This is a genomic window from Tropicibacter sp. S64 (genome assembly GCF_049803835.1).
Classification (GTDB): Bacteria; Pseudomonadota; Alphaproteobacteria; order Rhodobacterales; family Rhodobacteraceae; genus Pacificoceanicola.
On sequence record NZ_JBNAGK010000015.1, the window covers coordinates 1 to 56,310 of the forward strand.

Annotated in this window: 55 protein-coding genes and 1 tRNA gene (1 of these 56 only partly in view); 16 read left to right on the forward strand and 40 right to left on the reverse strand. The window is 63.9% G+C overall.

What is annotated here, in order from left to right; genetic code table 11:
* The 4 genes from tuf (ACP159_RS20765) to rpsL all read right to left on the reverse strand — a co-directional run.
* Positions 1-1,172 (reverse strand): elongation factor Tu (gene tuf / locus ACP159_RS20765; protein ID WP_425101637.1); only part of this gene is annotated, 1,172 nt, incomplete at its 3' end.
* An 86-nt stretch (positions 1,173-1,258) separates the two neighbouring features.
* Positions 1,259-3,382, reverse strand: a complete 2,124-nt coding sequence (gene fusA / locus ACP159_RS20770; RefSeq protein ID WP_425101638.1) for an elongation factor G — start codon at positions 3,380-3,382, stop codon at positions 1,259-1,261.
* Between the two features lie 21 nt (positions 3,383-3,403).
* Entirely contained in the window at positions 3,404-3,874 is a 471-nt protein-coding gene (gene rpsG, locus ACP159_RS20775; RefSeq protein WP_425101640.1) for a 30S ribosomal protein S7, read from the reverse strand.
* Positions 3,875-3,982: 108 nt separating this feature from the next.
* Entirely contained in the window at positions 3,983-4,354 is a 372-nt protein-coding gene (gene rpsL, locus ACP159_RS20780) for a 30S ribosomal protein S12 (protein ID WP_008883423.1), read from the reverse strand.
* A gap of 372 nt (positions 4,355-4,726) precedes the next feature.
* Here rpsL and ACP159_RS20785 point away from each other — a divergent pair, with 372 nt between their 5' ends.
* A complete protein-coding gene (locus tag ACP159_RS20785) occupies positions 4,727-5,527 on the forward strand; it encodes a glycosyltransferase (RefSeq protein WP_425101641.1) in 801 nt (266 codons plus the stop codon).
* Here ACP159_RS20785 and ACP159_RS20790 read toward each other — a convergent pair.
* From ACP159_RS20790 to secE, 14 genes are all read right to left on the reverse strand, one after another.
* Positions 5,503-6,399 carry a DMT family transporter gene (locus ACP159_RS20790; RefSeq protein WP_425101642.1) on the reverse strand — a complete coding sequence of 299 codons (897 nt, stop codon included), beginning with the start codon at positions 6,397-6,399 and terminating at the stop codon, positions 5,503-5,505. The two genes, ACP159_RS20785 and ACP159_RS20790, sit on opposite strands and share 25 nt — an antisense overlap.
* A 150-nt stretch (positions 6,400-6,549) precedes the next feature.
* Entirely contained in the window at positions 6,550-10,800 is a 4,251-nt protein-coding gene (gene rpoC / locus ACP159_RS20795) for a DNA-directed RNA polymerase subunit beta' (protein ID WP_425101643.1), read from the reverse strand.
* 92 nt (positions 10,801-10,892) lie between these two features.
* Positions 10,893-15,029 carry a DNA-directed RNA polymerase subunit beta gene (gene rpoB / locus ACP159_RS20800; RefSeq protein WP_425101644.1) on the reverse strand — a complete coding sequence of 1,379 codons (4,137 nt, stop codon included), beginning with the start codon at positions 15,027-15,029 and terminating at the stop codon, positions 10,893-10,895.
* Between the two features lie 621 nt (positions 15,030-15,650).
* On the reverse strand, positions 15,651-16,031 hold the full coding sequence (gene rplL, locus ACP159_RS20805; RefSeq protein WP_425101645.1) for a 50S ribosomal protein L7/L12: 381 nt from the start codon (positions 16,029-16,031) through the stop codon (positions 15,651-15,653).
* 75 nt (positions 16,032-16,106) lie between these two features.
* The gene (rplJ, locus tag ACP159_RS20810) at positions 16,107-16,619 is read right to left on the reverse strand and encodes a 50S ribosomal protein L10 (RefSeq protein WP_425101646.1); all 513 of its coding nucleotides are present in this window, start codon (positions 16,617-16,619) and stop codon (positions 16,107-16,109) included.
* 265 nt (positions 16,620-16,884) lie between these two features.
* A complete protein-coding gene (locus ACP159_RS20815) occupies positions 16,885-17,733 on the reverse strand; it encodes a DUF4105 domain-containing protein (RefSeq protein ID WP_425101647.1) in 849 nt (282 codons plus the stop codon).
* Positions 17,734-17,786: 53 nt separating this feature from the next.
* On the reverse strand, positions 17,787-18,758 hold the full coding sequence (locus tag ACP159_RS20820; RefSeq protein ID WP_425101648.1) for a VPLPA-CTERM sorting domain-containing protein: 972 nt from the start codon (positions 18,756-18,758) through the stop codon (positions 17,787-17,789).
* 83 nt (positions 18,759-18,841) lie between these two features.
* The gene (locus tag ACP159_RS20825) at positions 18,842-19,996 is read right to left on the reverse strand and encodes a helix-turn-helix transcriptional regulator (RefSeq protein ID WP_425101649.1); all 1,155 of its coding nucleotides are present in this window, start codon (positions 19,994-19,996) and stop codon (positions 18,842-18,844) included.
* A gap of 190 nt (positions 19,997-20,186) precedes the next feature.
* A complete protein-coding gene (locus ACP159_RS20830; RefSeq protein ID WP_425101650.1) occupies positions 20,187-20,843 on the reverse strand; it encodes a hypothetical protein in 657 nt (218 codons plus the stop codon).
* 141 nt (positions 20,844-20,984) lie between these two features.
* Positions 20,985-21,683 (reverse strand): 50S ribosomal protein L1, encoded by a 699-nt coding sequence (rplA, locus tag ACP159_RS20835; protein ID WP_425101651.1) that lies wholly within the window; start codon positions 21,681-21,683, stop codon positions 20,985-20,987.
* 2 nt (positions 21,684-21,685) lie between these two features.
* Positions 21,686-22,135: a 50S ribosomal protein L11 gene (gene rplK, locus ACP159_RS20840; RefSeq protein WP_425101653.1), complete on the reverse strand. Its 450-nt coding sequence runs from the start codon at positions 22,133-22,135 to the stop codon at positions 21,686-21,688.
* A gap of 167 nt (positions 22,136-22,302) precedes the next feature.
* The gene (locus tag ACP159_RS20845; protein ID WP_425101654.1) at positions 22,303-22,857 is read right to left on the reverse strand and encodes a hypothetical protein; all 555 of its coding nucleotides are present in this window, start codon (positions 22,855-22,857) and stop codon (positions 22,303-22,305) included.
* Between the two features lie 4 nt (positions 22,858-22,861).
* Positions 22,862-23,395 carry a transcription termination/antitermination protein NusG gene (nusG, locus tag ACP159_RS20850; protein ID WP_425101655.1) on the reverse strand — a complete coding sequence of 178 codons (534 nt, stop codon included), beginning with the start codon at positions 23,393-23,395 and terminating at the stop codon, positions 22,862-22,864.
* A 173-nt stretch (positions 23,396-23,568) separates the two neighbouring features.
* Positions 23,569-23,769 (reverse strand): preprotein translocase subunit SecE, encoded by a 201-nt coding sequence (gene secE, locus ACP159_RS20855; RefSeq protein ID WP_425101656.1) that lies wholly within the window; start codon positions 23,767-23,769, stop codon positions 23,569-23,571.
* A gap of 248 nt (positions 23,770-24,017) precedes the next feature.
* Here secE and ACP159_RS20860 point away from each other — a divergent pair, with 248 nt between their 5' ends.
* Positions 24,018-24,590, forward strand: coding sequence for a hypothetical protein (locus tag ACP159_RS20860; protein ID WP_425101657.1), 573 nt, complete (start codon positions 24,018-24,020; stop codon positions 24,588-24,590).
* Between the two features lie 118 nt (positions 24,591-24,708).
* Here ACP159_RS20860 and ACP159_RS20865 read toward each other — a convergent pair.
* Together ACP159_RS20865 and ACP159_RS20870 are read right to left on the reverse strand one after the other, a co-directional pair.
* Positions 24,709-24,784 (reverse strand) — tRNA-Trp (locus ACP159_RS20865).
* 53 nt (positions 24,785-24,837) lie between these two features.
* Positions 24,838-25,833 carry a zinc transporter ZntB gene (locus ACP159_RS20870; protein WP_425101658.1) on the reverse strand — a complete coding sequence of 332 codons (996 nt, stop codon included), beginning with the start codon at positions 25,831-25,833 and terminating at the stop codon, positions 24,838-24,840.
* Positions 25,834-26,233: 400 nt separating this feature from the next.
* Between ACP159_RS20870 and ACP159_RS20875 the strand changes: the two genes are divergently transcribed.
* Together ACP159_RS20875 and ACP159_RS20880 are read left to right on the forward strand one after the other, a co-directional pair.
* Entirely contained in the window at positions 26,234-26,485 is a 252-nt protein-coding gene (locus ACP159_RS20875; protein ID WP_425101659.1) for a hypothetical protein, read from the forward strand.
* 491 nt (positions 26,486-26,976) lie between these two features.
* Complete coding sequence (locus tag ACP159_RS20880) at positions 26,977-27,207, forward strand: hypothetical protein (RefSeq protein WP_425101660.1); 231 nt, start codon at positions 26,977-26,979, stop codon at positions 27,205-27,207.
* 198 nt (positions 27,208-27,405) lie between these two features.
* Here the strand turns inward: ACP159_RS20880 and tuf (ACP159_RS20885) are convergent, their stop codons facing one another.
* Together tuf (ACP159_RS20885) and ACP159_RS20890 are read right to left on the reverse strand one after the other, a co-directional pair.
* Positions 27,406-28,581 (reverse strand): elongation factor Tu, encoded by a 1,176-nt coding sequence (gene tuf / locus ACP159_RS20885; protein ID WP_425101637.1) that lies wholly within the window; start codon positions 28,579-28,581, stop codon positions 27,406-27,408.
* A 313-nt stretch (positions 28,582-28,894) separates the two neighbouring features.
* Positions 28,895-29,449, reverse strand: a complete 555-nt coding sequence (locus ACP159_RS20890; RefSeq protein WP_425101661.1) for a hypothetical protein — start codon at positions 29,447-29,449, stop codon at positions 28,895-28,897.
* A 99-nt stretch (positions 29,450-29,548) separates the two neighbouring features.
* On the opposite strand from ACP159_RS20890, the gene ACP159_RS20895 reads away from it, so the two are divergent.
* Positions 29,549-30,910 carry a cytochrome P450 gene (locus ACP159_RS20895; RefSeq protein ID WP_425101662.1) on the forward strand — a complete coding sequence of 454 codons (1,362 nt, stop codon included), beginning with the start codon at positions 29,549-29,551 and terminating at the stop codon, positions 30,908-30,910.
* A gap of 57 nt (positions 30,911-30,967) precedes the next feature.
* Here ACP159_RS20895 and ACP159_RS20900 read toward each other — a convergent pair whose 3' ends face one another.
* From ACP159_RS20900 to ACP159_RS20930, 7 genes are all read right to left on the reverse strand, one after another.
* Entirely contained in the window at positions 30,968-32,083 is a 1,116-nt protein-coding gene (locus ACP159_RS20900; protein ID WP_425101663.1) for an SPFH domain-containing protein, read from the reverse strand.
* A 106-nt stretch (positions 32,084-32,189) separates the two neighbouring features.
* A complete protein-coding gene (locus ACP159_RS20905) occupies positions 32,190-33,167 on the reverse strand; it encodes a DUF2927 domain-containing protein (RefSeq protein ID WP_425101664.1) in 978 nt (325 codons plus the stop codon).
* A gap of 2 nt (positions 33,168-33,169) precedes the next feature.
* The gene (locus tag ACP159_RS20910; protein WP_425101665.1) at positions 33,170-34,369 is read right to left on the reverse strand and encodes a toxic anion resistance protein; all 1,200 of its coding nucleotides are present in this window, start codon (positions 34,367-34,369) and stop codon (positions 33,170-33,172) included.
* Between the two features lie 38 nt (positions 34,370-34,407).
* A complete protein-coding gene (locus tag ACP159_RS20915) occupies positions 34,408-35,295 on the reverse strand; it encodes a 5-bromo-4-chloroindolyl phosphate hydrolysis family protein (protein ID WP_425101666.1) in 888 nt (295 codons plus the stop codon).
* Positions 35,296-35,470: 175 nt separating this feature from the next.
* On the reverse strand, positions 35,471-36,301 hold the full coding sequence (locus ACP159_RS20920; protein ID WP_425101667.1) for a hypothetical protein: 831 nt from the start codon (positions 36,299-36,301) through the stop codon (positions 35,471-35,473).
* A gap of 8 nt (positions 36,302-36,309) precedes the next feature.
* Complete coding sequence (locus tag ACP159_RS20925) at positions 36,310-36,504, reverse strand: hypothetical protein (RefSeq protein WP_425101668.1); 195 nt, start codon at positions 36,502-36,504, stop codon at positions 36,310-36,312.
* A 105-nt stretch (positions 36,505-36,609) separates the two neighbouring features.
* Positions 36,610-37,500, reverse strand: a complete 891-nt coding sequence (locus ACP159_RS20930) for a pseudouridine synthase (protein ID WP_425101669.1) — start codon at positions 37,498-37,500, stop codon at positions 36,610-36,612.
* Positions 37,501-37,583: 83 nt separating this feature from the next.
* Between ACP159_RS20930 and ACP159_RS20935 the strand changes: the two genes are divergently transcribed.
* Together ACP159_RS20935 and ACP159_RS20940 are read left to right on the forward strand one after the other, a co-directional pair.
* Entirely contained in the window at positions 37,584-38,033 is a 450-nt protein-coding gene (locus tag ACP159_RS20935; protein WP_425101670.1) for a nucleoside deaminase, read from the forward strand.
* Entirely contained in the window at positions 38,030-38,575 is a 546-nt protein-coding gene (locus ACP159_RS20940; RefSeq protein WP_425101671.1) for a pseudouridine synthase, read from the forward strand. The genes ACP159_RS20935 and ACP159_RS20940 overlap by 4 nt, the downstream gene beginning before the upstream one ends.
* A gap of 28 nt (positions 38,576-38,603) precedes the next feature.
* Here ACP159_RS20940 and ACP159_RS20945 read toward each other — a convergent pair whose 3' ends face one another.
* From ACP159_RS20945 to ACP159_RS20960, 4 genes are all read right to left on the reverse strand, one after another.
* On the reverse strand, positions 38,604-39,185 hold the full coding sequence (locus ACP159_RS20945; protein ID WP_425101672.1) for a cob(I)yrinic acid a,c-diamide adenosyltransferase: 582 nt from the start codon (positions 39,183-39,185) through the stop codon (positions 38,604-38,606).
* Between the two features lie 2 nt (positions 39,186-39,187).
* On the reverse strand, positions 39,188-39,388 hold the full coding sequence (locus tag ACP159_RS20950) for a twin transmembrane helix small protein (RefSeq protein WP_425101673.1): 201 nt from the start codon (positions 39,386-39,388) through the stop codon (positions 39,188-39,190).
* 82 nt (positions 39,389-39,470) lie between these two features.
* Positions 39,471-40,304: an SDR family NAD(P)-dependent oxidoreductase gene (locus ACP159_RS20955; RefSeq protein ID WP_425101674.1), complete on the reverse strand. Its 834-nt coding sequence runs from the start codon at positions 40,302-40,304 to the stop codon at positions 39,471-39,473.
* 131 nt (positions 40,305-40,435) lie between these two features.
* The gene (locus tag ACP159_RS20960) at positions 40,436-41,044 is read right to left on the reverse strand and encodes an SH3 domain-containing protein (protein ID WP_425101675.1); all 609 of its coding nucleotides are present in this window, start codon (positions 41,042-41,044) and stop codon (positions 40,436-40,438) included.
* Between the two features lie 174 nt (positions 41,045-41,218).
* Here ACP159_RS20960 and ACP159_RS20965 point away from each other — a divergent pair, with 174 nt between their 5' ends.
* From ACP159_RS20965 to ACP159_RS20995, 7 genes are all read left to right on the forward strand, one after another.
* A complete protein-coding gene (locus ACP159_RS20965; RefSeq protein WP_425101676.1) occupies positions 41,219-43,642 on the forward strand; it encodes a DNA topoisomerase IV subunit A in 2,424 nt (807 codons plus the stop codon).
* Between the two features lie 205 nt (positions 43,643-43,847).
* Positions 43,848-45,065, forward strand: a complete 1,218-nt coding sequence (locus ACP159_RS20970; protein WP_425101677.1) for a YjgN family protein — start codon at positions 43,848-43,850, stop codon at positions 45,063-45,065.
* Entirely contained in the window at positions 45,062-46,165 is a 1,104-nt protein-coding gene (locus ACP159_RS20975; RefSeq protein ID WP_425101678.1) for a M48 family metallopeptidase, read from the forward strand. The genes ACP159_RS20970 and ACP159_RS20975 overlap by 4 nt, the downstream gene beginning before the upstream one ends.
* 112 nt (positions 46,166-46,277) lie before the next feature.
* Positions 46,278-47,477: a YjgN family protein gene (locus ACP159_RS20980; RefSeq protein ID WP_425101679.1), complete on the forward strand. Its 1,200-nt coding sequence runs from the start codon at positions 46,278-46,280 to the stop codon at positions 47,475-47,477.
* A complete protein-coding gene (locus ACP159_RS20985; protein WP_425101680.1) occupies positions 47,477-48,628 on the forward strand; it encodes a M48 family metallopeptidase in 1,152 nt (383 codons plus the stop codon). Before ACP159_RS20980 ends, ACP159_RS20985 begins: the two co-directional genes overlap by 1 nt.
* 171 nt (positions 48,629-48,799) lie before the next feature.
* Complete coding sequence (locus ACP159_RS20990) at positions 48,800-49,558, forward strand: electron transfer flavoprotein subunit beta/FixA family protein (protein WP_425101681.1); 759 nt, start codon at positions 48,800-48,802, stop codon at positions 49,556-49,558.
* Positions 49,558-50,481, forward strand: a complete 924-nt coding sequence (locus ACP159_RS20995; RefSeq protein ID WP_425101682.1) for an electron transfer flavoprotein subunit alpha/FixB family protein — start codon at positions 49,558-49,560, stop codon at positions 50,479-50,481. The genes ACP159_RS20990 and ACP159_RS20995 overlap by 1 nt, the downstream gene beginning before the upstream one ends.
* 84 nt (positions 50,482-50,565) lie before the next feature.
* Here the strand turns inward: ACP159_RS20995 and ACP159_RS21000 are convergent, their stop codons facing one another.
* On the reverse strand, positions 50,566-51,405 hold the full coding sequence (locus ACP159_RS21000) for a DUF6473 family protein (RefSeq protein ID WP_425101683.1): 840 nt from the start codon (positions 51,403-51,405) through the stop codon (positions 50,566-50,568).
* Between the two features lie 157 nt (positions 51,406-51,562).
* Between ACP159_RS21000 and ACP159_RS21005 the strand changes: the two genes are divergently transcribed.
* Together ACP159_RS21005 and ACP159_RS21010 are read left to right on the forward strand one after the other, a co-directional pair.
* On the forward strand, positions 51,563-52,438 hold the full coding sequence (locus ACP159_RS21005; protein ID WP_425101684.1) for a 3-hydroxybutyryl-CoA dehydrogenase: 876 nt from the start codon (positions 51,563-51,565) through the stop codon (positions 52,436-52,438).
* Positions 52,435-52,914, forward strand: coding sequence for an N-acetyltransferase family protein (locus tag ACP159_RS21010; RefSeq protein WP_425101685.1), 480 nt, complete (start codon positions 52,435-52,437; stop codon positions 52,912-52,914). The genes ACP159_RS21005 and ACP159_RS21010 overlap by 4 nt, the downstream gene beginning before the upstream one ends.
* Before the next feature lie 15 nt (positions 52,915-52,929).
* Here ACP159_RS21010 and ACP159_RS21015 read toward each other — a convergent pair whose 3' ends face one another.
* The 6 genes from ACP159_RS21015 to ACP159_RS21040 all read right to left on the reverse strand — a co-directional run.
* Positions 52,930-53,805, reverse strand: a complete 876-nt coding sequence (locus tag ACP159_RS21015) for a lysophospholipid acyltransferase family protein (protein ID WP_425101776.1) — start codon at positions 53,803-53,805, stop codon at positions 52,930-52,932.
* 74 nt (positions 53,806-53,879) lie between these two features.
* Complete coding sequence (locus tag ACP159_RS21020; protein ID WP_425101686.1) at positions 53,880-54,158, reverse strand: HPr family phosphocarrier protein; 279 nt, start codon at positions 54,156-54,158, stop codon at positions 53,880-53,882.
* A 34-nt stretch (positions 54,159-54,192) separates the two neighbouring features.
* Positions 54,193-54,591: a PTS sugar transporter subunit IIA gene (locus ACP159_RS21025; RefSeq protein ID WP_425101687.1), complete on the reverse strand. Its 399-nt coding sequence runs from the start codon at positions 54,589-54,591 to the stop codon at positions 54,193-54,195.
* Positions 54,588-55,508 (reverse strand): RNase adapter RapZ, encoded by a 921-nt coding sequence (gene rapZ, locus ACP159_RS21030; protein ID WP_425101688.1) that lies wholly within the window; start codon positions 55,506-55,508, stop codon positions 54,588-54,590. The genes ACP159_RS21025 and rapZ overlap by 4 nt, the downstream gene beginning before the upstream one ends.
* 6 nt (positions 55,509-55,514) lie before the next feature.
* Entirely contained in the window at positions 55,515-55,949 is a 435-nt protein-coding gene (locus tag ACP159_RS21035; protein WP_425101689.1) for an HPr kinase/phosphorylase, read from the reverse strand.
* Position 55,950: 1 nt separating this feature from the next.
* Positions 55,951-56,310: the final stretch of an ATP-binding protein gene (locus ACP159_RS21040; protein WP_425101690.1), read on the reverse strand. It continues 1,368 nt past the right edge of the window; only the last 360 of its 1,728 coding nucleotides appear in the window; its start codon lies beyond the right edge, outside the window — the gene reads right to left on this strand; it ends in the stop codon at positions 55,951-55,953.

Below are 56,310 nucleotides of genomic sequence, written 5' to 3' on the forward strand. Positions count from 1 at the left end.
GCGAGGATCTTGGCCACGACGCCCGAACCGACGGTGCGGCCGCCTTCGCGGATGGCGAAGCGCAGGCCGTCTTCCATCGCGATCGGCGCGATCAGCTCGACCGTGAACTTCAGGTTGTCGCCCGGCATCACCATCTCGGTGCCTTCCGGCAGCTCGACCGTCCCCGTCACGTCCGTCGTGCGGAAGTAGAACTGCGGGCGGTAGTTCGCGAAGAACGGCGTGTGACGGCCGCCCTCTTCCTTGGTCAGGATGTAGACCTCGGCCTCGAACTTGGTGTGCGGGGTCACGGAACCCGGCTTGCAGAGCACCTGGCCCCGCTCCACCGCGTCACGGTCGATGCCGCGCAGCAGGGCGCCGATGTTGTCGCCGGCCTCACCGCGGTCCAGCAGCTTGCGGAACATTTCGACGCCGGTGCAGGTGGTCTTCTGCGTGGCCTTGATGCCGATGATTTCCAGTTCGTCGCCGACGTTCACAACGCCACGCTCGACACGGCCGGTCACCACGGTGCCGCGGCCGGAGATCGAGAACACGTCTTCGATCGGCATCAGGAACGGCTGGTCCACGGCACGGGCCGGCTGCGGGATGTACTCGTCCACGGCGGCCATCAGCTCGCGGATCTTCTCTTCGCCGATTTCCGGGTTGGTGCCGTTCATGGCAGCCAGAGCGGACCCTGCGATGATCGGAATGTCGTCGCCCGGGAAGTCGTAGGTCGACAGCAGTTCGCGGATTTCCATCTCGACGAGCTCCAGGAGCTCCTCGTCGTCCACCTGGTCCACCTTGTTCATGAACACCACCATGGCGGGGATGCCCACCTGGCGGCCGAGCAGGATGTGCTCGCGCGTCTGCGGCATCGGGCCGTCAGCCGCGTTCACCACGAGGATCGCGCCGTCCATCTGCGCCGCGCCGGTGATCATGTTCTTCACGTAGTCGGCGTGGCCGGGGCAGTCGACGTGCGCGTAGTGACGGTTCTCGGTCTCGTATTCCACGTGCGCGGTCGAGATCGTGATGCCGCGCGCCTTCTCTTCCGGCGCGCCGTCGATCTGGTCGTAGGCGCGGAATTCGCCGAAATACTTCGTGATCGCAGCCGTCAGCGTCGTCTTGCCGTGGTCAACGTGACCGATCGTGCCAATGTTGCAGTGCGGCTTGCCGCGTTCAAACTTTGCCTTACCCATCTTGGTGGCTCCTTGTTTCTTGTGGGCGGTGGGCCGAAGCCCACCCTACGAATTTGGGTAGGGCGGGGTGATCCCCGCCGTCCCGTTTATGCGTACTTGGCCTGGATCTCGTCAGAGATGTTCTGCGGAACCGGGTCGTAGTGGTCGAACTGCATCGTGAACTGCGCGCGGCCCGAGGACATGGAGCGCAGGGTGTTGATGTAGCCGAACATGTTGGCCAGCGGTACGAAGGCCTTGATCGCCACGGCGTTGCCGCGCGGTTCCTGGCCGGACACCTGACCACGACGGGAGGTGAGGTCCCCGATGATGCCACCGGTGTACTCTTCCGGAGTCACCACCTCGACGTTCATCATCGGCTCGAGCAGCTTCGCGCCAGCCTTGCGCATGCCTTCGCGCATGCACATGCGGGACGCGATTTCGAAGGCCAGAACCGAGGAGTCGACGTCGTGGAACTTGCCGTCGATCAGCGCGACCTTGAAGTCGATGACCGGGAAGCCTGCCAGCGGACCGGAGTCCATGACCGACTTGATGCCCTTCTCGACGCCCGGGATGTATTCCTTCGGAACCGCACCACCCACGATGCGGGATTCGAAGGAGTAACCCTCGCCCGGCTCCGTCGGGGTGATCTCGAGCTTGACTTCGGCGTACTGACCCGAACCACCCGACTGCTTCTTGTGGGTGTAGGTGTGCTCGACCGCGTGACCGATGGTCTCGCGATAGGCCACCTGCGGGGCACCGATGTTGGCCTCGACCTTGAACTCGCGCTTCAGGCGGTCGACGAGGATGTCGAGGTGCAGTTCGCCCATGCCCTTCATGATGGTCTGACCGGACTCGAGGTCGGTTTCCACGCGGAAAGACGGGTCTTCTGCAGCCAGACGGGCGAGGCCCGCCGACATCTTCTCCTGGTCGCCCTTGGTCTTGGGCTCGACGGCGATCTCGATCACCGGCTCCGGGAAGGTCATGGTTTCGAGAACCACCGGCTCCTTCACGTCGCACAAGGTGTCACCGGTGGTGGTGTCCTTCAGACCCGCCAGCGCGATGATGTCGCCTGCGAAGGCTTCCTCGATCTCTTCCCGGTTGTTGGAGTGCATCATCATCATGCGACCGATGCGCTCTTTCTTGCCCTTGGTCGAGTTCAGGATGCTGTCGCCCTTGTTCATCTTGCCCGAGTAGATCCGGGTGAAGGTCAGGGAGCCCACGAACGGGTCGTTCATGATCTTGAACGCGAGGCCGGCGAACGGCATGTCGTCATCCGCGCGGCGCGGGATGTTGCGCTCTTCGGTCTCGTCGCCCGGCTTGAAGCCCATGTAGTCGACCACGTCGAGCGGGCTCGGCAGGTAGTCGATCACGGCGTTGAGCAGCGGCTGGACGCCCTTGTTCTTGAACGCGGACCCGCCGAGAACCGGAACGAAGTGCAGCGCCAGCGTGCCCTTGCGGAGCAGGCTGCGGAGGGTGTCCACGTCGGGCTCTTCGCCTTCGAGGTACTTCTCCATCCAGGCGTCGTCTTCTTCGACGGCAGCCTCGATCATCTTGCCGCGCCACTCGTCGGCCTGCGCCTTGAGCTCGTCACGGATCGGCTGCTTGACCCAGCTTGCGCCGAGGTCTTCACCTTTCCAGACCCACTCTTCCATGGTCACGAGGTCGATCAGGCCTTCGAGTTCGTTCTCTGCGCCGATCGGCAGGGCCACGGGCACGGCGCGGGCGCCGGTGCGGTCCTCGATCATGCGGACGCAGTTGTAGAAATCGGCGCCGATCTTGTCCATCTTGTTGACGAAGACAATGCGCGGCACCTTGTAGCGGTCAGCCTGACGCCACACGGTTTCGGTCTGGGGTTCGACACCGGCGTTGGCATCGAGAACGCAGACGGCGCCATCGAGAACGGCGAGCGAACGTTCCACCTCGATGGTGAAGTCCACGTGGCCGGGGGTGTCGATGATGTTCATGCGATACTTGGTATCGGACGTACCATCGGCGGTCGGCTCTTCCTGACGCTGCCAGAAGGTCGTGGTCGCAGCGGACGTGATCGTGATGCCACGCTCCTGCTCTTGCTCCATCCAGTCCATGGTGGCTGCACCATCGTGCACCTCACCGATGTTGTGGGACTTGCCGGTGTAGTAGAGGATGCGCTCGGAGCAGGTTGTCTTGCCTGCGTCGATGTGCGCCATGATACCGAAGTTACGGTACCGCTTGAGGGGATAATCGCGTGCCATTGGCTCAGAACCTTCCGGAGTTTACCAGCGATAGTGGCTGAACGCCTTGTTCGCGTCGGCCATCTTGTGGGTGTCTTCGCGCTTCTTAACAGCAGCGCCACGGGATTGCACGGCATCGAGCAGCTCGCCTGCGAGGCGCTCTTCCATGGTGTTTTCATTGCGCGCACGGGACGCGTTGATCAGCCAGCGGATCGCGAGGGCTTCGCGGCGCTCGGGACGCACTTCGACGGGCACCTGGTAGGTGGCACCACCGACGCGGCGGGAGCGGACTTCGACCGACGGCTTGATGTTGTCGAGCGCTTCGTGGAACAGTTCCACCGGCGCGCGCTTGACCTTGGACTCAACGCGGTCGAGCGCGTTGTAGACGATACGCTCGGCGGTGGATTTCTTGCCATCGAGCATGAGGTTGTTCATGAACTTGGTCAGCACACGATCGCCATACTTGGCGTCGGGCAGGACTTCGCGTTTTTCAGCGGCGTGACGACGAGACATTTGTTTCTCTCTATTCTCTTATGAGCGGGGACCCCGAACGGGTCGGGGCGTCCGGCTTCAAGAGATTTCCATCCGGGGACGGAAATAACCTGAACGCCGGCGTTCAGGTTACTTGGGACGCTTCGCGCCGTACTTGGAGCGACGCTGCTTCCGGTCCTTGACACCCTGGGTATCGAGAACACCGCGCAGGATGTGGTAACGGACGCCCGGAAGGTCTTTCACACGGCCGCCACGGATCAGGACAACGGAGTGCTCCTGAAGGTTGTGGCTCTCGCCGGGGATGTAGGAGATGACCTCGAAGCCGTTGGTCAGGCGCACCTTGGCAACCTTACGCATAGCGGAGTTCGGCTTCTTCGGGGTGGTGGTGTATACGCGGGTGCAGACGCCGCGCTTCTGGGGGCACTGCTCGAGGTGCTGGGACTTCGAGCGTTTGACTTTGGGCTGACGCGGCTTGCGGATCAGCTGCTGGATCGTGGGCATTAGGACTTTCCCTGTGCTTCTCACATGTGTCACCGGGGTATCCCGGCAAGGTTCAAAAAAGGCGCCCTGCGCGTCCGCAGGTCACCGGGTTCAAGGCGTCCGCAGCATAGGCTTGCAACGAACAAAGGCCGCTTCGCTCCCATTCCGAGGTGAACGATGCGGCGGGTTCTCAGAGGATCGGGGCAGTTAGGTCGCCCGGATCTTGACCACAAGACTTATGAATGCGGCACAGGGGTCGCCCCCAGCCGGATGAGTGCGCCGTATACGGAGAGTCGCCCCCCCTGTCAACCGCATGTTCCCGTTGCGCGGGATGGTGGGCGGTGGCAGGCTCGGACCGGGCGTCGCGCGCCGGGTATGTGCAGGATTTCCTCAATGCAGACAATAGGCTTCTGCCGTTTCTCCTACCCGGCCGAAGGCGGTTTCCAGGTCGAGCACCAGACCCTGGAGGCGCGCATGGCCTACCTTTGGTCCGACGCGCGGATGGAGGAGCGGTTCCGGCATTTCGAGGCGATCTGCCTGCCGGGCCTCAAGGCACAGACCGACCCGGATTATACCTTCGTCATTCTCATTGGCGAGGAGATGCCGGAGCGCTGGATTCAACGACTGCTGGACCTGACCGCCGATTTTCCGCAGGCCCGCATCGAGGCCCGTCCGCCCGGCCCGCACCGGCAGGTCTGCCAGGACGTGATGAACAGCGTGCGGGACATGAGCCGGCCTTGCCTGCAGTTTCGCCACGACGATGACGACGCGGTGGCTGTGGACTTCGTCGCTTCCCTGAAGCGGGTCGCGCAGGATTGCGCCGCGCTTGTGGCGCAGCATCGTCTCGTCGGTTTCGACTGGAACCGGGGGTATGTGGCCCGTCCCGATGCCCGGGGGATCTGCGCAGAGCCGAACGTCACGCCCTATTGGGGTGTGGCGCAGGGCATGGCGGTGGCGGCGGGGGTGCGGCAGACGATCCTGAATTTCGGTCACAACAAGATCAACCAGTTCATGCCGACCGTAACCTTCACTGCGCCGGAGATGTTCGTGCGCGGCCACAACGATCACAACGACTCGCGGCAGAAGGCGCATGTGAAGCCGGTTACGCTACCGCGGCTGGACAAGGCTGGCGAGGCGCTGTTCCGGGACCGCTTCGCCATTGACGCCGATCAGGTGCGCAGCATTTTCGCCTGACGTTTCCGCAACCGGGTTTCCCGCCACAGCGTGTAGAAGCCGGTGCCGACGATCACCGCCGCGCCGAAAAGTGCCACGGGTTTCGGCAGTTCTCCGAAGATCACGTAGCCGAGGATCAGCGCCAGCACGAGGCTGGTGTAGCGGAACGGGGCGACGAAACCGACCTCGCCCACCCGCATGGCCATGATGCTGAAGCTATAGCCGCCGACGATACATACGCTGGCCAGCGCAAGCAGGCCCGCGTTCTGTCCGGTGATCGGCACCCAGTCCTGCCAGAGCGACCAGAGCATGGCGAAGCCCAGCACCCCTACCCCGGTTGCGAAGGTCATGGCGAGCGAGGGTACGTTGGCGCTGACCCGCCGGGTTGCAAGGTCGCGCACGGTCACGCTGGCGACGGAGGCCAGCGCCATCAGCGAGTAGACGTTGAACCCCTCTGTCCCGGGTCGCACGATCAGCAGCATCCCGGCAAAGCCGACACCGATCGCCGTCCAGCGCCGCCAGCCGACCGGCTCGCGGAAGGCGACGGCGCTGCCGAGGGTGATGGTCAGCGGCAACATCTGCATCAGCGCCGAGACGTTGGCGATGGGCATGTTGAAGAGAGCGATGAAGAAGAACACCGCCGCCGCGATTTCCGCGATCACGCGCAGCGCGATCAAGGCCCTGTCCCGCAAAGGGAAATCAAACCGCATTGCCCCGGCGCGCCGCGCAAGAAAGGCGATGAAGACCACAGCGACAAGCCCGCGCAGGGTCAGGATCTGCGACAAAGGCATGGAATGGCCGATTGCCTTGATGCTGACGTCCCCGAGGGTGAATGCCGTCATGGATGCGGCCATCAGGAGGGCACCACGGGTGTTGTCGGAATTGCTTGTCATGCGCATGCATTAGCAAGGGGCGCCAGGCTGCACCACGCCAATTGCGACACGACATGACGAAAACGCAGAGCGCCCCCACCTTTCGGCGGGGGCGCTCCATGATCTATGACGGCGAATGAATCCAACCCAGGATTTAATTCACCTGCGCTTTCACTCGCGGCTTTCCGGAGTGTCGACGATCAGCGTGTCGAACTCGTCGCCCCCGATCACGTCGTCCATCACCGGCTCCGGTGCGGCGAGGGCAGCCGCGGCCTCCGCCTCTTCGCGGCGCGCCTCGATCACCACGTTGTCGCGCTGCTGCGCAATGTGGCGCATGTCCTGCGTCGCACCACCGGTGCCCGCCGGGATCAGGCGACCCACGATGACGTTCTCCTTCAGACCGACCAGCTTGTCCTTCTTGCCCTGCACCGAAGCCTCGGTAAGGACGCGGGTGGTCTCCTGGAAGGAGGCCGCCGAGATGAACGACCGGGTCTGCAAGCTCGCCTTGGTGATCCCGAGCAGGATCGGCTCGCCCTTCGCGGGACGGCCGCCCTTGCGCTCGGCCTTCTCGTTGGCCTGGTCGAACTCGATCTTGTCGACATGCTCGCCCTTGAGGAGCGTGGTGTCGCCGCTTTCGAGGATTTCCCACTTCTGCAGCATCTGCCGGACGATGACCTCGACGTGCTTGTCGTTGATCTTCACGCCCTGCAGTCGGTACACGTCCTGGACTTCGTCGATCATGTAGTTCGCCAGAGCCTCGATCCCCATGATCGACAGGATGTCGTGCGGAGCCGGGTTGCCGTCCATGATGTAGTCGCCCTTCTGGATGAAGTCGCCCTCACCCACCGGGATGTGCTTGCCCTTCGGGATCATGTACTCGCGCGGCTCGAGCGACTCGTCGGTCGGCTCGATGGTGATGCGGCGCTTGTTCTTGTAGTCCTTCCCGAAGCGGACGTAGCCGTCGATCTCGGCGATGATGGCGTGGTCCTTCGGACGACGCGCCTCGAAGAGTTCGGCCACACGCGGCAGACCACCGGTAATGTCCTTCGTCTTCGCGCCTTCGCGCGGGATACGCGCGACGACGTCACCGGCCTTGACCTCCTGCCCGTCTTCACAGGACAGGATGGCATCCACGGACATGGTGTAGGTGATCGGGTTGCCCTGATCGTTCCGCACCGGCTCGCCATCGGCATCCATGAGGATGATTTCCGGCTTGAGCTCGTTGCCCTTCGGTGCCGCACGCCAGTCGATCACGATCTTCTGGGTCATGCCGGTCGCATCGTCCGTCTCCTCGCGCACGGCAAGGCCGTTCACCAGGTCGACGTGTTTCGCGATACCGTCCTTCTCGGCGATGATCGGGAGGGTATAGGGGTCCCACTCGAACAGCTTGTCGCCGCGCTTGACCGTGTCGCCTTCCTTGACGAACAGCTTGGAGCCATAGCCCATCTTGTGCGAGGCCAGTTCCTCGTCCTGATCGGACATGATCAACACGGTCATGTTCCGGTTCATGACGATCTGCTCGCCCGCCGCGTTCGTGATGGTGCCCGGGTTGGCGAACACGATCTTGCCGTTCTGCGACGCCTCGAGGAACGACCGCGAGGAGCCCTGCGCAACGCCGCCCATGTGGAAGGTCCGCATGGTCAGCTGTGTGCCCGGCTCGCCGATCGACTGTGCCGCAATGATGCCGACGGCTTCGCCGGTGTTCACCTTCGTACCGCGTGCGAGGTCACGACCGTAGCAGGTCGCGCAGACGCCCTCTTCCGCCTCACAGGTCAGCGGCGAGCGGATGCGCATCGACTGCACGCTGGCTTCCTCGATGGCATCGGCCATGCGCTCGTCGATCAGTTGACCGGCGCGAACCAGCAGCGTGTCGGTCCCCGGCACGAAGACGTCATCCGCGGCCACACGGCCCAGCACGCGCTCGCCGATGGAAGACACGACCTCGCCGTCGTTCACCGCCGCTTCGGCGGTGATCGCACGGTCGGTGCCGCAGTCATCCAGACGCACGATGCAGTCCTGCGCCACGTCGACGAGACGACGGGTCAGGTAACCGGAGTTCGCGGTCTTCAGAGCGGTGTCGGACAGACCTTTCCGGGCGCCGTGGGTCGAGTTGAAGTACTCGAGAACCGTCAGGCCTTCCTTGAAGTTCGAGATGATCGGGGTCTCGATGATGTCGCCGTTCGGCTTCGCCATCAGGCCGCGCATCCCGCCCAGCTGCTTCATCTGCGTGACCGAGCCACGGGCACCGGAGTGGGCCATCATGTAGACCGAGTTCGGCTCCATCTCGGCGCCGTTCTCGTCCCGGCGCTCGGCCGAGATGGTCTGCATCATCGCTTCGGTAACCTTGTCGTTACACTTCGACCAGGCATCGACAACCTTGTTGTACTTTTCGCCCTGGGTGATCAGGCCGTCCATGTACTGCTGTTCGAAATCCTTCACCTGATCGCGGGTGTCCTCGACGATCGGCCATTTGCTCTCCGGGATGACCATGTCATCCTTGCCGAAGGAAATGCCCGCCTTGAATGCCTCGCGGAAGCCCATGGTCATGATCTGGTCACAGAAGATGACCGACTCCTTCTGGCCGCAGTAGCGGTACACGGTGTCGATGACGCGCTGGACGTCCTTCTTCCGCAGGAGCTGGTTCACGAGGTCGAACGGGGCCTTCACGTTCATCGGCAGGAGAGCGCCAAGCCGCACGCGGCCCGGGGTGGTCTCGTACCGCTTGACGATCTCGTTGCCTTCGTCGTCGATCTGCTTGACGCGGCACTGGATCTTGGCGTGCAGGTGCACTTCACCGGCGGTCAGGGCGTGCTCGACTTCCTCGATGGAGGAGAAGACCATGCCCTCACCTTTCATGCCTTCGCGCATGATGGTGACGTAGTAGAGACCAAGGATCATGTCCTGCGACGGAACGATGATCGGCGAGCCGTTGGCCGGCGACAGGACGTTGTTCGTCGACATCATCAGGACGCGCGCTTCCAGCTGCGCCTCGAGCGACAGCGGGACGTGCACGGCCATCTGGTCGCCGTCGAAGTCCGCGTTGAAGGCGGAGCAGACCAGCGGGTGCAGCTGGATCGCCTTGCCTTCGATCAGCGTGGGCTCGAAGGCCTGGATGCCGAGCCGGTGCAGCGTCGGAGCGCGGTTCAGCATGACCGGGTGCTCGCGGATCACCTCGTCCAGGATGTCCCAGACTTCCGGACGCTCCTTCTCCACCAGCTTCTTCGCCTGCTTCACGGTGCTGCTGAGGCCCTTGGCCTCCAGACGCGAGTAGATGAACGGCTTGAACAGCTCGAGCGCCATTTTCTTCGGCAGGCCGCACTGGTGCAGCTTGAGTTCCGGACCGGTCACGATGACCGAACGGCCGGAGAAGTCGACGCGCTTGCCGAGAAGGTTCTGACGGAAGCGGCCCTGCTTGCCCTTGAGCATGTCGGACAGAGACTTCAGCGGACGCTTGTTCGCGCCGGTAATGACGCGGCCGCGGCGGCCGTTGTCGAACAGCGCGTCCACGGATTCCTGCAGCATCCGCTTTTCATTGCGGACGATGATGTCCGGCGCGCGCAGTTCGATCAGCCGCTTGAGGCGGTTGTTCCGGTTGATCACGCGGCGGTACAGGTCGTTGAGGTCAGAGGTCGCGAAGCGGCCACCGTCCAGCGGCACCAGCGGGCGCAGTTCCGGCGGAATGACCGGGATCACGGTCAGGACCATCCACTCGGGACGGTTGCCGGACTCGAGGAAGCTCTCGACGACCTTCAGGCGCTTGATGATCTTCTTGGGCTTGAGTTCACCGGTCGCTTCCTTGAGGTCGGCGCGCAGGTTCTCTGCCTCGGCCTCGAGGTCGATCGCGGCGAGCATCTCGCGGATGGCTTCCGCGCCGATGTTCGCGGTGAAGGCGTCCATGCCGTACTGGTCCTGCGCATCGAGGAATTCCTCCTCGGTGAGCATCTGGCCGTAGGTCAGGTCGGTCAGGCCCGGCTCGATGACGACGTAGTTCTCGAAGTAGAGAACCCGCTCGAGGTCACGCAGGGTCATGTCCAGCATCAGGCCGATGCGCGAGGGCAGCGACTTGAGGAACCAGATGTGCGCACAGGGCGCGGCCAGCTCGATGTGGCCCATGCGCTCGCGGCGCACCTTCTGGAGCGTGACTTCGACGCCGCATTTCTCGCAGACGACGCCGCGATACTTCATGCGCTTGTACTTGCCGCACAGGCATTCGTAGTCCTTGATCGGGCCGAAGATGCGTGCGCAGAACAGGCCGTCACGCTCGGGCTTGAACGTGCGGTAGTTGATGGTCTCCGGCTTCTTGATCTCGCCGAAGGACCACGAGAGGATCCGCTCCGGGGACGCGAGGGAGACCTTGATCTCGTCAAAGGTCTTGATCGGCGCAACCGGGTTGAACGGGTTGTTGGTGAGTTCCTGGTTCATAGTGTTCCTCAAAGTTCAGAGGGTGCGGGGGAGGATGGCGCAGTCAAATGTCGTCGACGACATTTGCAAAAGTCGTCGACGACTTTTGTCCGTCACTCATCCTCCTCCGCATCCAGGAGTTCCATGTTGAGGCCGAGGCCGCGCACTTCCTTGACGAGGACGTTGAACGATTCCGGCACGCCGGCCTCGAAGTTGTCCTCGCCCTTGACGATGCTCTCGTAGACCTTGGTCCGGCCTGCCACGTCGTCCGACTTCACCGTCAGCATTTCCTGCAGGGTGTAGGCCGCGCCGTAGGCTTCCAGAGCCCAGACTTCCATCTCCCCGAAGCGCTGGCCACCGAACTGCGCCTTGCCGCCCAGCGGCTGCTGGGTCACGAGGCTGTACGGTCCCGTCGAACGGGCGTGGATCTTGTCGTCCACCAGGTGGTGCAGCTTGAGCAGGTACTTGACGCCCACGGTGACCTTCCGGCTGAACTGATCGCCGGTGCGGCCATCGTAGAGCACGGACTGACCCGAGGTGTCGAAGCCGGCGCGCTTGAGCGCGTCGTTCACGTCCGCTTCCTTCGCACCGTCGAAGACCGGGGTCGCGATCGGGACACCGCGGATCACGTTGGAGGCCGCTTCAACCAGCGTGTCCTCGTCCATGCCCTTGATGCCCTCTTCGTAGACCTCGTCCCCGTAGGCGATGCGCATGGCTTCACGGACCGGGGTCAGGTCACCGGAGCGGCGGTAGTCCTGCAGCGCCTCGTCGATCTCGATGCCGAGCGCCCGGGCTGCCCAGCCCATGTGGGTCTCGAGGATCTGACCGACGTTCATGCGCGACGGCACGCCCAGCGGGTTGAGGCAGAAGTCGACCGGCGTACCGTCGGCAAGGAACGGCATGTCCTCGACCGGCACCACGCGCGAGATGACGCCCTTGTTGCCGTGACGGCCAGCCATCTTGTCGCCCGGCTGAAGCTTGCGCTTCACCGCGATGAAGACCTTGACCATCTTCATCACGCCCGGCGGCAGGTCGTCGCCGCGGCGCACCTTCTCCACCTTGTCCTCGAAACGCGCGTCGAGCGCCCGCTTCTGGATCTCGTACTGCTCGTGCAGCGCCTCGACGTGCTTGGCGTCCTGCTCCTCGCCGAGGGCCAGCTGCCACCACTGACCGCGGGTCAGGGTCTCGAGCAGTTCCTCGTTGATCTCGGAGTTCGGCTTCACGCCCTTCGGACCCTTCACCGCGGTCTTGCCGAGGATCATGGTCTTGAGACGGGCGTAGATGTTGCGGTCGAGGATCGCCAACTCGTCGTCGCGGTCGCGGGCGAGGCTTTCGATCTCTTCACGCTCGATCTGCAGCGCGCGCTCGTCCTTCTCCACACCGTGACGGTTGAAGACGCGGACTTCCACGACGGTGCCGTAGTCACCCGGCTTCACGCGCAGCGATGTGTCGCGCACGTCGGAGGCCTTCTCGCCGAAGATGGCGCGCAGGAGCTTCTCTTCCGGCGTCATCGGGCTTTCGCCCTTCGGCGTGATCTTGCCCACGAGGATGTCGCCCGGCTCAACGTCCGCACCGATATACACGATACCGGCCTCGTCGAGGTTGCGCAGGGCCTCCTCGCCGACGTTCGGGATGTCGCGGGTGATCTCTTCCGGCCCGAGCTTCGTGTCGCGGGCCGCGACCTCGAATTCCTCGATGTGCACGGAGGTGAACACGTCATCCTTCGCGATGCGCTCGGAGATCAGGATGGAGTCCTCGTAGTTGTAGCCGTTCCACGGCATGAAGGCGACGATGACGTTCTTGCCGAGCGCCAGTTCCCCCATTTCCGTCGACGGACCGTCCGCGATGACCTCGCCCTTCATCACCGTGTCACCCACCTTCACCAGAGGCTTCTGGTTGATGCAGGTGTTCTGGTTCGAGCGCTGGAACTTGCGCATCCGGTAGATGTCGACGCCCGCGTCGCCCAGCTCCAGATCCTCGGTTGCCCGGATCACGATCCGCTGCGCGTCGACCTGGTCGATGATGCCGGCGCGCTTCGCCATGACGGCGGCGCCGGAGTCGCGGGCCACGATTTCCTCGATGCCGGTACCGACCAGCGGCGCTTCGGAGCGCAGGGTCGGAACCGCCTGACGCTGCATGTTCGAACCCATGAGGGCGCGGTTTGCGTCGTCGTTTTCAAGGAAGGGGATGAGCGAGGCCGCGACGGACACCAGCTGCTTCGGCGAGACGTCGATCAGGTCGACGCTCTCGCTCGGGGCAAGGGTGTAGTCGCCGGATTGGCGCGTGCTCACAAGGTCGTTGGTGAAACGGCCCTCTTCGTCGAGCGAGGCGTTTGCCTGCGCCACGGTGTGACGCATTTCTTCGGTCGCCGACATGTAATGCACTTCGTCCGTGACCTTGCGGTCCTTCACGACGCGATACGGGGTCTCGATGAAGCCGTACTTGTTCACGCGGGCAAAGGTCGCCAGCGAGTTGATCAGACCGATGTTCGGACCTTCCGGCGTCTCGATCGGGCACATGCGGCCGTAGTGGGTCGGGTGCACGTCGCGCACCTCGAAGCCGGCACGCTCGCGGGTCAGACCGCCCGGCCCGAGGGCCGAAAGACGACGCTTGTGCGTCACTTCGGAGAGCGGGTTGGTCTGGTCCATGAACTGCGACAGCTGCGAGGAGCCGAAGAACTCGCGCACGGCGGCAGCCGCCGGTTTCGCGTTGATCAGATCCTGCGGCATCACCGTGTCGATCTCGACCGAGGACATGCGCTCCTTGATCGCCCGCTCCATGCGCAGGAGGCCGACGCGATACTGGTTTTCCATCAGCTCGCCAACCGAGCGCACCCGGCGGTTGCCGAGGTGGTCGATGTCGTCGATATCGCCACGGCCGTCGCGCAGGTCCACCAGCGCCTTGATGCACGCGACGATGTCATCGCGGTCCAGCGTGCGCTGGGTGTCCGGCTTGTCGAGCGCGAGGCGCATGTTCATCTTCACGCGGCCCACGGCGGAGAGGTCGTAGCGCTCGCTGTCAAAGAAGAGCGTATCGAAGAGCGCGGAGGCTGCCTCGACGGTCGGCGGCTCACCCGGGCGCATGACGCGGTAGATGTCCATGAGCGCGGTGTCGCGGCCCATGTTCTTGTCCTGCGCCATGGTGTTGCGCATGTAGGGGCCGACGTTGACGTTGTCGATGTCGAGAACCGGAATCTCGGTAATGCCCGCGTCCATCAACTCCTTGAGGGAGCCGCCGGAGACGTCACCGTCACGGTCCACTTCCCAGGTCAGCTCGTCACCGGCCTCGACATAGATCGCGCCGGTTTCCTCGTTGATGATGTCCTTGGCGGCATACTTGCCTACGATCGCCTCGAAGGGCACCAGCAGGTTCTTCACCTTGCCTTCGTCGATCAGCTTCTTCACTGCGCGCGGGGTCACCTTCTTCGTGGCCTCGGCGATCACTTCGCCGGTGTCGGCGTCGACAAGGTCGAACGGCGGACGGGTGCCGCGCACGCGATCCGGGAAGAACTTGGTCGCCCAGCCCTCACCCTTGCGCAGCTTGTAGGTCACGGTGTCATAGTAGGCATCCATGATGCCTTCCTGATCCAGACCCAGCGCGTAGAGCAGCGTCGTCACCGGCAGCTTGCGGCGACGGTCGATGCGGGCGAACACGATGTCCTTGGCGTCGAACTCGAAGTCCAGCCAGGAACCGCGGTACGGAATGATGCGGCAGGCGAACAGCAGCTTGCCCGAGGAATGGGTCTTGCCCTTGTCATGGTCGAAGAACACGCCCGGGGAGCGGTGCATCTGGGAAACGATGACGCGCTCGGTGCCGTTGACGATGAAGGTGCCGTTCGGAGTCATCAGGGGCATGTCGCCCATGAAAACGTCCTGCTCCTTGATATCCTTGACGGATTTCGCGCCGGTGTCCTCGTCGATATCGAACACGATCAGGCGCAGCGTGACCTTCAGCGGGGCGCTGTAGGTCATGTCGCGCTGCATGCACTCATCCACGTCGTACTTCGGCTTTTCCAGCTCGTAATCGACGAATTCGAGAACAGCCGTCTCGTTGAAGTCCTTGATCGGGAAGACGGACTGGAAGACACCCTTGATGCCTTCGCCGTCCATCGGCTTCGGCTGGTCGCCGCTGTCGAGAAACAGTTTGTAGCTGGATTTCTGAACCTCGATAAGGTTCGGCATTTCAAGCACTTCGCGGATCTTGCCGTAATAGCGGCGAAGACGTTTCTGTCCGAGGAAGCTTTGTGCCATGTAGGGGCCACCCTTTTCTTTTCTCTGCCTGGACGCGCGGGCTGTCGGGCCACAGCGGCGCGTCCTGTCAGTGACGATATCACCTTCGGTCCATTCTCGACGGGCGTCCCACCGCCTGTCACTCGATCCGGGGTCCTATCTTGGGAAACGCCGCCGCGGAGGCGCTTGCCAAGAACAGGTCATGTCCGGATGGGGCCCTGCCCCGTCCTTCGCGCGTGATCCGGTGGTTTTCTGCTGGAGTATCCGGAAGTTGGGCGCGGAGGTTTGAATTTTCAATATTCTTGGGCGCACCTCGCTATTCCGGACAGACAAACAGCGGCTTCGAATCGCTCGAACCCGCAGGAGACTTCCGAATATTCGGTGAACGCAAAGAACGCAAGTCCCCCTGCCGGAGATTTGCGACGTTTTGACGTCCGTGGAGAATGGCAAAATGCGCGCGAAAGGTCAAGCATTGCTTGGGATTGGAGGGATGCCCGCCAGGCTGTCCGGCGCCGAACTGCCCGATCCGGATAGCCAGAAAACAAAACAGGCGCCCCTTTCGGGAACGCCTGTCGTGTGATGTGCCCTGGAGCAGGGGATGCCGGATCAGATCCGGGATGTTCCCCACCCCATGGGTGCCGATCACTTGAGCTCGATTTCCGCGCCTGCTTCTTCGAGCTGCTTCTTGAGGGCTTCGGCTTCGTCCTTGGAAACGCCTTCCTTGACGGCCTTGCCACCGGCTTCCACGAGGTCCTTGGCTTCTTTCAGGCCCAGACCGGTGATTGCGCGGACTTCCTTGATCACGTTGATCTTCTTGTCGCCAGCGGACTTAAGGATAACGTCGAACTCGGTCTTTTCTTCCTCGGCAGCGGCTTCACCGCCTGCGGCCGGGCCAGCCATCATGACGGCGCCACCGGCTGCCGGCTCGATGCCGTACTCGTCCTTGAGGATGGTTTTCAGTTCTTGTGCTTCGAGCAGCGTCAGGTTGACGATTTGCTCAGCAAGTGCTTTCAGATCAGCCATTTTGAGACTCTTTCCGTTTGATTAGATGTGTTCCAACGCGTGGGCTTTTGCCCTGCGAAGATCCATTCAGCTGCCTTACGCCGCTTTTTCCTCGATGGTGGAGAGGATGGAAGCGATGTTCGATGCAGGTGCGCCAATGGCGCCGGCGATGTTCGATGCGGGTGCGCCGATGCAGCCGACGATGGAAGCGATGAGCTCCTCGCGCGACGGCATTTTCGACACGGCTTCGACACCGGCCCGGTCCAGGGCCGTACCGCCCATGTTACCACCAAGGATTTCAAACTTCTTGTTGTCCTTGGCGAACTCCTCGCACACCTTGGCGGCTGCCACGGGGTCCTCGGAGAAGGTCAGTACGGTCATGCCATCGAGCAGCGACGCGATGCTTGCGCAGGGCGTTCCGTCGAGGGCAATCTTGGCGAGCCTGTTCTTGGCGACGCGGACCGACGTCCCGTTGGCGCGCGCGCGCCCCCGGAGGTCCTGCATCTCGGCAACCGTGAGACCTTCGTAGCGGCTGACCACCACGACGCCAGAGCTTTCGAAGATCTGGCCGAGTTCCTCGACCAATTTCTCTTTCTGGGCTCTATCCACAGTTTCACTCCAAATTGTGGAGGGCGTACCCTCCGGCTCAGTCCAGTTGGCAAAAGCCAACCAAGATATCCGAGGGGCGTCGCATCACTTGAGCCCGGCGCGCGCGTGGAGCACCCGGAGAGATGTCTCTTCCCGTCTCAGGCAGGAATTACTGGCCAGGGCCAACCCACCGTCTCGGACGAAATACAAGAGCCGCACGAATCGCGCGGCCCTTGCGTGGAGCGTCTTTAACAGGTTTGGTCGCGATGTGAAGGGGGTTTTGCACCTACTCCGCCGCAAGGCGCGCCTTGAGCGCCCGGGAAAAGGCCAACGCCCCCTGCACGTCGCCCAGCGCAACGATGTCCGGCGTCACATGCGCCCGCTTCTCGACCTCGGCAAAGCTGGCATTGGTCGGGATCATTTTCTCGTCATAAAGGAAGTCGTCGGAATAGCCGGTCAGCACCCAGGCCTTGTCGACCGGCACGCTGCCGGGCCTCAAGTCATTGACCACCCGCGCCAGAACGTTCGTGCAATTGGCGAAGAGTGTGTTGTACCACTGCGGCTCCGCCTGCACCTCTGCCGTCTTCGCGATGATGCCGCGCAGCACCGCCTTCTGCTGGTCAAGCGGAATGGTCAGAGGGTAACGATAGAGCTGATCCCCGGCCCAGAACGCGGAGTTGAAATACATGTCCCGCTCCGTCGCCCAGACCACCATGTATTCGAAGACCGGGAGGATTGCGGCCTTCGGCGCGTCATAGACCTCCCCCTCCTCCCTGCGGGCCTCGACGGAGGCGACATAGCCGCCGCCATCCTCGAAGGTGAAAGCCATCATGGTATGGGCAATGGCTGGATTGACGTCAAAGGGCTCGACCATGAACCACGCCTGCACGAGTTTCGACGGGTCAATCTCCGCCGTGATCCACTCCTCGGCGTTCACGCTCCCGTCGCGGGCGTAGTCCCAGTTGCGGACATTGGCGATGGCATAGCGGTCCCCCTGCTCCGTCACCTCCGGCAACCGGCTGAAATCGGCACGCCACACGCGGTCATGCGAGGGCGTGTGCAATTGCCAGTTGGCCAAGAGCCCGAGCACGGCGAGGCACGGCAGGGCAAGGAGGATCAGGAACGCGCGTTTCATGCAGGCTTCGGAGGGTTGACGACACCCGATCTGAAACGCGCGTCCGGGTGGCGTCAAGTGCTGAAAGCCACCATCTTGTCGCCGCCCCGACGCCGTCGCCGCAGCACCCCAAGCCCGAGCAGACCGCCGGCGAGCACCACAACGCTCGCCGGGAGCGGCACCGGGCTCACACGGACATGCCCGGCGACTCCGGTAATGTAGTCGAAGCCGGACTCGGAACTGACCGAGACAGCCCCGGTCACATCGGTGCCGAAACTGTCGAAAACGGTCGCCCCGGTGAACCGCAGACTGGAGGAGAAATCGGTTTGGGAAGTGCAGAAATCGGGTGGGCCTCCGACGGACACGCCGGGAGTCGCGCAACTGGCACTGGCCTGCATGAAGCCATAGAAGTTCGCGTAACCATCGACGATATTGACGGCAACCTGTGTGACCAAATCCGTCGTTCCCGACGTCTCGACAACGGGGTTCCAGTTGGCATCGACCGTCATCGCCTTCGATCCGGATACCCCAAGAGTTGGTTGACTGGTCGCCCCGGTATCAATGAATGCCAAGTCAATGGTCGCCAGCGTCCCACCGTTTCCAATGCCCGGATACCCGATGCTGTCGTCGACATGGAGCGACCCGAGGTAATCGAGCCCCAATAGCAGCGTGCCGGTCTGCAAACCGGAGAAGGTGATCTTGTCGGTAAATTCAACCAGTGCGAATGCTGTCGCCATGGAGCCCGGCAGCACGTCCTGAAGATCGGATTGCCAACTGACGCTCGCAGAAACACTGACAGCACCACTGCCACCGCTCGCACTGGAGACGACCGTGCCGTCTGCCGTGCACTGCGTTGACGCGGAACTTGCGCCAATCGAGTTACCGTTGCAAAGAACGTCCGCCGCGGGAGTACCCGACCTGTAAAGCCGGGCCACCGCGGACGTTTGCGCCGTGAAGGTCGAGGCATCAACAGCCGATGGAACTGCGCCTCCCCCGACCGTTGCCACCATCGACGCGATGCCAATCATGTTCCTGAAATCAAACATTCGGAATGCCCCCAGACGCCAGAACCCATCTGGCATGAGACGCAAACCGCGCGAGTCGCGCATACCCAATATGGGCTATGCCATCACTCTTTCCGCACGATGTAATCCACACCGAAGCTCATCATCAGGCGCACCAGTTGGGTACGCGTCGCGCAATGGGTCTTCGACAGGATCGACTTGACCTGGCTGTTCACCGTCGCCACCGACCGGCCCCGCATCTCGGCGATCTGGGCGTTGGTCAGCCCGTCGGCGATCCCGGCGATCAGATCCTGCTCGGTGTCCGTCAACCCGAAGGCCTGCTTGATCGGCGAGGTGTTGCAGTGCAGGGGCAGGCTGGTGTCCGCCGAGTAGAGTATGAAACCGTCGAGGCGCTCGGTGCCGATCTCGCCCAGCTTGTGCAGCGGCGCGATCTCGATGCACAGGTAACTGTCTTCCCCTGCCGAAATCGCCTCTTTCCGGGGCCGGGCACCGTATTGGCCATGCTCGAAGGCATGCCTTTTGAGCGTGGCAAACCGGCGTTCGTCCTCCGGTTTCGTGAACCGGATGCTGCCGTCAGGCGCGATCCTGAAGACCCGATAGGTCTCGTGCTGGCGCTGGAATTCGCCGTTGCTGACGATCCGTCGCCCGCCGCGGTCCAGGATGCAGATGCCGATGGACAGTTGCTCGATGGCGGCGATCAGGCCCAGGTTGTCCCGGGCCAGCTGCATCGCGGGTCGCCCCAGGTCAAAGGCCTTGGCCACATGCGGCAGAACCGTCGTCATGAAGACCCGCTCGACCGTACTGAACCGCCCGCGATCCGCGCCGAACTGAACGGAGAAGCGCGAAATCGCGGTGTTGTCCTTGTTCAGCAACCCGGCGGCCCGGTGCAGGATGCCCAGCTTCTGCAAGGTCTGTACGTTCGGCAAGGCTTTCAACGCCTCCATCGACGGGGCCAGCACGTCGTCCTCGATCAGGTCCACCCGATCCAGCCGGAGCGAATGGGCCTCGAAGATGTCCTGATCCCGGCACTCATCCGGATAGCACTTCTCGATGTAGGTGCCGATGGCAGCCAGATCATAGTAGCTCGACGCGACCGTGGGACGCAGCACACGATTGTGCGGCATCCCGTCCCATTCGAACACGATGCACCCCACCGCGCCGCATTCGTCGGCGATCTGCTGGAGCACGTCCGGCCACAAGGCATCGTCCGCTGCGGCATCGTAGACCCGCAAGACAACGTCATGGATCCGGTCGACCATCCCAGCCCCTTCATCAGACGAAAGATCCAAGCCAGAAACGCTACAAAACCGTGCGCCCACGGGTCAGAACATCGTAAGGTCGCACCCGGTCCGCGATCAACCCCGAGCCAAACGGGTTCCGCCCCAGCGTCACCCGTTGCGGCGCTCCCCGCCCCTGCGGGGCCACCCGTTCCGTCCCGGCGGGAGCGGTCTATAGCGCAGCCTTGCGTGACCGCCTGCGCATCGCCAGCAGTCCGAACCCGGCGCCAAGCAACAGCCCCGAGGCGGGCAGAGGCACCGCCGAAATGAAGGCGGAGCCGGTGCCCCACTGCGGGTCGATCACGCCGCAGGCCAGATCAGAGTTGAATTCGCAGGTGAACACGGCTGACTTGATCAGCGTGTCTGAGGTAATGGCTCCGAAATTGAACGCCGCATTTCCCGCGGCGCTGCCATATGCGGCCTCGCCCAGAAGGGAGCCGGTGCCGTCAAAGCCGTCGTAGATCAGGATCCTTCCACCGTCGAAGGTGTTTGCAAATACGCCCACACCGTTGACGCCATCGAGGAAGTTCAGGCCGACATGCGGATTGGTAGCCCCGAAGACGCCGGCACCGTTGGGGATCAGATCGTCGTTGCGGACGTAGGAATTTGGCAGGTCGAAGAAATCGACATTGGAAAATGTTGCACTGATCGTCGTGGTTGTCGTTCCGGTGGTGTAGGTCGAGACATCGACGATGCCGTAACCCAGGTCCATCATCGACGCGAAGCCCGGCTGGAAGCTGTTGCCGTAATAGGTCGTTACCGCTGCATTGCCCGCCCCGGACAATCCAGACAGGGTCAAGGCGAGACCAGCAATCAAAGTCGTCTTCATGAGCTTCCCCAACGGCAAGTAAATCTCGCCAGATCGTCGGTGAAGTCTGTGAAACTGTCAATAACCCGGCGCATGACATCCCCAAACGGGAAAGGGCGGACCCGGAGGCCCGCCCTTCCTGTCTTCCGATCCGAAGAAAGATCAGTTGCCGGTGGCGCTCGTCACGTCAACGGTCACGCCCGGGCCCATCGTGGAGCTGAGCGAGATCTTCTTCATGTAGGTGCCCTTGGCGCCGGTCGGCTTGGCTGCGGAGACTGCACCGACGAAGGCGCGGATGTTCTCTGCCAGCTTGGCCTCGTCGAAGGATGCCTTGCCAACACCTGCGTGGACGACACCGCCCTTTTCGGCCTTGAACTGGACCTGACCGCCCTTGGCTGCCTCGATGGCCTCCTTGACGTCCATGGTCACGGTGCCGACCTTCGGGTTCGGCATCAGGTTGCGCGGGCCGAGGATCTTGCCGAGACGGCCGACGATCGGCATCATGTCGGGGGTCGCGATGCAGCGGTCGAACTCGATGGTGCCGCCCTGGACGGTTTCCATCAGGTCCTCAGCGCCAACGACATCCGCGCCGGCAGCCTTGGCTTCATCGGCCTTGGCGCCACGGGCGAAGACGGCGACGCGCACGGTCTTGCCGGTGCCGTTCGGCAGGCCGACAACGCCGCGGACCATCTGGTCTGCATGGCGCGGGTCGACGCCGAGGTTCATCGCGATTTCGACGGTCTCGTCGAACTTCGTCTTCACGTTGGCCTTGATCAGGGCAACAGCCTCCTCGACGGAGATGTTTTCCTTGCCGGCGAAGGCTTCACGGGCGGCGCGGGTACGTTTTCCAAGCTTTGCCATGATTACTTCACCTCGATGCCCATCGAGTTGGCGGCGCCAACGATGATCTTCATTGCCGCGTCGATGTCGTTCGCCGAGAGGTCCTTCATCTTGGCTTCGGCGATCTCGCGGACCTGCTTCACAGTCACGGTGGCCACGGTCTCACGACCCGGCTTCACGGCACCCTTGGGGCGGTTGCGCTTGCCCACGGGCTTCAGACCGGCGGCCTTCTTCAGGTAGTAAGACGCGGGCGGCGTCTTGATGTCCATGGTGAAGGACTTGTCCTGATAGTAGGTGATCACGGTCGGGCACGGCGCGCCGGGCTCCATCTCCTGCGTCTTGGCATTGAACGCCTTGCAGAATTCCATGATGTTGATGCCGCGCTGACCCAGAGCCGGACCAACGGGCGGGGACGGGGTGGCCTTGCCTGCAGGGATCTGCAGCTTCATCTTGCCCATCAGCTTCTTTGCCATGGGTATTCTCCTTTACAACACCCGTTGGACGCGTCCGCCGGGCAGGTTATGTTGCGTGGTCATGGTCCGGATTTCGCGAAACCCTCGCCTCCCACGGATGTCACATGTGCGACAGGAGGCGCGCTTACACTGATTCACGCTGTAGCGCAAGGACGGCTGCGCCAGTTTCAGGTTCGCGGCACACCGCAGGGCCAGCCCCAGATGTGTTCGACACCGATCAGGCCTGACGAATTTGACGCAACCTCAACGGCCCAAAATCCACGATTGAGGCCAATGGCATCAAAGGAGTGCCATGTCGATCCGGCCCGGAGGCGGCGATGTTGCATATCGCTCTGTCTTCCTGACCTATCAAAAAACCGAAAGAACGCGGGTACACCAGTTGCACCGGATGTCGTCGTTGCCGTGGTCTCGAGAGCGATGCCGCAGACCTCCTCGCCAAACACAATGGCAAGTGAAGCCGCATCGAACAGGTTGGGTTCATGCATCATGACCCCCTTGTGGGACAAAATCCGCATCATGCCCGAGACTTGCACCCCAAGCGCGCCAAACTCCTGAATGAAAGGCTCGCGCGGATCGAAGGGCCCTTCCAACAAAACGAACTGAGCCGGGTCGGCGGGAGCGTGGCCTGTCCCGTTTGCCTGATCCGCCCATGCGTTCGGACTACCACATACGAAAAGTGCGCCCAGCAGGCGCACAATCCAAAAAACAAAGTGCTTCCGCAATGGATCACCCCTGCTTCGTCACCTGCGTGTAATCCAGTTCCACCGGGGTCTCCCGGCCGAAGATCGACACCGACACGGACAAGCGCTGGTTGTCGTCGTCGACGCCCTCGACCATGCCATCGAAACCCTCGAACGGGCCGTCGTTGACCTTGACCTTCTCGCCGATCTCGAAGCGGATCTCCAGACGCGGGGCGTCCTCATTCTCCTGAACCCGGCCTAGGATCGCCTCGACCTCCGCATCGCGCATCGGCATCGGCCGCCCCTGCGGGCCAAGGAAGCCGGTGACGCGGTTGATCGAGTTCACCAGGTGGTAGCCCTTGTCCGACATCTCCATGTGCACCAGCACATAGCCCGGCATGAAACGGCGCTCGGTGGTCACCTTCTTGCCGCGGCGGACCTCGATCACCTCTTCGGTGGGCACCAGGACCTCGTCGATCTGGTCCTGAAGTTCCTGTTCTTCCACAGCCGTCCGGATCTGTTCGGCGATCTTCTTCTCGAAGTTCGACAGGACACTGACCGAATACCACCGCTTTGCCATCTGGCTCTTCCTCGTCTCATAAGGCCACCCCGGAAGGGGCCTTTCCGTCTTACCCCGCACGATCCCGGCGGGAAATAAAAAAGCGGCGTGCAACTCGAATCGGTGCACGCCCTTCATGATTGTCGAGTGACTAACCCCAAGCCCGCCCGAGTTCAAGAGGCGGGCGCGGCGTGTCAGCCAAAGAAGGTCAGGATGCCCTGAAGCCCGCTGCGGATCAGGATGTCCACCAGCGCGAAGAAGATCGCGGTCAAGGTCGCCATGATGAAGACCATGATCGTCGTCAGCATGACCTCGCGGCGGGTCGGCCAGACGACCTTGGAGACCTCGGCGCGGACCTGCTGGATGAACTGAAGCGGATTGACTGTGCGGGCCATGACTGTCGGCTGCCTTTGCTCGGGATGGAGAGTTCGGGCGTATCTACGCATCCGGCGCGGAAATGACAACCCTGTAGCGTCCCGCACCGCTGGCGTTGATAGGCCGCCGTACGGGATTTCAAGTCACGCCCGCTGACGAGACAGTGATCGCCAAAAGCGGAACATCCTTGGCTGAGCGCGGTTTAGCTCGCAACGACGGAGCGACATCCCTCACTCCGCGAACAGTTCGAAACTCGAAAGGAGACGACATGAAACGTCTTATTGCAACCACCGCCCTCGTCGCCACGCTTGCCAGCGGCGCCTACGCCGCGACCGAAGGGCAGCTCTCCATGCTGCAGAACTACCTGCCGGGCGTTGACGTCACCATGTTGACCGAGCAGCAGGTTGATGACCTTCTTGTCATCGCGGCTGCAGAGAGCGACGACACCGAGCGCGCCGCCAAGCTGCAGGCCTACCTCACCCCCGACAACGCGATCGTTGCCGATCCGCTGAACGAAGCCGAGCTGAACGCAATCTACAACGCCGTTCCGGACGCTGACGTGTCGCTGCTTACCAACGGCGAAATCGTCGAGATCCGCGGCGCAATCGTCAGCGGCGACGAACAGGAGATCAAGCGCGTGTTCGAGACGCTGTCCGCCAACAAGGGCATGCTCGACGCCGTGCAGTTCACGGCAGCGGAGGAAGCCGAGATCATCAATATCCAGCCGAACGCGGACTTCTCGAAGATCGACGCCCAGGAAAGCCGCCAGATCCGCGCCGCGCTCACCGGCGGTGACCGGAAGCAAATCGAGACCGTGATCCGCGCAGCCCTCGCAAGCTGATCGTTGGGTCATACTGATCGGGCAAATCGAAAGGGGCGCCGCCATGGCGTCCCTTTTTCGTGCCTAATGCAGACACGTGCAGGCACAGAAGACGGCAGACAAGACTGTTCGAAGAACGTGGCAGGGGCAGCAGGGTTCGAACCCGCGACCTACGGTTTTGGAGACCGTCGCTCTACCAGCTGAGCTATACCCCTAAGGCCGGATGTCCGTTTACGAAAGCCCCGGGTGCTTTGCAAGCGGGAAATCGTCAGATCCACCGCAGTTTTCGCAGGATGAGCAACTGCAGGAACAACACGGCCAGCAGGCCTCCGCTGAACAGCCAGAACGCGTCCGGCGTGCCTGCACCCGGCAGACCACCCACGTTGATCCCGAACAATCCGGTGAGGAAGCCGAGCGGAAGGAACAGGGCAGAGAGAATCGACAGCAGATACATGTTGCGATTCAACCGCTCCGACAGTTGCCCGGCCAGCTCGTCCCGCACCAGCGCCATCCGGTCGCGCATGGCATCCGCGTCTTCCACCACGCGCTCCAGCGCGTCCAGTTCCTCCGCCAGTTCCCGCAGGTTATCCTCCGCGATCCAGTCCGGATGCACGGCCTGCAGCATGCGCATCGCGTCGCGCTGAGGCTGCAGATAACGGCGCAGGATGATCGCCCGCCGCCGCAACTCGACCAGATTCGCCCGCAGGTCGTCGGGCGGCGACTCGTGCAGGACGTCTTCCTCGATCGTATCCGCCTGATCCTCGAGACCGTTCCAGAAATCCTCGATGCGGTAGTTCAATCTCTCCGTGAGACGCACCAGGAATGCCGCCGCATCTTGGGGCCCATGCCCGGTGGACAGCTCCGCAGCAATATCCTCCACGGCGCGCACCCGTCGCCGCGACAGGCTGATGATCCGGCACGGGTCGATCCACATGCGCACCGAAACCATGTCCTCCGGGTCCTCGCCCGCGTTCATGTTGATGCCCCGCAGGATCACGATCAGCCCGTTCTGCACGCGCGTCACCCGCGGACGGGTCTCTTCGGCGACAAGGGCATCGACGATGGTCGGATCGAGATACCCGAGGTTCTCGATGATCCAGCCCGGCGCCTCGGCATGGTGGGCGTGCAAATGCACCCAGGCCAGCGTATCCTCCCGCAGGAGCAACGGCGCCTCGCCCGGAGCAAGCGCACGGCCGGCATCGGGACCGTTCAGGACGTGAGCAAAGGCGATCAGCGCCTCGGGCGCGGGAACAAGTCTGGCCATACGCTTGGTTTAGACCGATGACCCGCGCGTGCAAAGCGTCTTCGCAACAGTGCATCTGGGCATTGAGGTACCGCCACGAAGGCCGAACCTTCGACCACCCCCATGCTATTCCAATCAGTCACAGGATTTCCTCCCGGATCGCGGTGGTCCGCGTGCCGTGAGTCCTGTCTCGCCTGATACAATGGGACCCACAGCCATCCACCTTCGTCGCCCCGATGGTCACCGGACGGGCAAACATCGGAGGCATGGGCAGCCTGCGACATGCGTCGCCAGCGACAAAGCGGCATCCGCCAAAGCCTGCCAGGCGTATTGCCGAAAGGAGCGCACGTCGTCCCGCCATCGCGTTGACGCTCAGGAACGTCACTGCTACCAAAGGCACAAAGACTAAAAAGGGTTAATAATGAATCGTATCATTGCCAGTCTGTCCATGCTTGCCCTCGTCGGCACGGCTCAGGCCTCCGAACCAAACCGCCCCTCGGCAGTTCAGCTCAACGCCATCCAAAGCTATGCCCCGCAGGCCGATCTTTCCGGGATCCAAATGCGCAAGGCGCATGAGATCCTCGCGGTCATCCATTCCGGACGATCCAACGGTCTGACGCGCGGCATTGTGCGCAATCTGCTCAGGAAGGCCGGGATCGACCCGAGAGGCTGACATCGACCGCATCCACGTCTCGATGACGTCAGGGTGTCTCCTGCGGGAGGCACCCTTTTTTTGTCCGGTGCAACCCCCTATCGCACCCGTGAGTCGCGGTGCGTCACGATCACGGAACGCACCGTAGCGTCCCGAAACCATCACGCGCACGCGAGATCACCGAAACATTCCGGGCGATTTCGCGCACAAGAAACTGTGATCAGCCGAAACCGAACGCTTGTCCGCCACCCTGTTCACGCGCCGTCTTCCGCAACGGCAGCGCAATCCACCAAGCCAGGTTGAGCCGCACTTTTCATGTGCACTCACGCACACATGAAGTAACGATCAGCCGAAAGTCAACGGCACAGTTGCGTGAACTCCCTGATATCGCTTCGTGATTTCCGATTTTCGACAGTCGCACATAACTTCGTTTCAGTCAGGACACGGACCTGACCACTCCTCTCAACCAACGGCCAAACCGCCGAAATCAAACGAAGAAAAGGAAACGTATCATGAAACGCACTCTCGCAATCGCCCTCGTCGCAATCGCAGGCTTTACCGGTGCCGCCAACGCCATGGGCAACACCCCGTCGGCTGCAGATCTGCACACGATCCAGCTCTACGCGCCGAACGCCGACCTGTCGGGCCTGACCTCGACCAAGGCGAACCAGCTGCTTGCCGTCATTCAGTCCGGTGACAGCGAAGGCTCGAAAGCGTTCAAGGTCCGGACGCTGCTGCGTTGATCCAGCCGACCAGAGCCGCGCACCCGTCTCCCCGGTGCGCGGTTCCCCCGCGAAAAGGCCGCCTGCATCAGGCGGCCTTTTCTACACAGTCACGGGCAACCACCATGTGCTGCAAACAAAAAGGGCGCCTCCTTTCGGAGACGCCCTTCTTTGTTTCTAGAGCGATTGGTGGGTCACAGACCCACCCTACGGCATCGCTTACGCGAGGATCTTGGCCACGACGCCCGAACCGACGGTGCGGCCGCCTTCGCGGATGGCGAAGCGCAGGCCGTCTTCCATCGCGATCGGCGCGATCAGCTCGACCGTGAACTTCAGGTTGTCGCCCGGCATCACCATCTCGGTGCCTTCCGGCAGCTCGACCGTCCCCGTCACGTCCGTCGTGCGGAAGTAGAACTGCGGGCGGTAGTTCGCGAAGAACGGCGTGTGACGGCCGCCCTCTTCCTTGGTCAGGATGTAGACCTCGGCCTCGAACTTGGTGTGCGGGGTCACGGAACCCGGCTTGCAGAGCACCTGGCCCCGCTCCACCGCGTCACGGTCGATGCCGCGCAGCAGGGCGCCGATGTTGTCGCCGGCCTCACCGCGGTCCAGCAGCTTGCGGAACATTTCGACGCCGGTGCAGGTGGTCTTCTGCGTGGCCTTGATGCCGATGATTTCCAGTTCGTCGCCGACGTTCACAACGCCACGCTCGACACGGCCGGTCACCACGGTGCCGCGGCCGGAGATCGAGAACACGTCTTCGATCGGCATCAGGAACGGCTGGTCCACGGCACGGGCCGGCTGCGGGATGTACTCGTCCACGGCGGCCATCAGCTCGCGGATCTTCTCTTCGCCGATTTCCGGGTTGGTGCCGTTCATGGCAGCCAGAGCGGACCCTGCGATGATCGGAATGTCGTCGCCCGGGAAGTCGTAGGTCGACAGCAGTTCGCGGATTTCCATCTCGACGAGCTCCAGGAGCTCCTCGTCGTCCACCTGGTCCACCTTGTTCATGAACACCACCATGGCGGGGATGCCCACCTGGCGGCCGAGCAGGATGTGCTCGCGCGTCTGCGGCATCGGGCCGTCAGCCGCGTTCACCACGAGGATCGCGCCGTCCATCTGCGCCGCGCCGGTGATCATGTTCTTCACGTAGTCGGCGTGGCCGGGGCAGTCGACGTGCGCGTAGTGACGGTTCTCGGTCTCGTATTCCACGTGCGCGGTCGAGATCGTGATGCCGCGCGCCTTCTCTTCCGGCGCGCCGTCGATCTGGTCGTAGGCGCGGAATTCGCCGAAATACTTCGTGATCGCAGCCGTCAGCGTCGTCTTGCCGTGGTCAACGTGACCGATCGTGCCAATGTTGCAGTGCGGCTTGCCGCGTTCAAACTTTGCCTTACCCATCTCTTCAGACGCCTCACGGTTTTGGGGCCACACGCGACCCGGGGGGTTTCATCGCGGGCGACATATTGGGTTAGCCAAGGAAAATCAAGTGCGGATGAAACCTCATGCGCCCACAACCTGGAGCATGCGGCGCCTGCGCTTGTCCGGGGACGCGATCAACGCCGAAGCCAGCGGGCGACCGGCGCCCAAACGCGCTGGAGCGGCACAGCACCCCGTGGCTCCGGCGCTGCAGTCTGCGCCTTCCCAAGCGCCGGGATCAAGGCACGGGCAAGCCTCGTGGCAGCACGTGCCCGCGGCGCACCCGGCGGGTTGCTCAGCTGTCCGCAGCCACCTCGGCCTGCGCCTCTTCCGCCGGAAGTCCGCCGAACCATCCCTTCGCGGCCTGCTGCTCGCGCATCCATTTTTCGGTCAACAGCGCGGCTTCCTGCGCCAGCCCGCGCATCTGCGCGGCCTTGTCCTTGGACAGACGTGATTCGAAGACCTTGATGACATGAATCGGTTCGGGCTTGGCGTTCAGTTTGGACTGCGTCGCGTCCTGCCAGATCGTCACGTTGATCGCCAGGGCCGACTTTCCCGGCACCACGGGCGGCGGCAGCGAGTAGGCCTCGACACTGACCCCGATGTGATAGAACTGATCGCCGGTGTACCGCCGGAACCGCTCCTCGAAGGCCTCGTCCACCACCTGCGACCATTCCTCCGCCGTGGCGTCACGCGAGACCAGCAGTTGCTGCAGGTTCGGCGCCACCACCTCGGAATGGCCGAGCTTGAAATTCCCCAGCGCAACCGCCGGCTGGCTCAGGTCGACAGGTGTTTCGGAGCAGGCGGCAAGGCCGAGGGCCAGCGCCAGGGCAGTCGTCAATCGGATCATTCCATCCCCCAAAGTCGCGTCCCGCCAGTTAACGCGGAAACACGCATACATGCAATCGAACGCCTTTGCCATGGCATGCCCCGGGCTTATCTATAGCGCATGACCATGCATGATCCCCATCCGCCCCTGCCGGTCCGCGTTCCTCTCGTGACGCGGCCGATGGGATTCTGGGAAAGCCTGAAAGCCACGCGCCGCAACGTGCTTTCGATCATCCCCGAGGTTGCCACGCGTCAGCCGATCCTGTCTGGTCGGACCGGCAAACGCTGGCACATGCTGATGGACCCGAACGGCATACGCAAGGTGCTTCTGGAGAAGCTCGACAGCTACCCGAAATCGCTGGTCACGAAGAACCTCCTGCGCCCCGCCATCGGAGAATCCCTGTTCATCGCGGAGGGTGCGCACTGGCGCTGGCAACGGCGCACCGCCGCGCCCGCGTTCTCGCACCGCAACGTGATGAACCTCGCGCCGATCATGTCCGCCGCTTCCGGGCGTTCCGTGGAGCGCATCCGCGCCGCCGGGCCGCGAGCGGTGAATTTTCTCGACGAAATGGTCAGCCTGACCTTCGACGTGATTTCGGACGTCACCTTTTCCGGCGACGAAGGCTTCGACCGCGACGCGGTGCATGGTGCCATCGACGGCTATATCGCCGAGGCCGCCAAGGTCTCGCTTTTCGATCTGCTGGGTTTGCCGGACTGGGTGCCGCGCCCCGGGCGCGTGTTCTCGGCGGGTGGTGTCGCGCAGATGAAGAAGGTCGCGGACAAGGCCATCGACGCCCGGTCGAAACGGGCTTCGGAGGGGGTGCCGGACCTTCTGGACCTGCTGCTCGCTGGGGAGGACCCGGAGACGAAACGCAAGATGAACACGGCGGAGCTGCGGGACAACCTGCTGACCTTCATCGTCGCGGGGCACGAGACCACGGCGCTCACCCTCTCCTGGTCGCTATACCTGCTCGCCTTCGACCAGGCGGTTCAGGACCGGGCGCGGGAGGAGGTGCTGTCCGTCGTCTCGGGCGACGTGGCAACCGGAGCCGATGTGGAGCGGCTGCCATTCATTCGCAGTATCGTCGACGAGGCTCTGCGCCTCTACCCGCCAGCCGGCCTTGTCTCGCGCACGGCGCTGGCCGATGACACGCTGGTCGGACGGGAGATCCGGAAGGGCGATACGGTCATCCTGCCGATCTATGCCCTGCACCGGCACCATCTGCTCTGGGACCAGCCCGACGCCTTCCGCCCCGACCGTTGGCAACAGGGCAAGCCGGGTCGCTACGCTTACCTGCCCTTCGGGGACGGCCCCCGCATCTGCATTGGGGCCTCTTTCGCCATTCAGGAGGCGGTGATCGTGCTGGCCACGCTGCTTGCCAACTTCCGCTTCACGGCCGTCAAGGGGCGCAGGCCGGAGCCCGTGATGATCCTGACCCTGCGGCCTGAGGGCGGCGTCTGGCTGGAGGCCGAACCGCTCTGACGGCACGAAAGCAAAACGCCGGACCATCGGCCCGGCGTTTTCAGATCAAGCCTGATCTCACATCCCCGGCGGCGGCGGGGGCGGCGGCATGACGGTAAACAGCTGCGCCAGTTCGGCCACATCGTTGGCCCTCTTCCAGCCATCCTGTCCTTGCGTCCAGACATGCGTTTCCCGCTTCAGCTCGCCCGTGGACACCATGCGGCCGAGATCGGCGCGGGAGAACGGTCCCTTGGTCTGACCATTCTCGGCGATGTGCCAGACATGCTCGACCGGCGGCGGCGGCGGAACCGCCGCGCCCTGCGCTCCGGATGAGGCGGGCGAGGGTGCCATGGCCGCGCCCATCTGCTGGCCCATCTGCATGCCCATGGCCGCGCCCATGCCCATGCCGACGCCTTCGGACATGCCGCCCCCGGCGGCCATCGCATCGGCGGCCTTGTACTTCATGTAATCGTCGAGATTGCCCTGAATGCCCCGGCTGGTCCGGTCGTCCAGCGCCTTTTCCACAGCAGGCGGCAGGCTGATGTTCTCGATATAGAGTTCCGGCAGGGTCAGGCCGTAGCCTGCGATCACCGGATCAATGGCCTGCGCGATCAGCTTGCCCACCTCGCCGGTGTTCGCCGCCATGTCCAGAACCGGAATGCCGCTCTTGGCAATCGCGTTGGAGAACTCCTGCACGATGATGTTGCGGATCTGGCCCGAGACCTCGTCCATCGTGAACTCGCCGTCGGTGCCCACGATCTCGCGCATGAACAGCGCCGGATCGGCGACCTTGATGGTATAGGTGCCGAAGGCCCGGATGCGCGTCGGCCCGAACTCCGGGTCGCGCAGCATGATGGGGTTCTTCGTGCCCCACTTCAGGTCCGTGAAGCGGTTGGTCGAAACGAAGTAGACCTCGGACTTGAACGGCGACTTGAAGCCGTGGTCCCAGTGCTGGAGCGAGGTCATGATCGGCATGTTGTTGGTTTCGAGCATGTAGAGCCCGGGCGTGAACACATCCGCCAACTGCCCCTCGTGCACGAAAACCGCCGCCTGACTTTCCCGCACGGTCAGCTTTGCGCCGTACTTGATCTCGTGGCCCTGCCGCTCGAAACGCCAGACCATCGTGTCGCGCGTGTCGTCGGTCCATTCGATGACGTCAATGAACTGGCCAGACAGAAAATCCAGAATACCCATGCTTTTACCCTCTCTCTTCGCGCCCGTCCGGAACGCTCACTCCCCACATCCTGCACCGTCACTCACCCATATGTGAGCGCAAGGCCGCGGGTTCAATTCCTGCGCATCAACTCGACCCACCCAGCAGCGCCGCCGCCTTCCGGCGCACGATCGGCATCGCGACCTCGGCATCCATGCCGGGCTTCAACTCCGGATCGTACAAGATCTTCAACAGCAGTTCGTCATGTCCGGTCAGCAGCGCGAATTCGTCGTCGTCGTTGAAGATCGACGGACGCGCGCGCGGATCGTCATTGCCGAGGCCAAGTCCTTGCGCCACTTCCTCGTGAATGCACGACCGGCGCAGCAGGTCCGGATGCTCCGTGCGGATCACCGCGATGGCCTCGCCGTAGGAATAGCCGTTCGGCTCCTCGGAGAACGCGATGACCAGGCAATGAATCGAGCGCGGCAGGTTGTCGAACACGTCGAGCGAGGCCGGGTTCACATCCGGCACCAGCGCCCTGATGCGCGGCTTGATCTCGGCCTTGTCGTCCTCGGACATGAACAGCACGTGGAAATTGGCGGCGGCGGGCGCACTCAGGGAAATCGGGTGCCCGGTGATGCTGCCCAGCTTGGCCACGTATTGCGAGACCCAGGCACGGTCCTCGGCGATCTGACTTTTGGGCACCCGGGCACCGAACTCCACCGACAGCCGCACCGGCTTGACCCATTTCTTGATGGCACCAAGCTCGCCCCGTGACGGCGTCAGACCGGCACCGCGCTCGTATTCCTCCGCCAGGGCGATCCGTTCGAAATTCCGCGCCAGCATCGTATCGGTGAAGGCGGTATCGGGTCCGCCCCCGTCGGTGCGCAGCAGACCGCGCACCAGAAGGTCGGCCTGGATGGAGGCGTAGTATTTCTGCAGGGCAAGGCTCTGGGCAGAGGGTCCGACCTCGGCCACCTCCGGCGCAGGACGAACCTCTGCCGGTCGCTCGTGCGGCTTGACCGCGGTGGAGCGCGGGGCGAGCGCGGTGTCCTCACAGCCCGCAAGGGCCGCGAAGGCCACAGCGGCGGCCAGGACCGCCCGGAACCCGCCCCGTCCCGTCATGGTCAGCTTGCCGGAACCGACGTGGCCGCGTTGTCGCCGACACCGTCGCGGCGCGCTTTGGCGCTGGCCAGCGTGTCGCGCAGTTCGGCTTCCATCTTCTTGAGTTCCGCTTCCGCGTCGGCGCGACGCTTCTTGCCCTCGTCGGCGATCTGCAGGCTCTCCTGAATGGTGCCGATCAGATCCGCGTTGGCCTGCTTGACAGCTTCGATGTCGAAGACGCCGCGCTCCATCTCCTCGCGGATCATCTTGTTGCTGTCGCGCAGGTTCTTGGCGTTGGAGGTCAGCAGCTCGTTGGTCAGGTCATTGGCGTCCCGCACGGCCGCCGCCGCCTCGGCGCTGCGCTGGATGGTCACCGCCTGCGCCAGCTGGGTCTCCCAGAGCGGCACGGTGTTCACCAGCGTCGAGTTGATCTTGGTCACCAGGGACTTGTCGTTCTCCTGAACGAGGCGGATCGAGGGCAACGACTGCATCGTCACCTGACGGGTCAGCTTCAGGTCATGCACCCGGCGCTCCAGATCGTCCCGCGCGGCACGAAGATCGCGCAGTTCCTGCGCCTTGATCATCTGGTCGTTCTCGGCGGCGGCCTGCACCTCGGCTTCCTTCGCCGGAATATCGACCGTATCGAGCTCCCTAAGCTTCTCCTCGCCCGCCGCGATGTAGAGCGCCAGCTCGTCGTAGAACTGCAGTGTCTTCTCATAAAGCAGGTCGAGCGACTTGATGTCCTTCAGGAGCTTGTGCTCATGCTCCAGCAGGTTGTCCGTGACCTTGTCGATCTGCGCCTGCACCTCCTCGAACCGGGCGGTGAACTTGGCGAACGGCGCGGCGCGGCCGATCAGCTTTTCCCACCAGGTCCGCTCCCGCCGAACGTCCAGCTCGGAGACCGAAAAGCCGCGAATGGTCGTCACGATTCCGCGCAGGCTGTCGCCCGCCGGGCCGACGTCCTTGTTGCGCACGTCCTGCAGCATGGCCTGCGAAATCTCCTGCAACTCCGCCTGCGCCGCCGAGCCGAAAGAGACGATGGAATTGGTATCGCCCATGTCGATCTCGTCCATCCGGGTGCGGATTTCCTCGCCGACCTCCGCGGGGGCCTCGGCCAGCGGCACGACCGCATTGGCTTCCGCCGGCGGCGGCAGGATGACCGCATTGACCTGTTCCACTTCGGCCAGAGCGGCAGCGGCCTTTTGACGTACGTTTTCGGACATCTCGTCCCCCATGGTTATTATGACTTGAACCGTCCCTGTCAGAGACGAACACCTTCGCGCTGCAAACGATCCCGCAACACTTCGATTTCCACCGTCAGATCGGCATTGTTGTCCAGGAGCAGCTTTTCGGTCTTCTTGCCGAAACTCTCTTCGAGATCGGTCAGCAGCATCATGAAATCCGATTTCGCGCCGCGATCCTGCGTGCGGGAAAAGACATCGGCGAATTTCGCCGCCGCATCCTTCGCGCCCATCAGGTATACACCGAGGAACTTGCGTGCGCCGCTCAGGTCGCGCGGGTCCTCCTCGACGGTGCGGATCATCTCGCGCACCTTGATCTGGAACCGCTCGACCCGCGCCTCGACCTGCCGGTCGCCCGCGCGTTTGATGGCGTCGCTCATCGCGGCCAGATGCGCCTCCGCATCGTCCACCACCCGCGCCACGCGGTCCTGCTGGAAGGTGTCGATCCCTTCCATGCCCTTGTCCTTCAACGGGTCCAGCCCGAATGCCCCGATATGCAGCGCCGTCGCCGCAAGGCCGAAGATCACCGGCGCGGCGAACCCCGGTTCGCCCTTGTAAACCGCAATCGCGGTGCCAATACCGCACAGGACGGCGGCAAAGATCTTGCGCGGAATGCCCGGGCGGCGCGCAACGCGGCGCTCGTCATAAGCCGCCTGCGCCTTCAGCCCGTCGCGGAGCAGCCAGGCCCCGAGCAGCAGCGCCCCGGCTCCGACAAGTCCCGTGGCAAGCCCGATGGCGCCATCGTTCAGCGACATCGCGGCCAGAACGATCGGCGGAACAAACAGCACGTTGGAGCGCGCACCCACCGGATCGACCTTGGCGCCCTTGAAGGCAGGCGTCTCCGGTCGATCCTCCGGGGTCACTGTGCTCCCGTCAGGGCTGTATTTGCCACCAAAACGTTGCGCCATGCTCAAAGCCCTCCGAGCCAGCCGGTCACGACCCCGAACAGGAGCACGATCAAGAGCACATAGGTGATTTTCTGCAGGGCGGTTGTGGACATGAAACCCCCGTCCGGTAACGCTTTCACCGAAAACTTAAGGGCAAAATGCTGCGCTTGCTAGGGGGAAGAGGTCAAACTCTTTCTCAGGCAGCAGTTTCTTGCGGCATCCGCCCAAGCAGCATGTCCGCTTCCATGTCAAAGACATCGCGGCCCGATTTGACACCGCTGCGCCGGGCGCGCTCTTCGAAGCTGTCCGCCAGCACCTGCAACTTGGCGAGGTAACGGCGGCGGGCAAAGGCCGTATTCTCGCCGCCCCAGACCTGCTCAAGCCGGCCGATCTCGGTACTCAGGATCTCGATGAACTTGTCCACCGGCTTGTTCATCCGGCGCAGGTCCTGACGGTTGCCCGACATCGCCTTGACCACGCGCGAGGCCATGTTGCGCACGCCGTCGGTCCTGACGGTCAGTTCCGCGTCACCCAGGGCCGCGACCCGTTCGGACAATTCGATCAGCGTATCGTTCACGAGTTCGATGTAATCCGCCGCCTCCAGCCGGGCCAGCACCTCGGGATTGTCCAGCCCCTTGTCGGCCATCGGGTCGAGCCCGAAGGCGGAAAGCCCAAGCCCGAAGGCAAAGAAGCCGAGCAGCACCGGGAACATCAGCGTATGGAAATGCATCCCGGCGAGGATCATCACCATCACGCCGATCAGCAGCGAGCCGAGCACCTTGCGCGGCACCTTGGGACGATAAGCCACTTCGGCCTGCTCATAGGCACGCTGCACCTTGTGGCCGGAGGAAATCAGCCGGAGTGCGGCCGCAAACAACCCCATTTCGACAAGTGCCACGACGACCGCCGCGCTTGATCCCTGGAACAACCAGAGCACCAACGGAAAGGCCGCAAGGAACAGGACGTTCAATCCCGGATCGAGATTGCCGCTACGCTTGAAGCCGGACGTCCCGAAGATCCCGCGCATGCCCACCCTCACCACATGTAGCTCAGCGCAAAGATCAGGACCCACAGAAGCAGGAACGACAAACGCGGGATCAGGACACCGGACTGGCGCGCCCGCACCGCCGCGTGGGTGAGCGTATGATAGGTATCCTGGGCAACCGTCCGCAGTCCGGCAATCGCCAGGAACGTGGACAAACCGAGAATCGAGAGGGTCAGCAGCGTCATCATCATGCCGCCAAGCTGCCCGCGAATCCGGGCGAAAACGGGGCACCCTTCGGGAAATTCGATGAAGTAGTTAAAGCCCGGTAAACCGATTGCAAAAAAAGGAGATCATTTTCTTCCCTGGCTCGGCTTCCGCGTGCGGCTGACGCCGGGTTTTCCCGCCGGTTTGTCTGTCGTCTTGCCAGCTTTGACTCCTGGTTTTGCCGGTTTGCCCGGCCGCTTCGCCGCCTTCGGCTTCGCCGTGCCCACCGGGTCGTCACCCTCCAGCCCCAGTTGATCGCGCATCACCTTGCGCCGCACCTCTTCCACCGCGCCCGCCTTCAGCTGGCCCAGCTGGAACGGACCGTATGACAAACGGATCAGCCGGTTCACCGTCAGGCCGATATCCGTCATCGCCCGCCGGATCTCGCGGTTCTTGCCCTCGCGCAGCCCCACAGTCAGCCAGGCATTCGCCCCCTGCTGGCGGTCGAGCGTGACGATCATCGGCTGGAATTTCTGCCCTTCCACCTCGATCCCCTTGCGCAGGGGTTCGAGTTGCGCATCCGTCGGCCGCCCGTTGACCCGCACCCGGTAACGGCGCAGCCAGCCGGTGGATGGCAATTCCAGCTTGCGCTTGATGCCGCCGTCGTTGGTCAGCAGCAAGAGCCCCTCGGAATTGAGGTCGAGCCGCCCGACGCTCATCACCCGCGGCATGTCCTCCGGCAGGTCGTCGAAGATCGTCTTGCGCCCCTGCTCGTCCTTGTTGGTGGTCACGAGACCCACCGGCTTGTGATAGAGCCAGAGCCGAGGCTCCTCTGGCGCGGTGAGCGGCGTGCCGTCCACCACGATCCGGTCCTTGCCGGTCACGTTGAGCGCCGGGCTGTCGATGACCGTGCCGTTGACGCTCACCTTGCCGTCCGCGATCAGGCGCTCCGCCTCACGGCGCGAGGCGACGCCGGAACGGGAGATGACTTTGGCGATGCGGTCGCCGGGCGGGGTGCTGGAAGGCGTGTCTGACATGCCGCTCCTCTACAGCGTTTCGCAGGGCTGTCAAAGCCCTTCCCCGCTTCCCCCTGCGCCGTTTCGACTGTATCAGACCACCCATGCCGTTTGCCTCGCACATGGACCGCGCCCTGGCGCAAGCCCGCGCCGCCGCTGATCGCGGCGAAGTGCCCGTGGGCGCCGTCGTGGTCGCTCCCTCGGGTGCGGTGGTCAGTGAAGCGGGGAACCGCACGCGGGAGCTGAACGATCCCACCGCCCACGCCGAGATCCTCGCCATCCGGACCGCCTGCGCCGCGTTGGGTCAGGAACGCCTGCCGGATCACGACCTCTATGTCACGCTTGAGCCTTGCCCGATGTGCGCCGGGGCGATCAGCTTCGCGCGCATCCGCAGGCTCTACTACGGCGCACCGGACCCGAAGTCCGGCGGTGTCAGCACCGGGGCACGGGTCTTTGCCCATCCGCAATGTCACCATGCGCCAGAGGTCTATGACGGCATGTCCGAGAAGGCTGCGTCTGCGCTGCTGAAAGATTTCTTCGAGGCGCGGCGATGAGCCGGGTCATCCTGTTCAACAAACCCTACGGCGTGCTCTCGCAGTTCACCGACAAGGGCACCGAGGGCAGCCCGCGCCCGACGCTGTCAAACTTCATTGACCTCAAGGGCGTCTACCCGGCGGGACGGCTCGACCGCGACAGCGAGGGGCTGATGGTGCTGACCGACGACGGCGCCCTGCAGGCTCGCATCGCCTCGCCGAAGTTCAAGAAGCCGAAAACCTACCTCGTCATGGTCGAAGGCACACCAACTGCGGAGCAGGTGGAGGCGCTGCGCAAGGGCGTGACCCTGAACGACGGGCCGACGCGGCCCGCGCACTGCACGGTGATCTACGCGCCCGAGCTCTGGGACCGGGACCCGCCGGTCCGCTTCCGCAAATCGGTCCCGGATGCCTGGCTGAAACTCACGATCACCGAGGGCCGCAACAGGCAGGTGCGTCGCATGACGGCGCATGTGGGCCTGCCTTGCCTGCGGCTGGTGCGCTGGTCCGTGGGGGAATGGTCGCTTGACGGCCTGCCTCCGGGCCAGTGGCGACCGGCCTGAAGGGTGAGCAAATTTTCAGACTGAAAATTTACTCACTGTCCCGCGTTGCCCCCGGCACCCAGAGCACATCCGCGCGGCCTTCGTCATTGGCGATCCGCGCCGCGACGAAGAACCAGTCGGACAGCCGGTTGAGGTATTTCACCGCATCCGGGTTCACATCCTCGACCGAGGCCAGTTCCACCGCCAGCCGCTCCGCCCGCCGTGCCACGGTCCGGCACAGGTGCAGATGCGCCGAGAGCGCCGAGCCGCCCGGCAGGATGAAGCTGCGCAAGGGCTCCAGCCGGGTGTTCATCGCGTCGATCTCGCGCTCCAGCCGCTCGACCTGAGACGCGACCATCCGCAGCGGCGTGTACCCCGCCTCGCCATCCTTGTCCCGGTCGGGGCGGCACAGGTCCGCGCCAAGATCGAACAGATCGTTCTGGATGCGCCCGAGGGCCACATCCACGTCTCCTTCCGCATGCAGCCGCGCCATACCGAGGCAGGAATTCAATTCGTCCGAGGTCCCGTAAGCCTCAACCCGCGCATCGTATTTCGGCACGCGGGTGCCATTGCCCAGCGCCGTGTCGCCCTTGTCCCCGGTGCGGGTGTAAATCCTGTTCAGAACGACCATGCTCAGTTCCTCCTTATCCAGACAAACAGCAGGATCAGCATCACCGCCACGAACTGCGCGATGATCCGCCAGCGCATCGCCTTGTTGGCGTACTTGCGGTTGAACGCGCCGCCCTTGGCGAACGAGCCTATGCCGAACAGAAGGATCGCCACAACGGCCAGCATGGCCGCCGCGACGACGAGAAAGAGGGGGTCCTGGAACACGGGAAGTCTCCTGAATGCTTGCCCCTCACATAGCGGGGATTCGCGGGAATGCGAACCCGAAGCGCACGGACATCTCGCCGCGTCAGCGGCCCTTGCCCATCAGCCAGTCGAGCCGCCGCGTCGTCAGCACACGTCGCGCGATGCCGGAAATCCACGTCGGTGTGGTGATGTAGTACCGCGGGCGTGGACGCGATGCCTCGCAGGCATGGATCAGCTTCGCGGTCACCGCCGAGGGAGGCAGTTCGAAAGCGTCCTTTCCGCGGTCCTCATAGAGCCGTTTCAGGAGCTTCGCCTCGTATTCCTCGCGCCGCGCCGAGCTGCGCCAGTCCACCCAGCGCTCGAAATGCGGGATCGCGTTCACCCGGATCTTCGACGTCACCGGCCCGGTGTTCAGTGTCACGACATGAATACCCGTTCCCGCCATCTCCAGCCGCCAGGTATCGCTCAGCCCTTCCATGGCGTATTTGGTCGCGTTGTACGCGCCGCGCCACGGTTGGGAGACCAGCCCGAGCACCGAAGAATGGTTGACGATCCGCCCCTGCCCCTGCGCCCGCATGACCGGAATCACGCGCCGCGTCAGGTCATGCCAGCCAAAGACATTCGCCTCGAAGATCGTGCGAAGCGCCCCCGCCGGAAGGTCTTCCAATGCGCCCGGGATGGCATGGGCGCCATTGTTGAACAACACGTCCAGCGTGCCGCCGGTCGCGGCCAGCACCTCGGCCAGCCCGCTCTCAATGCTCTGAGGATCGGTATAGTCGATGCGCGGACTCTCGAAACCCTCCGCCCGTCGCTGTTCGCAATCGACGTCCTGCCGGCAGGACGCAAACACCCGCCAGCCGCGCACCTTCAAGCCGCGCGCCGCGTCGAGACCGATCCCGGAGGAACAGCCGGTGATGAGAATGGTTTTGCCTGTCATGCCGGACGTCTACTGCGTTTCATGGGAGGCTTGAAAGCGCCGACCCCGAAAAAACCGACGCGCGGCGCAAGGGCCGCGCGTCATATCCCTCACACGCGCCGCGCCAAGGTCCGGGCGGCACCACCGTCCGATCAATAGGCGATCAGGAAGCGATCGGACATCCAGCCGATCTCGTTGTTGCCAGCCATCGCCCGCAGCTGCACCCAGCCACCGCCGGCATCCTGCATGACCTCGACCTCTTCGCCCTCAAAGAGCTGCGCCACCACATCGTAGCCGGTGCCCGGACCGCTGCGCAGATTCACCACGCTGCCACTCACCGTGCGGTAATCAATGCTCGACGCCTCCGCCGTGCGCGTGGCGGGCGGCGCATCGGCCTGCAGCGCGGTCACGATCAACTGTACGGGATCGGCTTCGGCATCCGGTTCGGTGACGGCAATTTCGGTCAGACCCGACAGGTCGGTCAGACCAGCGGTGCCCATCCCCGAGGTGCGGGTGACTTCAGGAACCTCGGGCTTGGCGGCTTCCACCGGCTCGCGGCGGATGATCTGGGACTCGGGAAGCGGCGTTTCCGACTTCGTGCTGAGCATCGCGACGCGCCGGGGTTCGGCAGGGGCGTCATAGGTGATCGGCGGGGCAAGCAGCGCAAGCGAATGTTCGCCTGGCACGAAGGCACTGCCGCCGGACAATTCGTACCAGGCCCACCCCAGGAATCCGAAAGTCAGAAAAATCACACGGTGCATGGCCATTGTCCCCCATGAGTACCCAGTCACTCATACAACCGGATTCTTGCGTCCCGGTTCCCTCATTCTTAACAGATTCGTTAACACGCAATAAGTGAAAAAGCGGGAAAATTTCCCCGCGCGGACTCTTGCTGGTTCTTTACCGCCCGAAGCCCCGCCTGTATCACCGCTGCCATGGATGAAGATGACACCCTCGACCCAAGCCTGAATCGTCAACTCTCGGAGCCGCTCAGCCGGGCCATCGGCGAGCGCTACCTGACGTATGCGCTCTCGACGATCATGCACCGGGCGCTGCCCGATGCCCGCGACGGGCTGAAGCCGGTGCATCGACGCATCCTCTATGCCATGCGCCGCCTGCGGCTGTCCTCCTCCGGCGGCTTTCTGAAGTCGGCGAAGATCAGCGGCGACACCATGGGGGACTTCCACCCCCACGGCGACGCGGCGATCTACGATGCCATGGCCCGTCTCGCGCAGGATTTCACCATCCGCTACCCGCTGGTGGATGGTCAGGGCAACTTCGGCAATATCGACGGCGACAACCCCGCCGCCTCGCGCTACACCGAAGCGCGCATGACGGTAATGTCAGAGGCCCTGCTCGACGGGCTCGACGAGAACGCCGTCGACTTCCGCGACAACTACGATGGCCGCCTCAAGGAGCCGGTCGTCCTGCCCGCCTCCTATCCCAACCTGCTGGCCAATGGCGCTTCCGGCATCGCGGTCGGCATGGCCACCAACATCCCGCCGCACAACATCGGCGAGCTGCTGAACGCCTGCCTGCATCTGATCAAATCGCCGAACGCGGTGGATGATACGCTGCTCCAGTATGTGCCCGGCCCCGACTTCCCGACCGGCGGCGTCATCGTCGAGCCGGCGGAGAACATCGCGCAGGCCTACAGCACCGGGCGCGGCTCCATCCGGCTCAGAGCGAAATGGCACGTCGAGGACCTCGGGCGCGGCACGTGGCAGGCGGTGGTCACGGAAATCCCCTACCAGGTTCAGAAATCCAAGCTGGTCGAGCGCATCGCCGAACTGATCCAGACCAAGAAGATCCCGGTCCTTGCCGATGTGCGCGACGAAAGCGCCGAAGACATCCGCATGGTGCTGGAGCCGAAGACCGGCAAGGTCGATCCGGACGTGATGATGAACCTGCTGTTCCGTAACTCCGATCTGGAAACCCGGTTCTCGCTCAACATGAACGTGCTGATCGACGGCGTGACGCCGAAGGTCTGCTCGCTGAAGGAAGTGCTGCGCGCCTTCCTCGATTTCCGCCGAGACGTGCTCATTCGCCGGTCGAAGCACCGCATGGCGCAGATCGACAACCGGCTGGAACGGCTGGAGGGCTTCCTCATCGCCTTCCTCAACCTCGACCGCGTGATCGACATCATCCGCTACGACGATGATCCCAAGGCGGCGCTGATGTACGAGGACTGGTCGAAGCCGCATCAGGCGACGATCACCCGCGCCACCGACGAGCGCGACTACCGCTCGCCGCTCGCCGGAGTCGACGTGAAGGCTCTGGTGCTGCGCGACGACGAGGACGCCTTCGCCCGCGGCGTGCTGGCTGACGACGGCACCGACGGCAAGATCCCCGCCCGCTTCGTCGGCCGCTCCGAAGGGCTGTCGGACGTGCAGGCGGAGGCGATCCTCAACATGCGCCTGCGTGCCCTGCGCCGTCTGGAAGAACTGGAACTGATCCGCGAGCGCGACGCGCTGATGGAAGAACGCGCCGGTCTGGAAGACCTGCTCGACTCCGAGGACATGCAGTGGAAGCGCATCGCCGACCAGCTGCGCGAGGTCCGCAAGGCCTTTGGCAAGGACTACGCCGGCGGCGCCCGCCGCACGCTGATCTCCGAAGCCGCCGAAGTCGAGGACGTGCCGCTCGAAGCGATGATCGAGCGCGAGCCGATCACCGTGGTCTGCTCCCAGATGGGCTGGATCCGCGCCATGACCGGCCACATCGACCTGACCCGCGAGCTGAAGTTCAAGGACGGCGACGGCCCGCGCTTTGTCTTCCATGCGGAAACCACGGACCGGCTGCTGGTGTTTGGCTCCAACGGCCGCTTCTACACCCTCTCGGCCTCGAACCTGCCCGGCGGGCGCGGCATGGGCGAGCCGGTGCGGATCATGGTCGACCTGCCGAACGACGCGGAGATCGTCGATCTGTTCATCCACCGGCCCGAGGGCAAGCTGCTGGTGGCGTCCTCGGCGGGTGACGGATTCATCGTGCCCGAGGCGGAGGTGGTCGCCCAGACCCGCGCGGGCAAGCAGGTGCTGAACGTGCGCGATGACGTCAAGGCACGCGTCTGCAAGCCGGTCAGCGGCGACGCGGTGGCGGTGGTTGGGGACAACCGCAAGGTCCTGGTCTTCATGCTCGACGAACTGCCGGAGATGGGCCGGGGGAAGGGTGTGCGGCTGCAGAAGTACAAGGACGGCGGCATGTCGGACGCCCGGACCTTCACGCTGGCGGAGGGGCTGTCCTGGCTCGACCCGGCGGGACGGACCCGGACCGAAACGGCACTGGACGAATGGATCGGCAAACGCGCCAGCTCCGGCCGCATGGCCCCGCGCGGCTTCCCGAGGGACAACCGCTTTACCTGAGCGCCTGCTTCGGCGAAGGAAAATTTCGCCGGAGCGAAATTTTGTTCGGGGCGCTGCCCCGGACCCCGAGGGTATTTGAGGACCAGAGAAGACTGGGCGCACAGGGCTCGGGCTGACCCGAGGTGGCCTGTCCAGTCGCTATTGATTGCACGGACTGCGCCGCGCGGCTTACCTTTCCGCAAAAGACATTTGACCGACGTGACCCGTGACAGACGCTTCCTCTGCTGACCCGAAAAGCGGCCCGCTCCTCGCCACGACGTTTCACGGCACGCGGTCCAACCTGTTCGGCCTGGCTTTCAGGACCGGGCTGCTGACCGTCCTGACGCTTGGGGTCTACCGGTTCTGGATGAAGACCCGGCTGAGGCGCTGGTATTGGTCGGCGATCCGCGTCGGCGGGCTGCCGCTGGAATATGTCGGCGATCCGATGGAAAAGCTGCTCGGGTTCCTTGTTGCCGTGGTCATCCTCGCCTTCTACATCGGCATCGTGAACCTGGCGTTGATGTTCGCCAGCTTTTCGCTGTTCCAGAACAACACGGCCGCCTACCTGCTCTCCTTCGTCGGGGTGATCCCGATCTGGTTCTACGCGCAGTACCGCGCCCGGCGCTATGTGCTCGCCCGCACCCGCTGGCTCGGCCTGCGTTTCGGGCTGGAGCCGGGAGCCTGGGGCTATGCGGTCCGGGCGCTGGGGTACTGGCTGCTGACAATCCTGTCCTGCGGCCTGTTGTGGCCGCTGATGACCTTCCGGCTGGAGGAATACAAGACAAACCGCACGTTCTTCGGGGACAAGCGCCTGCATCAGGGCGGGCGCTGGACGATGCTTTACAAGCCGCTGGTATACATTGTCCTTTCCGCAGGTCTTGGTGTGATCGGCATCATCATGAGCCAGCTTCTGGGCATGGCCGAGGGCGGCTTTGTCGCCACTGCAGCGGTGTTGCTCGGCCTCTTTGGCCTCGCCTATTACAAGGTCGACAGCCTGCGCCGCCTGACCAATGCCAAGACCTTGGGCGGTGTCTCCCTGCGTCTGACGGCAAGCCCCTGGCGCGTCCTCTGGATTCACGGATTTGGCTACACGCTTGCCGGTCTCGCCGCTGCCGTTCCGCTTGGCTTGCTGACTCTGCTTTTTCTGCAACTGCAATCGCTCGAAACCCTCGTCCGGCTGGGCGCGGAAGACGCGCCGGTGTTGTTCGAAGGGGCCGACCGATGGGTTTTCGTCGTGCTCTCGATCATGGCCTATTTCTCGATCTTCTTGGTCTGGTCTGCGCTGACCCACGCGCTCGTGACCCTGCCGCTGGTCCGCCACTATGCGCAGGGGCTGACCCTCTCCGGCAGCGAACACCTCTCCACCATCCGCCAGCGTCCGCGAGACGAACACAGCGAGGCGGAAGGTTTTGCCGAAGCGCTGGATGTGGGGGCCTCGCTATGAACGAGAGCGAGAGCGACCTGTGCCGTGCGCTGCACCTCGATGGCGAAACCGGCGCGCAGCGGACCCTGACCGTTGCACTGGACATGGAGCGGCAGATGCTGACCGGCGCGGCGCTGGACTGGCCCCTCGGCGATATCCGCGAGGTGCCCGACCAGGCTCAGAAGGACCTGCTGATCCTGCGGCTTGCGGACGATCCGGTACAGCGACTGATCCTGACGGACCGCCGCTTCGCCCCGCGAATTCCCAATCTGAACAAACGGGCCACGGTCACCCGGCGCGGGCCGCTTCTGAAATGGGCCCTCGCGGCGTTGGCCTCCGTGGCGCTGATCGTCTTCGTGCTGGTCCCTGTCATGGCGGACCAACTGGCGCGGTTCATTCCACCGGAAGGGGAGCGGGCGCTCGGGCAGGTGACGCTCGAGCAGATCCGCGGTGCCATGGACGAAACTGGCATCGCCCCGGTGGCCTTTTGCGAGGCCCGCGCCGGGCGGCAGGCGCTGCAGGAGATCCAGAGCCGGCTGGAGGCGGTGACCGATCTGCCTACGGGGCTGTCGGTCTACGTGCTCGACCATCCCATGGTCAACGCCTTCGCCTTGCCCGGGGGGCATGTGGTGTTCTTCCGGGGCCTGATCGACGAGGCGGAACATCCGGAGGAGATCGCCGCCGTCTTCGCGCATGAGATCGGCCATGTGGTCAGCCGCGATCCCACCCGCAACGCGCTGCGCTCCGCCGGGTCCATCGGCGTGCTCGGCCTGTTGTTCGGCGACTTCGCCGGCGGCGCCGTCGTCCTTTTTCTGGCCGAACGGCTCATCGACGCACAGTACAGCCAGGGTGCCGAGGCGGGTGCCGACCTCTTTGCCCACGAAACGCTGCGCCGCGCCGGGATCGCGCCGAGCGCCCTTGGCGACATGTTCGGACGGCTGCGCAGCAAGGGCGGCGATGCGCCCGCTATCCTGGCGCATTTCCTCTCCCACCCGGCGCTTGGCGACCGCATCGAGGCCGCCGAAGCCGCCACGCCCGAAGGATTCGTGCCGACGCCTCTGCTGACGGACGACGCGTGGGCGGCTCTGAAATCCGTCTGCGATCAGAAGCGGTTACAGTGATCGGGCCGCAACCCACCCCTCCCGCGCAAAGGCGGCAATACCTGACTTTACTTGTCTCCCGTCCGAAGTCACTCTGACCCGGAAAACACACGTGTAACGAGGGCAAGACAGAATGAATACCCGACATGACAGCATGAGCGTCAGCTACCACGGGACGCGCGGCGCACTCTTCGCGCTTGCGTTCAAGACCGGGGCCCTGACCCTTGTCACGCTCGGCATCTACCGCTTCTGGCAAAAGACCCGCATCCGCAAGTACATCTGGTCCTCGGTCGACGCCGGAGGCGACCGGTTCGAATACACCGGCACCGGACTCGAAAAGCTCCTCGGCTTCCTCATCGCCGTGGTCTTCCTCGCGGTCTACCTCGGGGCGATCCAGATGCTGCTGCTGTACTTCGGCATCTCGGTGATGGTGCAGCCGACGACACTCGAGCAATCCATTGCCCAGATCATCGGTCTTTACATCTCGATCTTCGCGGTCCTGCCCTTCGCCCTGTTCGCCGTCTACCGCGCCCGACGCTACAAGATGGCCCGCACCCGCTGGCGGGGTATCCGCTTCGGCATGGAGAAGGGCGCCTGGGGCTATGTCTGGCGGGCCATCGGCCACGGCCTGCTGACCATCGTCACCCTCGGAATCCTGCTACCGCGCATGACCTTCCACCTTGAGAAATACATGACCGACCGCAGCTGGTACGGCGACGAGCCCTTCCACCAGTCCGGCACCTGGACGGACCTTTACGCCGCCATGAAGCACGTCTTCATCGGCATCGCGCTGGTCATCCTGGGCGGGGTTCTCGCCTTCGCCGCCATGGGCAACGAGGTGCTGACCATTCTCGCGATGGCCATCGGCTTCATTGGCTACGTCTGGCTGTTGATCGGCGGGATCTACTACGGCGTGCGCAGCTTCGGCTACCTGACCAGCCACAAGACCCTCGGCAATCATGTTGCGCTGGTCTCCGAACCGCGCACCGGCTTCGTCATCAAGACCTGGCTGATCGGTGTGCTGCTGACCGGCCTCATCACTGCAGCCTTCGGCGCCGTGCTGGGCGGGGTCGTGTTCGGCGCGGCCATGGCCGGTGGCGGAGAGCCCGGCATTGCCGTGATCGTCGTTTCCGTCCTTGGCTACCTGGGGCTGCTGGTGCTGGTGCAGGCGCTTGTGCTCGTCTGGGTCGTGCAGCCGATCCTTGCGCATTACATCGGCACCGTGACCGTGCTCAACCCCGAGGCGCTGGACGACATCCACCAGCGGGCCGCCGAAACCGGGATCGACGCCGACGGCTTTGCTGACGCGCTCGACATCGGTGGCGCGATCTGATGCAGGCAACGGAGGCCGCCTTCTATGACGGTCTGACAGCCGGACGCCACCCTGTCCGGCTTCGCCTTTCGGAAGACCGGCAGGCGCTGGAGATCTCCGGCGACACCCTGCCGGGCGTCCTGCGCTGGCAGCTGATGGACCTGCGCGCGCCCCGGGATCACGCGGACCGCGACAGGCTGACCCTGATGCGCCACGAACCCGGCGATGACGAAGTCCAGCGCCACGAGGCCCGGCTCGTGATCGACGATCCCGCGCTCATTGCCTGGCTGCACAGAACCCGTCCGAACCTGTTCCGGCACGACCTGGCGCAAGGCACATGGCGCAAGGTCGGGTATTACGCCGGTGGCGCGTTGGCCGCCACGGCGCTGCTGCTCTTCGTCATCATCCCGGCGCTGGCCGGAACCCTCGCCCGGATCATCCCGGTCGAGCGCGAGATCGCCTTCGGCAAGACCGTTCTGGCACAGATGGAGTACATGCTGGGCGGCGCCGGGATCGGCTCCCTCACCTGCAGCAATCCCGACGGCGTCAAGGCCCTGCAGACCATGGCGAACCGGCTGACGGAGGGGCAGCCGATGCACTACAGCCTCGACATCCGGGTCTTCGACCACCCGACGCTGAACGCCTTCGCCGCGCCCGGCGGGCAGATCGTCATCCTGCGTGGACTACTGGACGCGGCCAGCCACCCCGATCAGGTCGCCGGGGTCCTTGCGCACGAAATCGGCCACGTCGAACATCGTGACGTCACACGCAACGCGCTCCGAACCGCCGGGTCGGCGGGCCTTCTGTCGATGCTGCTCGGCGACGTCTCCGGAGGGGCGCTGATCGCGCTGGTGGGCGATCACGTGATGAACGCCTCCTACACCCGCGACGCGGAGGCCGAGGCGGACGGTTACGGACTTGCCATGCTGGACGCGGCGCAGGTCGACGCGGGCGGACTCGCCTCCTTCTTCGACATCGTGACCGAAAGGGCGCACGGTCTGGAGGTGCCGGAACTCTTCGCCAGCCATCCGGCAACCCCGGGCCGCGCCGACCGCGCGCGCGCCTTGGCAGAGCGCCAGGCCGGCACAACCCCTGTGCTGACTTCCGCCGAATGGGACGCGCTGAAGCGAATCTGCGACAAGGCGGCGGACCCGGCGGGGGAAGACATCTGATCTGCAGTGCCAATCCCTGCGGTGCAACAAGGGTTTTTCGGTAAACGCGACGTCCTTTGGCGCTAACGTGACGATTTTACTCTGTTTCAGCCCGCCCCGGCACGGTATCACCCTGTCCGAGGAATGCCGCGCGGCAGCAATGCCGTGCCGAAACCAAGGAGAGGAACGCCGATGAAGGTACTGGTACCTGTGAAGCGGGTGATCGACTACAACGTGAAGGTTCGCGTGAAGGCGGACGGGAGCGGTGTCGATCTCGCCAACGTCAAGATGAGCATGAACCCCTTCGACGAAATCGCCGTCGAAGAGGCGATCCGGCTGAAGGAAGCCGGCAAGGCGACCGAGATCGTCGTGGTCTCGATCGGGGTCAAGCAGGCCACCGACACCCTGCGCAACGCGCTCGCCATGGGCGCCGACCGCGCGATCCTCGTCACCGCCGCCGATGACGTGCACACCGACATCGAGCCGCTCGCCGTGGCCAAGATCCTCGCCAAGGTCGTCGAGGAAGAGCAGCCGGGCCTCGTGCTCTGCGGCAAGCAGGCGATCGACAACGACATGAACGCCACCGGCCAGATGCTCGCCGCGCTGCTGGGCTGGAGCCAGGCGACCTTCGCCTCGGACCTCGACATCGACGGCGATGCCGCCAAGGTCACACGCGAAGTGGACGGCGGCCTGCAGACGATCAGCGTCAAGATGCCCGCCGTGGTCACCGTCGACCTGCGCCTGAACGAGCCGCGCTATGCCTCGCTGCCGAACATCATGAAGGCGAAGAAGAAGCCGCTCGACGAGAAGACCGCCGGTGATTACGGCGTCGACGTCGCGCCGCGGCTGGAGATCGTCAAGACCACCGAGCCGGCCGAACGCGCCGCCGGGATCAAGGTCGGCAGCGTCGATGAACTGATTGCGAAACTCAAGGAAGCGGGGGCTGTGTGATGGCTGTACTTCTTCTTGCCGAAGTGAACGACGGCGCCCTGTCGATGGATGCCACCGCCAAGGCCGTCACCGCCGCCAAGGCGCTTGGCGACGTCACCGTGCTCTGCGCCGGGGGCTCCGCCGCCGATGCCGCAAAGGAAGCCGCAACGATCGCCGGCGTGTCGAAGGTGCTCTGCGCCGAGGACGCGGGCCTGTCGCACCGCCTCGCGGAAGCCACCGCCGACCTGATCGTCGGGCTTGCGGGCGACTATTCGCACATCGTGGCGCCTGCGACGACCGATGCGAAGAACGTGCTGCCGCGCGTGGCCGCGCTGCTCGACGTGATGATCCTGACCGACGTGTCCGGTGTCGTCGACGCGGAGACCTTCGAGCGCCCGATCTACGCGGGCAACGCCATCCAGACGGTCAAATCGAAGGATGAAAAGAAGGTCATCTCCTTCCGGACCTCAACCTTCGAGGCGGCGGGCACCGGCGGCTCCGCCCCCGTCGAGACCATCGGCGGCGCGTCCTCGGACCTGTCGAGCTGGGTCGAGGACAAGGTTGCCGCAAGCGACCGTCCGGAACTGACCTCCGCGGGCATCGTGGTGTCCGGCGGGCGCGGCGTCGGCTCGGAAGAGAACTTCGCCATCATCGAAGCGCTGGCCGACAAGCTCGGCGCGGCGGTGGGTGCCTCGCGGGCGGCGGTCGACTCGGGCTTCGCCCCGAACGACTGGCAGGTCGGCCAGACCGGCAAGGTCGTGGCGCCGAACCTCTACGTCGCGGTCGGCATCTCCGGCGCGATCCAGCACCTTGCGGGGATGAAGGATTCGAAGATCATCGTCGCCATCAACAAGGACGAGGAAGCCCCGATCTTCCAGGTCGCCGACTACGGCCTCGTCGCAGACCTCAACTCCGCCGTCCCGGAACTGACTGAAAAGCTCTGAAACAGGTGCGGGGCACAGCCCCGCCCTACACCCTGTCTCACCACAAGGCCCGCCATCCGGCGGGCCTTTTTCATGGCTGCCGTCTTACGCCAGTCCGCCTCCCACCATCGGTCCGATCACTTCAGCCAGCGCATCCGCCGCCTCCGCATGGGCCATCGGACCCATCTGTTCCGCCGCCGCGCAAGCCTCGAAGTCGTTGAAGACCATCCCTGTCGTGCCCTGCGCCACCGCCTCGGGCGAGCACACCACCTCGACCACCGAACTCACCCTCGGGCGCAGGCTCTCGACCATGCCGCGGGTCACGAAAAGCGGATCGCAAATTTCCGACTGCGCAGAGTTCTCCGGCACCGGATGATCCGCGAACCACAACAACACCACCTTGCCGCGCAGGATTGTCAGGATGTGCTTCATCCGCGCCACCCAGGCGCTGCGCAATTCTTCGGTCACCTGGGCGTGCCGCTCCGCCGACACTTCCGCAAGATGCGCGAGCATGTGCCGGTTGAAATGGAACTCCGTGAAATCCACTTCCGGGAACAACTCCTCAAGCCGTTCGGATGCCCGCAGGAAGCGATCGTTGCGGCGCGGATGGACCATGTAATACCGGTTCGACATGTTCTGGGCGCCCATCACCTGCAGAACCTTCACCCTGGCCCCCGCACAGAGGTCCAGAACAGCCGGATCGTTCAGATAGAAATCGACCCCGGCATTCGCGACGCCGAAATTGACCGCTTCGACCGACAGCAACCGCCCGAGCAGTTCCGGAAACGGCTGTGCAATGAATCGACCGTAGGTTTCGATTCCCCCGAGGAACGCAAGAAAGTCGCCTTTCATCGCGGCCTTGGGTCCCCGGAACGTGACCCGCGAGTTCCCGTATTTGCAGGGATAGTACTCCAACGTCCCTGATCCGCCCGACTGACACGTCATGGCACCCACCTCTCTTGTGTCTCACCCGGGAGGCAGAATCGCCCATAGAGGTTGCAAAATGTCTAAAGCGAAAATGCGTGGTTAACTTGAACCACCTGCCCTTGCAGCCAGTGCCGAACCGGGCCTAAGGTTGGCCGTCATAGCAAGGGAAGCGCGCATGGAGATCAAATCCGTAGGGGTCGTCGGGGCCGGTCAGATGGGCAACGGGATTGCGCATGTCATGGCGCTCGCGGGCTACGACGTCCGGCTCAACGACATCAGCCAGGACAGCCTCGACAAGGCCGTGGCGCTGATCGCGAAGAACCTCGATCGCCAGGTCAGCCGCGAAAAGATCACCGCGGAAGACCGGGACGCGGCCATGGCACGGATCAGGACAACCATGCACCTGCCGGAAGTCGCCTCCGCCGATCTCGTCATCGAGGCGGCGACCGAGCGTGAGGACGTCAAGAACAAGATCTTCGAGAGTCTCGCCCCGGACCTCGGCCCGAACACCATCCTGACGTCCAACACCTCTTCGATTTCCATTACCCGGCTCGCCTCGCGCACCGATCGCCCCGAGCGATTCATGGGGTTCCACTTCATGAACCCGGTGCCGTTGATGCAGTTGGTCGAACTGATCCGGGGCATCGCCACGGACAAGGACACCTACGACACCTGCCTCGCCGTGGTGAACCGGTTGGGCAAGACCGCCGCCAGCGCCGAGGATTTTCCCGCCTTCATCGTCAACCGCATCCTGATCCCCATGATCAACGAGGCCTGCTACACGCTCTACGAAGGCGTCGGCAACGTGCAGTCCATCGACATGGCGATGAAACTGGGCGCCAACCATCCGATGGGGCCGCTGGAGCTGGCGGATTTCATCGGGCTCGACACCTGTCTCGCCATCATGAACGTGCTGCACGACGGGTTGGCGGATACCAAGTACCGCCCCTGCCCGCTGCTGACCAAATATGTCGAAGCAGGCTGGCTCGGGCGCAAGACCAAGCGCGGCTTCTACGACTATCGCGGCGACACGCCGGTGCCGACCCGGTGATCCGGCCCGCGCGGCCCGGAGACGCGGAGGCTGTTGCGCGGGCGCATGTGCAGGCGTGGGAGGAGACCTACCGCGGCCTTCTGCCGGATGACATCATCGACGGGCAGACCTTTGCAAAACGGCACGCCTTCTGGCAGGGCCTGCTGGCCGATCCGGGCGCGTCGCGAGTCTTCGTCGCCGAAACGGAAACAGGGATCGCGGGGTTCGGCTCAGCCCTCCCCGCCCGCAATCACGCGCCGGCGCAGATCACGGCGCTGTACCTTCAGCGTGACAGCCAGCGCCGCGGACTTGGGTGCGCCTTGCTGACGGCCTGTCTCGATGCCATCCGCGCCACCGGCCCGCGCGCCATCGTCGAAGTGCTGGAGACCAACACACTGGCCCGCGCCTTCTACGAACAGATGGGAGCCGTGGAGACCTCCCGCGAGGCCGACCCGCGCGGGTTTACCCATGTCATCTATTCATGGGAATGGCCGTAGGGACGCGGTCCCGGGTCAGCTATCCCTGAGCGCCAGTGTCCGTTCCCTCAGCCAGGCAACAAACTCGCGCTGCCCCCCGGCAAACCCCTTGATCTCCTCCGGGGTGATCGGATGCCCGACCACCGGCTTCTGCGGCCGCCCGCAGGAGTGGATCACCTCGTGGATAAGCAAACCCTGCCGCAGGGTCGCAGACAGCTTGTTGGCGATCTGGTAGGCGCGGCTGTTCTGTCCGGGGAAATACACCGGCACGACCGTCGCACCGGAACGCTGCACCATCTTCGCGGTGAACGGGTTCCAGCCTGCCTCCACCGCCGGACCAAACCAGCTCTGCGAATGCGCCACCACACCCGAGGGGAACAGCACGATCACACCGCCGTCCTTGAGATGCGCCATGGCCTTCGCCCGCATCTCAAGGCTCTGTTCACGCGCGTCCTCCTCGTGCGGAAAGGGCACCGGGATCATGAAGGGGTCGATCTCCCGCACCCCGGTCAGCAGCGAACGGGTCAGGATCTTGTAATCCGTCCGGACCTGCCCGATCAGATGCGCCAGAAGCATGCCGTCGACCAGCCCGTGCGGGTGGTTGGCCACCACGATGACCGGGCCACTCCCGGGAATGCGGCGAATTTGCTCTTCCGGCGTTTCCAGGTCGATGCCCATGATGTCCAGCGCCTGCGTCCAGAACGCCTGGCCCTCGGCAGGGCCCATGCGCTCGAACCGGCGCACCATGCGGAGCAGCGGGATCTTGCCCGTAGCCCACTCCATCGCACGAATGGTGTTGGCCTTCCACGGGTTGCGGAACGTGTTGGCGTAGCTGACCTTGCGTTTGTCGTAGGGGGCGGACTCGGGCGAGGCGTGCGTCCCCGTGGTCGGCGCGTCGGTGCCCTGGACCATGCCTGCCCTTGTCCCGTCTTCCTGCCCGGGCCGCATCGGCGCCGGATCGCGTGTCACCGCCAGGCCCGCAGCGCCTAGCACCCTTCCCCGAAGCGGTCCGCCACCAGCGCTTCGACCGCATCGGCCAGCGCCTGGGCGTCCGGGCCCGAGGTTTGAACCTCAATAGTGGTTCCCTTGGCGGCTGCCAACATCAAAAGCCCCATGATACTGTCGCCGCTGGCGCTCATGCCGTCGCGGCTGACTTCCGCGGAAGCGTCGAACCCCTCGACCACTTCCACCAGCTTCGCCGAAGCGCGGGCGTGAAGGCCCTTTTCGTTGACGATCTTCAACGCGCGCGTGACGGTCTGGGACATGGAAAACTCTTTTCTGACTGTTGCAGCGGACGACTCAGGACTTGCCCGGGCCGATGTTCCGGCTGTCGATATACTTGCGTCCGGCCTCGAGTGCACCCCTTACCGCGTCACCGACCGCCATCTGGCGGGACTTGGCCAGCTTGATCAACATCGGCAGGTTCGCACCATAGAGGATGCGCCGGTTTTCCGGCTGGCAGGCCATCAGCGACAGATTCGAGGGGGAGCCGCCAAACATGTCCGTCACCAGGACGACGCCATCGCCGCTGTCGACCTCATCCGCCGCCACACAAATTTCGGCCTGTTTCTTGCCCCTGTCACAATCGGCCTCTATGGCTATTGCAACGACACCGGGTTGTTGGCCGACCACATGCTCGACCGCCGAAAGATACTCTTTCGCGAGCCCGCCATGGGCCACTATCACGATTCCGATCACTTCGGTCTTTCTCCGCCTTGAGGGGGCATATGGCCCTTCCCCTGGGTTACCCCGCGACGCTCCAATTCGCGGTGTCTAATTGACACCCGCCAGCCTTCTTGTGCAAGTGCAGCAGCAATGGTTTCCGTTACGGCAACCGAGCGGTGTTGCCCTCCGGTACACCCGAAGCCGACCGAGAAATGCGCCTTGCCCTCCTCGACACAACCTGGAAGCACGTAGAGCAGCAAATCCGTCACCTTCTCGATGAGTCCCTCATAGCGCGGATCGCCCGCAACATACTCCGCCACCGGCCAGTCCAGCCCGGTCCGGGACCGCAGATCCGGCTCCCAATGCGGGTTGCGCAGGAATCGGCAGTCGAAAGCCATGTCGAGCCCCTGCGGCAAGCCGCGCTTGTACGAAAAGGAATGCACGGACAGCGCCATGCCCTGTCCCGTGGCCTGCCCGAACCAGCCTTCCATCTCGGCGCGCAACTCGTGCACCGTCAGGTCCGTGGTGTCGACATAGACGTCCGCCCGGCCGCGCACATCCTCCAGCAGAGCGAGTTCCCGCGCGATCCCCTCCGTCGGAGATTCGTCCGGGGCCAGCGGATGGCGGCGGCGCGTTTCCGAGAACCTGCGGCTCAGCACCTCGCGCGCGCAATCGAGGTAAAGCAGGTCGCAGTTGATCCCGGGGATTGCCGACAGCGCCCGGTGCACCTCCATGAGGCCATCCGCCGAGAAATCCCGGTTGCGCACGTCGATGCCGAGCGCCATCGGGCGCGGCATCGACTGGCTGCCCTCGATGAGCCGCGGAATCAGCGAAAGCGGCATGTTGTCGATGCTTTCGAAGCCGAAGTCCTCCAGCGCATTGATCGCGGTCGAGCGCCCGGCGCCCGAAGGGCCGGTCACCAGAACCACGCGTTGCATTCCCTGGGACATCAGCCCTCAGTCCTTTCTGCCACCCCTTAGATATTGCAGCACCGCCGCGGCGAAACCGGGAGTTGCGCAATTGTGAAGCACTGGGATGGACCGATTGATCAATAGTGTCTTCCGGACGGGAGGCAACCGATGCGCTTCGGTTTCGTCAAGGTCGAGAATTGCCGCAACTGGTGCGCAGTCGAGAATTTCAGCGTTCAGAATACCAATCCCGCGCGCCTCAATCAGCCCGGCGATGGTCGGCGGCGCACTCATCCACAGGCTGCCGTCCTCGCGCGGGTCGATCAGCACGCGATCGTCGGCTACGAGTACCGCGCCCCGCGCCATCAATTCCAGCGCCATGGTCGATTTTCCACTGCCGGACCTGCCACGGATCAACAGTCCCCGGCCGTCCACCGCGACCGCGTTGGCGTGCAGGACGAGCGGTTGCGCCCCCGTGCCCATCTCAGATCGGCAGGCCCACCACGAACCGCGCGCCGAGCGGCTCCGAGGTCACATCCGCTTCGGTCGGGCGGATGTTCTCGGCCCAGATCACGCCGCCATGGGCTTCGACGATCTGCTTGGAGATGGCGAGGCCCAAGCCGGAGTTGTTGCCGAAGTCCGACTGCGGGCGCGAGGTATAGAACCGCTTGAAGATCTTCTGCAGCGCCTCTTCCGGGATACCCGGTCCGGTGTCCTCGACCACCACCAGAACGCGGTTGTCGCGGCGGCGGGCCCAGACCCGGATCGCGTCGCCATCCTCGCAGAAGCTGATCGCATTGGTGATCAGGTTGACGAAGACCTGCGCGAGCCGCGGCTCCAGGCC

Excerpts from the sequence above, each read along its gene's own strand:
- rplL (WP_425101645.1), bottom strand. The coding sequence starts at position 16,031 with ATGGCTGATCTGAAAGCACTTGCTGAGCAAATCGTCAACCTGACGCTG.
- ACP159_RS20830 (WP_425101650.1), bottom strand. The coding sequence starts at position 20,843 with ATGAAGACGACTTTGATTGCTGGTCTCGCCTTGACCCTGTCTGGATTG.
- fusA (WP_425101638.1), bottom strand. The coding sequence starts at position 3,382 with ATGGCACGCGATTATCCCCTCAAGCGGTACCGTAACTTCGGTATCATG.
- ACP159_RS20965 (WP_425101676.1), top strand. The coding sequence starts at position 41,219 with ATGGATGAAGATGACACCCTCGACCCAAGCCTGAATCGTCAACTCTCG.
- ACP159_RS21035 (WP_425101689.1), bottom strand. The coding sequence starts at position 55,949 with ATGGGCACGGGGGCGCAACCGCTCGTCCTGCACGCCAACGCGGTCGCG.
- ACP159_RS20895 (WP_425101662.1), top strand. The coding sequence starts at position 29,549 with ATGACCATGCATGATCCCCATCCGCCCCTGCCGGTCCGCGTTCCTCTC.
- ACP159_RS20955 (WP_425101674.1), bottom strand. The coding sequence starts at position 40,304 with ATGACAGGCAAAACCATTCTCATCACCGGCTGTTCCTCCGGGATCGGT.
- rplA (WP_425101651.1), bottom strand. The coding sequence starts at position 21,683 with ATGGCAAAGCTTGGAAAACGTACCCGCGCCGCCCGTGAAGCCTTCGCC.
- ACP159_RS21000 (WP_425101683.1), bottom strand. The coding sequence starts at position 51,405 with ATGACGTGTCAGTCGGGCGGATCAGGGACGTTGGAGTACTATCCCTGC.
- ACP159_RS20890 (WP_425101661.1), bottom strand. The coding sequence starts at position 29,449 with ATGATCCGATTGACGACTGCCCTGGCGCTGGCCCTCGGCCTTGCCGCC.
- ACP159_RS21015 (WP_425101776.1), bottom strand. The coding sequence starts at position 53,805 with ATGGTCCAGGGCACCGACGCGCCGACCACGGGGACGCACGCCTCGCCC.
- ACP159_RS20880 (WP_425101660.1), top strand. The coding sequence starts at position 26,977 with ATGAAACGCACTCTCGCAATCGCCCTCGTCGCAATCGCAGGCTTTACC.
- ACP159_RS21020 (WP_425101686.1), bottom strand. The coding sequence starts at position 54,158 with ATGTCCCAGACCGTCACGCGCGCGTTGAAGATCGTCAACGAAAAGGGC.
- rpoC (WP_425101643.1), bottom strand. The coding sequence starts at position 10,800 with ATGAACCAGGAACTCACCAACAACCCGTTCAACCCGGTTGCGCCGATC.
- ACP159_RS20960 (WP_425101675.1), bottom strand. The coding sequence starts at position 41,044 with ATGCACCGTGTGATTTTTCTGACTTTCGGATTCCTGGGGTGGGCCTGG.
- ACP159_RS20870 (WP_425101658.1), bottom strand. The coding sequence starts at position 25,833 with ATGGCCAGACTTGTTCCCGCGCCCGAGGCGCTGATCGCCTTTGCTCAC.
- rapZ (WP_425101688.1), bottom strand. The coding sequence starts at position 55,508 with ATGTCCCAGGGAATGCAACGCGTGGTTCTGGTGACCGGCCCTTCGGGC.
- ACP159_RS20915 (WP_425101666.1), bottom strand. The coding sequence starts at position 35,295 with ATGGCGCAACGTTTTGGTGGCAAATACAGCCCTGACGGGAGCACAGTG.
- ACP159_RS20785 (WP_425101641.1), top strand. The coding sequence starts at position 4,727 with ATGCAGACAATAGGCTTCTGCCGTTTCTCCTACCCGGCCGAAGGCGGT.
- ACP159_RS20875 (WP_425101659.1), top strand. The coding sequence starts at position 26,234 with ATGAATCGTATCATTGCCAGTCTGTCCATGCTTGCCCTCGTCGGCACG.
- ACP159_RS20975 (WP_425101678.1), top strand. The coding sequence starts at position 45,062 with ATGAACGAGAGCGAGAGCGACCTGTGCCGTGCGCTGCACCTCGATGGC.
- ACP159_RS20930 (WP_425101669.1), bottom strand. The coding sequence starts at position 37,500 with ATGTCAGACACGCCTTCCAGCACCCCGCCCGGCGACCGCATCGCCAAA.
- ACP159_RS20815 (WP_425101647.1), bottom strand. The coding sequence starts at position 17,733 with ATGAAACGCGCGTTCCTGATCCTCCTTGCCCTGCCGTGCCTCGCCGTG.
- ACP159_RS20925 (WP_425101668.1), bottom strand. The coding sequence starts at position 36,504 with ATGACGCTGCTGACCCTCTCGATTCTCGGTTTGTCCACGTTCCTGGCG.
- ACP159_RS21005 (WP_425101684.1), top strand. The coding sequence starts at position 51,563 with ATGGAGATCAAATCCGTAGGGGTCGTCGGGGCCGGTCAGATGGGCAAC.
- ACP159_RS20825 (WP_425101649.1), bottom strand. The coding sequence starts at position 19,996 with ATGGTCGACCGGATCCATGACGTTGTCTTGCGGGTCTACGATGCCGCA.
- tuf (WP_425101637.1), bottom strand. The coding sequence starts at position 28,581 with ATGGGTAAGGCAAAGTTTGAACGCGGCAAGCCGCACTGCAACATTGGC.
- ACP159_RS20860 (WP_425101657.1), top strand. The coding sequence starts at position 24,018 with ATGAAACGTCTTATTGCAACCACCGCCCTCGTCGCCACGCTTGCCAGC.
- rpsG (WP_425101640.1), bottom strand. The coding sequence starts at position 3,874 with ATGTCTCGTCGTCACGCCGCTGAAAAACGCGAAGTCCTGCCCGACGCC.
- rpsL (WP_008883423.1), bottom strand. The coding sequence starts at position 4,354 with ATGCCCACGATCCAGCAGCTGATCCGCAAGCCGCGTCAGCCCAAAGTC.
- ACP159_RS20820 (WP_425101648.1), bottom strand. The coding sequence starts at position 18,758 with ATGTTTGATTTCAGGAACATGATTGGCATCGCGTCGATGGTGGCAACG.
- ACP159_RS20935 (WP_425101670.1), top strand. The coding sequence starts at position 37,584 with ATGCCGTTTGCCTCGCACATGGACCGCGCCCTGGCGCAAGCCCGCGCC.
- ACP159_RS20990 (WP_425101681.1), top strand. The coding sequence starts at position 48,800 with ATGAAGGTACTGGTACCTGTGAAGCGGGTGATCGACTACAACGTGAAG.
- rpoB (WP_425101644.1), bottom strand. The coding sequence starts at position 15,029 with ATGGCACAAAGCTTCCTCGGACAGAAACGTCTTCGCCGCTATTACGGC.
- rplK (WP_425101653.1), bottom strand. The coding sequence starts at position 22,135 with ATGGCAAAGAAGCTGATGGGCAAGATGAAGCTGCAGATCCCTGCAGGC.
- ACP159_RS20940 (WP_425101671.1), top strand. The coding sequence starts at position 38,030 with ATGAGCCGGGTCATCCTGTTCAACAAACCCTACGGCGTGCTCTCGCAG.
- ACP159_RS20920 (WP_425101667.1), bottom strand. The coding sequence starts at position 36,301 with ATGCGCGGGATCTTCGGGACGTCCGGCTTCAAGCGTAGCGGCAATCTC.
- ACP159_RS20995 (WP_425101682.1), top strand. The coding sequence starts at position 49,558 with ATGGCTGTACTTCTTCTTGCCGAAGTGAACGACGGCGCCCTGTCGATG.
- ACP159_RS20945 (WP_425101672.1), bottom strand. The coding sequence starts at position 39,185 with ATGGTCGTTCTGAACAGGATTTACACCCGCACCGGGGACAAGGGCGAC.
- ACP159_RS20905 (WP_425101664.1), bottom strand. The coding sequence starts at position 33,167 with ATGACGGGACGGGGCGGGTTCCGGGCGGTCCTGGCCGCCGCTGTGGCC.
- nusG (WP_425101655.1), bottom strand. The coding sequence starts at position 23,395 with ATGGCAAAGCGGTGGTATTCGGTCAGTGTCCTGTCGAACTTCGAGAAG.
- ACP159_RS20910 (WP_425101665.1), bottom strand. The coding sequence starts at position 34,369 with ATGTCCGAAAACGTACGTCAAAAGGCCGCTGCCGCTCTGGCCGAAGTG.
- ACP159_RS20980 (WP_425101679.1), top strand. The coding sequence starts at position 46,278 with ATGAATACCCGACATGACAGCATGAGCGTCAGCTACCACGGGACGCGC.
- ACP159_RS20985 (WP_425101680.1), top strand. The coding sequence starts at position 47,477 with ATGCAGGCAACGGAGGCCGCCTTCTATGACGGTCTGACAGCCGGACGC.
- secE (WP_425101656.1), bottom strand. The coding sequence starts at position 23,769 with ATGGCCCGCACAGTCAATCCGCTTCAGTTCATCCAGCAGGTCCGCGCC.
- ACP159_RS20790 (WP_425101642.1), bottom strand. The coding sequence starts at position 6,399 with ATGACAAGCAATTCCGACAACACCCGTGGTGCCCTCCTGATGGCCGCA.
- ACP159_RS20900 (WP_425101663.1), bottom strand. The coding sequence starts at position 32,083 with ATGGGTATTCTGGATTTTCTGTCTGGCCAGTTCATTGACGTCATCGAA.